Raw genomic sequence first — 56,470 nt, forward strand, 5'->3', positions numbered from 1 at the left:
GCAGGCGAGGGCGGGGTGCGGCAGGCGCACGCACCGCGCACCCCGACCAGGCCACCCCACCGAGGGCATTCGGTCCCCCGGTCCCAGGACGGTCGGACCTACTGACTGTGGCGCGCCGTCTCGTCTCGCTCACGTCGGCGAACCGTTCCCGACACCACAGGCAGTACCGCGTCCCCGCACCGGTCGAGCCGACGCCTGAGGCCGAAGCCGCCGGACTGCCGTCCGCGAGCGCAGAGGCCCCCTCCACGCGGCGAGCAGCGCGCTGACGTGGCCCACCGCGGCAGGCGAGGGCGGGGTGCGGCAGGCGCACGCACCGCGCACCCCGACCAGGCCACCCCACCGAGGGCATTCGGTCCCCCGGTCCCAGGACGGTCGGCCCTCCCGCGGGTGGGCCGGCGTGCGGAACGCTGGAGAGGCGTCAGGGGTCGGTCCGACGGGACGGTCCGAGGGACCGGCGACGACCGCCCGGCGGACACTGCCCGTGCGCCCCGGCCCCGATGCCGTCGCAGCTGCCACGGCCCGCACGACGTCACGCCGACGGGCGTCCCGGCACGACAGCATCCATCGCCCTGAAGGGAGTCGGACATGAGCCGCACCGTCGGTGAGGTGATGACCAGCGAGGTCGTCGAGGCGCGTCGGGAGACGTCGTTCAAGGACGTGGCCCGACTGCTGGACGGGCACGGCATCAGCGGCCTGCCCGTGGTGGACCACGACGACAAGGTCGTGGGGGTGATCTCCGAGACCGATCTGATACGCCGCCAGGCAGCCGGGCCCGCACCCGGCCGCGGTCGGCGGTTCCGCGGGCCCGTGCTGCGCCGTTCCACCCGTCGCGCGGACACCGCGACCGCCGCGGCCCACGCCCCGACCGCCGGAGAACTGATGTCGACGCCCGCCGTCACGGTGCACCCCGAGCAGCGCGTCGCGGACGCTGCCCGCGTCATGGAACGCCACCACGTGGACCGCCTTCCCGTGGTGGACGAGGAGGACCGGCTGATCGGCATCGCCACCCGGCGGGACCTGCTGCGGGTCTTCCTGCGGACGGACGAGGAGATCCGCCGGCACGTGAGCGACGAGGTCCTGACCCGTGCCATGTGCCTCCCGCCCCAGGCCGTGAACGTCATGGTCCGCGACGGCATGGTCACCCTGGAAGGGCAACTGGAGCACCGCACCGATCTCCCGCTCGCCGTCCGGCTGACGTGGCGCGTGGACGGAGTGGTCGGTGTCGTGAACAGTCTGACGTTCCGTGTCGACGACACCGATCCACCCGGGTGACACGCCGCGGACGGGATGACCCGCCCTCGGCTGCCCCGGAGATGACCGGGGCCGCCCGGCCCGCGCAGTGGGGCCGTTCAGACGCCCTCCGGGGACCGTGGGGACCTGGGGCGGACAGAGCTGCCGAGGAGACGCTGCTGGAGAGGCGGCCCGACAGCGGCGCCGCTCCGGTACCGGCCGCCGCGCGCGCGGCCCCACCTTCCGACGACGGAGGCACGCCACCATGACCCGCCACGCCGACCGAACCGCGACCGCCGCCCCAGCCGAGGCGCCCTCGGACATCGCCATCGCCGTGGACCGGCTGGTCGGCGACGGGCTCAAGGCGCTCGCCGACTACGAGGCCCTCGACCAGGACCAGGTCGACCACATCGTCAAGAAGGCGTCGGTCGCCGCCCTGGACCAGCACACCGCGCTGGCCCGGCTCGCGGTCGAGGAGACCGGGCGCGGCGTCTTCGAGGACAAGGCGGCGAAGAACATGTTCGCCTGCGAGCACGTCACGCACAGCATGGGCCCGATGAAGACCGTCGGGGTGATAGCCCGCGACGACATCGAGGACATGGTCGAGATCGCGGAACCGGTGGGCGTGGTGTGCGCGATCACCCCCGTCACCAACCCGACCTCCACCACGATCTTCAAGGCCCTGATGGCGCTGAAGACCCGCAACCCGGTCGTGTTCGCCTTCCACCCCTCGGCCCAGCGCTGCAGCGCGCGGGCGGCGCGTGTCGTGCGGGACGCGGCCGTCGCCGCCGGCGCGCCGGAGCACTGCATCCAGTGGATCGAGAGTCCGTCCGTCGAGGCCACCGGCACCCTGATGCGCCACCCGGGCGTCTCGCTGATCCTCGCCACCGGCGGCAACGCCATGGTCAAGGCCGCCTACTCGGCCGGAAAGCCCGCCCTGGGCGTGGGCGCGGGAAACGTCCCCGCGTACGTGCACGGCAGCGCCGACCTGCGTCGCGCCGTCAACGACCTCGTGCTGTCCAAGTCCTTCGACAACGGCATGATCTGCGCGTCCGAGCAGGCCGTCATCCTCGACACCGGGATCTACGACGCGGCCCTCGCCGAGTTCCGCGTCCTGCACGCCCATCTGGCCAACGCCGAGGAGAAAGCGAAGCTGGAGACGTACCTCTTCCCCGCCGACTCCTCGAACAGCGGCTGCGAACCCAAGGTCAACGCCAAGGCCGTCGGCCAGAGCCCGGCGTGGATCGCCGAGCAGGCCGGCTTCACCGTGCCCGCCGACACCTCGCTCATCCTGGTCGAGGCCGAACGCGTCGGTCCCGACGAGCCGTTGACCCGCGAGAAGCTGTGCCCGGTGCTCGCCGTGCTGCGCGCCGGCTCCGAGCAGCAGGGCTTCGACCTGGCCGCCGACATGGTCGCCTTCCACGGCCAGGGCCACAGCGCAGTCATCCACACCGGGGACACCGCGCTGGCGGAGGCGTACGGCAAGCGCATGAAGACCGTACGCGTCATCGTCAACGCCCCGTCCTCGCAGGGCGCCATCGGCGGCATCTACAACGGCCTGCTGCCGTCGCTGACGCTCGGCTGCGGATCGTGGGGCAGCACGTCGGTGTCCAACAACGTCTCCGCCGCCCAGCTGCTGAACGTCAAGCGGGTCGGCACGCGCCGCAACAACCTCCAGTGGTTCAAGGTCCCGCCGAAGATCTACTTCGAGCCGCAGGCCATCCGCTACCTGGCGTCCATGCCGGACGTCCACCGCGTCACGGTCGTCACCGACGCGACCATGACCCGACTCGGCTTCGTCGACCGCGTCAGCCGCGTCCTGCAGCGCCGCCCCGAGCCCGTGACGCTGCAGATCATCGACAACGTGGAACCGGAGCCGAGCATCGACTCCGTCCAGCGCGGCGCCCGCCTCATGCGCGACTTCCGCCCCGACACGATCATCGCGCTGGGTGGCGGCTCCCCGATGGACGCGGCCAAGGTGATGTGGCTGCTGTACGAGCAGCCCGACATCGACTTCGCCGACATGCGGCACAAGTTCTCCGACATCCGCAAGCGCGCCTTCCGCTTCCCCGTCCTCGGCAGGCTGGCCCGCCTGGTGTGCGTGCCCACGACCTCCGGCACCGGCGCCGAGGTCACCCCGTTCGCCGTCATCTCCGATCCCGCCACCGGCAAGAAGTACCCGCTGGCCGACTACGCGCTGACCCCCAGTGTGGCCATCGTCGACCCGCTGCTCACCACCGAGCTGCCCCCGGCACTGGCCGCCGACAGCGGCTTCGACGCCCTCACCCACGCCATCGAGGCGTATGTGTCCGTGTACGCCAACGACTTCACCGACGGCCTGGCGCTGCACGCGATCCGGCTGGTCTTCGACAACATCGAGCGGGCGGTCACCGACCGCGCCGGACGGCCGGACGCGCGGGAGAAGATGCACAACGCCGGCACCATCGCGGGCATGGCCTTCGGCAACGCCTTCCTCGGCATCGTCCACGCCATGTCCCACACCCTCGGCGCCACCTTCCACATCGCGCACGGGCGCACCAACGCGGTGCTGCTGCCGCACGTCATCCGCTACAACGGCACCGTCCCGACGAAGCTGACGGGCTGGCCCAAGTACGAGAGCTACCGCGCCCCCGAGCGCTTCCAGGACATCGCCCGCAGCCTCGGCCTGCCCGCCGCCACCGCGGCCGAGGGTGTGGAGTCCCTCGCCCGGGCCGTGGAACGCCTGCGCGACGCCGTCGGCATCGAGCCGTCGTTCCAGTCCCTCGGCGTCGCCGAACGGCCCTTCCTCGACGCCCTGCCGCAGCAGGCCCTGAACGCCTACGAGGACCAGTGCGCGCCCGCCAACCCGCGGATGCCGATGCTCGACGACATGCAGGAGCTCATGCGCACGGCGTACTACGGCCGCGTGAAGGGCCAGTCGGACAACGGCAGTTGACAGCACGCGCCGTCACGCGAACGGGCCCCGGGAGCTGCTCCCGGGGCCCGTCGTGCACCTGCGTGGCGCTCAGTCGTGCGGGACCACCACGACCGGCGCGGAGGCGTGCTGGAGCGCGGCGTGCGTCACCGGGCCGATGTGGCTGCCGACCGGCGTACGGCGGTGTTTCCGGCCCACGACGACCAGCGACGCGTCCCGCGAGGCGTGCACGAGGTGGCGGCCCGCGCCGCCGACGACGGCCTGCGCCCGCACCTCGACGCCCGGGAACTTGTCCTTCCACGGCCGCAGCACGTCGGTCAGCGTCAGCCGAACCTGCTCGGCCAGCTCGTCGTTGAGCCCGGCGTCCATGGCGGCGCCGTAGCCGTAGGCGGCCGGCAGCGACCAGCCGTGGACCACCCGCAGGTCGGCGGCGCGACGCTGGGCCGTCTCGAAGGCGAACCCGATGACAGCGTCCGCCGGGTTCTCCAGATCAAGGCCCAGCACCACGTCACGGTAGGAAGTCACGGCCTCTGGCCGATCCCCGTGCGCGGGAGTCTCGCCGGCTCGTACGAGGACGACGGGCCGCGGGCATCGCGCCACGACGGCGAGGGCCACGGAGCCGACCAGGAACCCGGCGAGTTCGCCGAGGCCCCGGGAGCCGAGGACCAGCAGGTCGGAGTTGTCGGCGGCGGCCAGGAGGGCGGGGACGGCCTGCTCCTGGGTCTGCTGTGTGGTGATCCGCAGACCGGGGTGCCGCTCGGCGAGCCGGGACTCCGTCTCGCGCAGCGTGTAGGCGGCCCACTCGCGCTGTGCGTCGATCGCGTCCGGTGCCGGGACCCCGGCGAGCGGCGCGTACAGGTAGCGCATCTGTTCCCCGCCGTGCAGGAGGCGCAGGGGCGCCTCGCGTTCCTGTGCTTCGCGGGCGGCCCAGTCGGCCGCGGCGAGGCTCTCGGGGGAGCCGTCGAGACCGACGGTGATGGTGGACATGTGCGGACCTCCTTCAGGGGTGCTCTGTCAGTCTCCGGTCCGCACCCGTGGGGCGGCAGGGGCCCGAGGTCCCTGCCGGGGGCCGAACGGCCCCAGGGTCACAGTGCGCGCAGGCCGTGCTCCCGGAACTGCTCGCGCACCCGCTCCGTCAGGTCCGGGTCGGGCGTGGGTGTGTCGCGGAGCGGGAAGGGGATTCCCAGCGCGTCGTACTTGTGAGCGCCCAGCTTGTGGAAGGGCAGGACGTCCACCCGGTCGACGTTTCCGAGGCCGGCGAGGAACGCGCCGAGGCCGTCGACGGCCGCCGGGTCGTCGGTCCAGCCGGGCACCAGGACGTAGCGGATCCACACCGGGACGCCGAGCCGGTCCAGGCGGGTGGCGAAGTTCAGGGTCGGGGCGAGTTCGCCGCCGGTCAGCCTCCGATAGGCGCGCACATCGAAGGACTTGACGTCCAGGAGCACCAGGTCGGTGTCGGCGAGCAGTTCGTCGCTCGCGCGGGCGCCGAGGAAGCCGGAGGTGTCCAGTGCGGTGTGCAGGCCGAGTTCCTTGCAGCGGTGGAAGACCGCGGCCGTGAACGCGGGTTGGAGCAGCGCCTCGCCGCCCGTCAGTGTCACGCCCCCGCCCGCCGTGGTGATGAACGCCCGGTACTTCTCGATCTCGGCCATCACCTCGTCGACGGTGGCCCGTGTGCCGTCGCGCATGTGCCAGGTGTCCGGGTTGGCGCAGTACAGGCAGCGCAGCGGACAGCCGCTGAGGAACAGCACGAACCGGGTCCCGGGGCCGTCCACTCCCGTGGACAGGTCCCAGGAGTGGATCCGGCCCGTCACCGGCTCGACCGTGGTGTTCACAGCGCTCCGTGGAAGGTGCGGCTGATCACGTCGAGTTGCTGCTCGCGGGTCAGGCGGACGAAGTTGACGGCGTACCCGGAGACCCGGACTGTCAACTCGGGGTACTTCTCGGGGTGTTCCATGGCGTCCTCCAGCGTCGCCCGGTCCAGGACGTTGACGTTCATGTGGAAGCCGCCGGAAGCGGTGTACGCGTCGAGGATGCCGACGAGGTGTCCCGCGCGCTCGGCCGGGTCGTGGCCGAGGCCCTCGGGGGTGATCGTCGTGGTCAGTGAGATGCCGTCGCGGGCCTGCTCGTACGGGAGCTTGGCCACCGAGAGGGCCGAGGCGGCCACACCGTGCCGGTCCCTGCCGTTCATCGGGTTGGCGCCGGGCGCGAACGGGGCGCCCGCGCGGCGGCCGTCGGGCGTGTTGCCGGTGTGCTTGCCGTAGACCACGTTCGAGGTGATGGTCAGCACCGACTGCGTGTGCTCGGCGTCGCGGTAGGTGGGGTGCCTGCGCACCTTCGCCATGAACGAGCGCACCAGGTCGGCGGCGAGGGCGTCGGCGCGGTCGTCGTTGTTGCCGTACGCCGGGTAGTCGCCCTCGATCTCGTAGTCGACGGCCAGTCCCGTCGCGTCCCGGACGACCCGCACGCGCGCGTGCTTGACGGCGGACAGGCTGTCGGCGGCGACCGACAGTCCCGCGATCCCGCAGGCCATGAAGCGGTGCACCGGGTGGTCGTGCAGGGCCATCTCGATGCGCTCGTAGGCGTACTTGTCGTGCATGTAGTGGATGACGTTGAGCGCGTTGACGTAGGTGGCCGCCAGCCAGTCGAGCATGTGGTCGTACGCCGCGACAAGCTGCTCGTAGTCCAGGTACTCGCCGGTCAGCGCGGGCTCCTCGGGGGCGATCTGCTCGCCGGTCATCTCGTCCCGGCCGCCGTTGATCGCGTACAGCAGCGCCTTGGCGAGATTGACCCGCGCCCCGAAGAACTGCATCTGCCTGCCCACGGCCATCGCCGAGACGCAGCAGGCGATCGCGGTGTCGTCGCCGGTGCGCGGGCGCATCAGGTCGTCGGACTCGTACTGGATGGCGCTGGTGTCGATGGAGACCTGCGCGCAGAACCGCTTGAACCCCCCGGGCAGCCGGGGCGACCACAGGACGGTGAGGTTGGGCTCGGGTGCCGGGCCGAGGTTGTACAGGGTCTGCAGGAAGCGGAAGGAGCTGCGGGTGACCAGCGGGCGGCCGTCGGTTCCGATGCCGCCGATGGACTCCGTCACCCAGGTGGGGTCGCCGGAGAACAGGGCGTCGTACTCGGGTGTGCGCAGGAACCGTACGATCCGCAGCTTGATCACGAAGTCGTCGATCAGCTCCTGGGCGCGGCTCTCGTCGAGGACGCCCTCGTCCAGGTCCCGCTGCAGGTAGACGTCCAGGAAGGTGGAGGTGCGGCCCAGCGACATGGCGGCGCCGTTCTGCTCCTTCACCGCGGCCAGGAAGCCGAGGTAGAGCCACTGCACCGCCTCGTGGGCGGTGGCGGCGGGACGGGTCACGTCGCAGCCGTAGGTGTCGGCCATCTGTGCCAGCTCTCCCACCGCCCGTATCTGCTCGGCGAGTTCCTCGCGGTCGCGGATGACGTCCGGGGTGGAGGGCTGGGCGTCCAGGAGGGCGCGTTCGGCCTGCTTGGCCTCGGTCAGCCGGGTCGTGCCGTACAGCGCGACACGCCGGTAGTCGCCGATGATCCGGCCGCGGCCGTAGGCGTCGGGCAGTCCGGTGATGATGCCGGCCTTGCGGGCGGCGCGCATCTCGGGGGTGTACGCGTCGAAGACGCCGTCGTTGTGGGTCTTGCGGTAGGTGCCGAAGACGCGGGTGACGAAGGGGTCGGCCCGGTAGCCGTACGCCTTGAGCCCGTTCTCGACCATGCGCAGCCCGCCGTTGGGCATGATCGCCCGCCGGAGCGGGGCGTCGGTCTGCAGGCCGACGATCAGCTCGCGGTCCCGGTCGATGAAGCCCGGCCGGTGGGAGGTGATGGTGGACGGGTTGCCCGGGTCGACGTCGAGGATGCCCCGGCGCCGCTCTTCCGGGAACAGGGCGGCGACCTTCCCCCAGACGGCGAGCGTGCGCTCGGTGGGCCCGGCCAGGAACGAGGAATCGCCGTCGTAGGGCGTGTAGTTGGCCTGGATGAAGTCGCGCACGTCGACGTGGTCCCGCCAGTGCGTGCCGGCGAAGCCGCGCCATGCCTCGGTCCTCGCACGGGGTCCAGCTGTCACCGTTGCCGTCATCGCCGGTCTCTCCCTCAGTCGCTCTGCATGCGAACCTCTGCGATCTCGATGCTCGTCCTCCGTCCTGCCCTCGGGGAGGGCCGGTCGGCGTACCGGTTGCGCGCCATCCGTCCCTGCCGGACCGGGCCGATGGGCCCCGTCACACCGGCGGGGAGGAGTTCGCGCGGCCTCTACGGCGTCTCCCCGCTCGGCGTCGGTCCTGAGCACGGCGAGACAGGGCCGGGAAGAGCGGAACAGGGCCGGGAGGAGACCGTGCCCGCGCCGTGCGGCCCTGGGGCCGATGGGGCTATGAGGCCGATGCGCCCGAGTCGATGGGGCCGTTGGTCCCCACTTCACCCCACACGGCGAAACACCGCCGAAACACGGGCGGGTGCCTGATACACAGAAGGCCGCCGCCCTGATGCGAAGCGGCGCTCGTCCCACCACTTCCGCCCTGCCTGGGAGGCCCCATGCTGTCCGCAGAGTCCACCGCCGTGGTCCGTGCCACCCTGCCCGCGGTCGCCGGCGCACTCGACGAGATCACGACGCGTTTCTACGGCGCGATGTTCCGCGACCGGCCGGAACTGCTCGACGGGATGTTCAACCGCGGCAACCAGGCCAGCGGGGCCCAGCGGCGCGCCCTGGCCGGCTCGATCGCCGGGTTCGCGACCGCGCTGCTCGACGACCCCGACACCCGCCCGGACACGCTCCTGGACCGGATCGCGCACAAGCACGCCGCGGTCGGGGTCACCGACGACCAGTACACGATCGTCCACAAGTACCTGTTCGGTGCGATCGCCGAGGTGCTCGGCGACGCCGTCACCTCGGAGGTGGCGGCCGCCTGGGACGAGGTGTACTGGCTGATGGCCGGCGCCCTGATCGGCCGCGAGGCCCGCCTCTACCAGGACGCGGCCGTGGAGCCCGGCAAGGTGTGGCGGCAGTGGACCGTCGTCGAGCGCCGCACCGAGACCCCGGACACCGTGTCCTTCCTGCTCCGCCCCGCCGACGGCGAACCCGCACCGCCGGCCCGCGCGGGCCAGTACGTCAGTGTGCGCGTGCTCATGGCCGACGGCGTCCACCAGGTGCGGCAGTACAGCCTGTCCTCCGACCCCGGCGACGACCTGCGGCGGATCACCGTGAAGCGGGTCGCGGGCACGGCCGGCGAACCGGACGGCGAGGTCTCCCACCTGCTGCACGAGCAGGTCGGCGCGGGCGACGAACTGACCCTGTCCGCGCCCTTCGGCGACATCTTCCTCGACGACGCGGACGACAGCGCCGATCCGGTCGTCCTGGTGTCCGCGGGAATCGGCTGCACTCCCATGACCGGCATACTGGCCCACCTCGCCGCCACCGGATCGCCCCGCCCGGTGCTGGCGCTGCACGCCGACCGCTCCCCCGCCGAGCACGCCCTGCGCGCCGAGACCCGCGAGCTGGTCGGCCAACTGCCCGGCGCCCGCGCCGTGTTCTGGTACGAGCAGCCCGGCACGGAGGAACCCGACGCCCGCACCGGCCTGATGGACCTCGACGGGATCGAACTGCCCCAGAACGCCACGGTGTTCCTCTGCGGCCCGCTGCCGTTCATGCGCGAGGTGCGCGGACAGCTGCTGCGCGCCGGTGTCCCCGCCCGGAGCATCCACTACGAGGTCTTCGGCCCCGACCTGTGGCTGCCCGGCGCCACGGCCTGAACCACACCGACCCGACACTGCTTCGAAGGAGGGATCCGCATGACCGGCGACACCGCACAGGGGTCACCCGCGGTTCTGCTGCGCTGCGAGGGCGCCGTGGACGAGAACACCCTGGAGTACGCCCGTACGAAGATCGACGCCGTGGTCACCCGGCCGGGACTGCCCGCCGTCACCGGCGAGGTGCGTATCGTCCGAGCCGCCACGCACCACGCCGACCGCCCCTGGACGGCCACGGCCGACCTGCACGTGGGCCGGCGGCAGGTGGTCGTCCTCGCCGAGGAGGCCACCGGCACCGAGGTCGTCGACCAGCTCCAGGACCGGATGCGCCGGCAGACCGACAGGGCCGCCCACGTCTCCGACGACCACCACCGGACGGCGGCCCCGCCGTGGCGCGGCGGGCCGCACTCGGCGTGAGTCCGCGATGAGCACGGCCCGGCCGGTGACGGTCCACCGACCGGGCCGTCCGGACCGGACCGGTGACCGACGGCCCGGAGACGGGACCCACCACCGCAGGGAACCGTGGGGTCCGCGGTCCCCGATCGACGGACGAGAACGAGGAGTTGTGTGATGGCGAAGGCGTATCTGGTGGGCAGCGGCATAGCGGCACTGGCCGCGGCCACGTTCCTGATCCGCGACGGAGGGTTCGACGGAACGGACATCCACCTCTTCGAGGAGCAGCGGACCATCGGCGGCAGCCTGGACGCCGGCGGCAGCGCGGACGCCGGCTACACCATGCGCGGCGGGCGGATGTTCGAGGCCGAGTTCCGCTGCACGTACGACCTGCTGTCCGGCATCCCCACCCTCGACGACCCCGCGGTGTCGGTGACGCAGGAGATCCTGGCCGGGCACGAGGACTTCGCCTGGGACGACATCGCCCGCCTCGTCGACGGGAACGGGCAGATCGTCGACACGAAGTCGATGGGGTTCTCCGAGCGGGACCGGCTGGAACTGGTCCGTTGTCTGGCGACCCCGGAGGGGCACCTGGACGGCAAGCGGATCACCGACTGCTTCGGCGAGCACTTCTTCATCACGAACTTCTGGTTCATGTGGTGCACCACGTTCGCCTTCCAGCCCTGGCACAGCGCGATCGAGTTCCGCCGCTACCTCAGGCGCTTCGTCCATCTCTTCCCTGAGTTCGCCTCCATGTCCGGCATCCACCGGACCCGCTACAACCAGTACGACTCCATCGTGCGGCCGCTGGTGGCCTGGCTGCGCGAGCGCGGCGTCACCCTCCACACCGGCTGCCGCGTCACCGACCTCGGCTTCGGTCCGGGGCTGCGGAGCAGCACGGTCGAGACCCTCTACGTGACCCGGGACGGACGCCAGGAGAAGATCGCTGTCGCGCCCCAGGACCTCGTTCTGGTCACCAACGGCTCCATGACCGACGCCTCCAGCCTCGGCACGCACACCTCTGCCCCGCCCCCGCCTCCCCAGCGCTCGGACGCCTGGCTGCTCTGGCACCGGCTCGCCCGCGGACGCGAGGACTTCGGCAACCCGGGTGCCTTCGACAAGCAGGTGCAGGAGTCCCTCTGGGAGTCGTTCACGGTCACCGCCAAGGACCCGGCCTTCCTGGACGCGCTGGCCCGGTTGAGCGGCCGGGAGACCGGCAGGGGCGGCCTGATGACGTTCACCGGCTCCAACTGGCTGCTCACCATCGTCGCCAACCGCCAGCCCGTCTACCGCGACCAGCCCGAGGGCGTCTCGGTCTGGTGGGGCTACGGGCTGTTCCCCGACCGCGCGGGCAACTCCACGCCCAAGCCGATGACGATGTGCTCCGGCCGGGAGATCCTGGAGGAGGTCCTGCACCACCTGCACCTCGACGAGCCGACGGCGGCCCGCGTGCTGGAGACCTCCACCGTGGTGCCGTGCGTGATGCCGTACATCACCAGCCAGTTCCTGGCCCGCCGCGGCGGCGACCGGCCCCAGGTCGTGCCCGAGGGCTCGGTCAACCTCGCTTTCATCGGACAGTTCGCCGAGGTCCCCGACGACGTCGTCTTCACCGTCGAGTACTCGGTACGGACCGCCTGGACGGCGGTGTCCCGACTCCTGAAGCTCGACAAGCACCCGCCCGCGGTCCACAAGGGCCACCACGACCCCCACGTCCTGGCCGCGGCCCTCGAGACCATGCACCGCCGGTAGCGGCGGAACGATCGGGCGGCACCCAGCCCGCGACGGCCTCCCGTACGGTCTCCTTCGCCGGGGCGGGGGCCCCGGGGGGTCAGAAGTCGGTCGGGGTGCCGAGGCCGGTGAGGGCGCCGACGGGGTCCAGGTCGGGGGTGCCGCGGGGCCACCAGTCGTCCCGGCCCGGTTCGGACTCGTAGGCGTACCACAGGCCGTCGCGGCCGAGGCGGAGCTGGAGGTGGCCGCGGGGGTGGGTGAGGTGGTTGCGCGAGGGCCGGAAGGCGGGGAGGTCCGCGGCGAGGAGGAGGGGACGGGCGCGGTCGAAACGGCCGGCCGGTGGGTCCCAGGGTTCTTCGAGGACGGCGAGTCCTTCGAGCCCGCCCTGTCTCCAGGCGGCGACCGCGCGGGCCAGGTCGGCCGGGGTGCGGTCGGTGGCGGCGGCCAGGGAGGCGTAGAGGGCGCGGGTGCCGGCGGTCAGACCTGAACCGGGGCGGGCGGCGGCGAGGCGTACCGCGTCCTGCCAGAGGGTGAGCTCGCCGACCGGGTCGCGGCCGGTGCCGAGCAGGGCGTGCGCGCGGGCCGCGGCGTCGGTGGCCAGCTGGTCCAGGGCGAAGGGGTCGGGGCCGCCCGGGGACGCGGGGTAGGCCGGGGGCTGCTCGGGGTGCGGCGGGACGGGCAACGGAGCCGGGAGCGGCGGGAGTCGGCGGGGCGCGAGCGCCTCACTGGCCCGTACGCCGGGCAGCGGGGCCGGCTCGTGTTCCTGGGCGGCACGGGCCGCGCGGGCGGCGCTGAGACGGGACAGGGCGTCGAGCAGTTCTCGTTCGCCCCGGCCGCGCAGCAGGAGCAGGACGAAGGGGTCGGCGTCGAGAAGGCGTGCCGTCTGGTAGCAGAGGGCGGCGGCGTGCTTGCAGGGGTGCCCTCGGTCGGGGCAGCTGCACTGCGGTTCGAGATCGCCGGGGCCGGGAAGCAACGGCACTCCGCAGTCGGCCAGCGCCTGGGGCATCTCCCTGTCGAGCAGCGCGGCGATGTGTCCGGTCCGGTCGGCGGCGAGGTCCAGGAACCGGTCCCAGTCGGCGTCCCCGAGCGTCCGCAGCCGCACCTGCACGCGGTACGGCCTGGGGCGGCTGCCCTTCACATAGGCGAGCACCAGTCCCGGCGTCACGGTGATCGCGTCCACATGCCCCTGCTCGGCATAGCTCCGGCCCCGCGCAAGCCGTTTGACGTCCAGCGCGCCCTCCTCCAACGCGGCGACCCAGGCGTTGCCCCACCAGGTGGCGGCGAACCGGGAGTCCTCGGAGGTGCGGGGAGGGAAGGCGGGGAAGGTGCGGCGCAGGTCGTTGTCCCGGTTGGGGGCGGCCATGGAGTGGGGGTGGCGGGGGGACGCGTAGGTGGTCGAGTGGCTGGCCCCGGGGGGCGTGGGGGTCTCGTCGGCGGGCGTCGGCGCGGCAGTGTCGAGTCCGTCGGTGGCGCCGTCGGGGACGGGGGCTGCCTTGCCCGGGTAACTCCCTTGCTGGGCCGGGTCGTTGCTCTCCCGCTCATCCCCCGGCGGGGCTGCGTCGTCGGGCATCCGGAAGACGTCGGCCAGCAACTCCCGTACGTCACGCGCCCGGGCGCCGGCGACCGAACCCGGGGTCCGGCCCCGGTCCCGGGACATGGCCGGGGTGCTCCTGCGCGACCGACGCGCGGTGGCCTCCGCTTCCGCCGCCTCGGCGTCGGCCCGCCTCTTCCGAGCCGCGCGCAGCGCTTCACGGGCGGCATCGGCGGGGCGTGCGCCGGGACGCCCGGCCCCGGTGTCACGGGCGCCCGCAGCAGCCTTGGCGTCCCGATCCGTCTGCCCACCCGTGGCCTCGACGGCGGCGGCGCCGTCGCCCTCGCCCCGAGGTGGGACACCGGCCGGGTTGACGACCGAGCCCCGCCGGGCCTCGACACCATCCGGGAGGGGCGCGCCGGCCTGCACAGAACCCACGGAGCCGAAGACAGCCCCACCGGCACCGGCCTCGGAACCGCCCGCCCCCGCAGCGCTGGCCGCCTCTCGCACAACCTCCCTGTCCGCCCCGGTAGCCGTAGCCCCGTCCGCACCCCCCTTCGCCTCGCGCTCCGCCCGCTCCCGTGCGGCCCGCAGGGCGCGGCGGGCCTCCTCGGCGGGGCCCGGGGTCATGACGGCCTCCTCAGGGAGACCAGGTCGGTCAGTTCGCGGTCGGTGAGTTCCGTGAGGGCGGACTCGCCGGAGCCGAGGATCGCGTCGGCGAGGGCGCGCTTGGATTCGAGCATCTCGGCGATGCGGTCCTCCACCGTGCCCTCGGTGATGAGGCGGTGGACCTGGACGGGCTGGGTCTGGCCGATGCGGTAGGCGCGGTCGGTGGCCTGTTCCTCGACGGCAGGGTTCCACCAGCGGTCGAAGTGGACGACATGGCCCGCGCGGGTGAGGTTGAGGCCGGTGCCCGCCGCCTTCAACGACAGGACGAGCACCGGGATCGCACCGCTCTGGAAACGGTCCACCATGCGCTCGCGCTCCAGCACCGGCGTCCCGCCGTGCAGCAGGTCGACCGGGACCGCGCGGGCGGCGAGGTGGGCGGTGATCAGGCGGGCCATTCCCACGTACTGCGTGAAGACCAGCGCCGAGCCGTCCTCGGCCAGCAGGGTGTCCAACAGCTCGTCCAGCAGGGCCAGTTTGCCGGACCGGGCGACCAGTCGCTCGCCGGCCGCCGGCGGGACCTCCTCCTTGAGGTACAGCGCGGGGTGGTCGCAGATCTGCTTCAGCGCGCCCAGCAGCTTCAGCACCATGCCCCTGCGCGCGATGCCCTGCGCCGTCTCGATCGCCAGCATCGACTCGCGCACCACCGCCTCGTACAGCGAGGCCTGTTCGCGGGTGAGCGGTACCGGGTGGTCCGTCTCCGTCTTGGGCGGCAGCTCGGGGACGATGCCCGGGTCGGACTTCTTGCGGCGCAGGAGGAAGGGCCGCACCAGCCGGGCCAGCCTGGTCACCGCCTCCTCGTCCTCGCCGTTCTCCACCGCGCGCGCGTGCCGGGCACGGAAGGACTTCAGAGGGCCGAGGAGTCCGGGGGTGGTCCAGTCGAGAAGGGCCCAGAGCTCAGAGAGGTTGTTCTCGACCGGTGTGCCGGTCAGCGCCACGCGCGCCGGCGAGGGGATCGTGCGCAGGGCCTTCGCGGTCGCCGAGTACGGGTTCTTGACGTGCTGGGCCTCGTCCGCGACGACCATGCCCCAGCGCTGCTCGGCCAGCCGGGCCGCCGCCGCGCGCATGGTGCCGTACGTGGTGAGGACGAAGCCGCCGTCGACGTCGTCGAGGCTGCGGTCCGTGCCGTGGAAGCGGCGGACGGGGACGCCGGGCGCGAACCGGGTGATCTCGCGCTGCCAGTTGCCCAGGAGCGAGGCGGGGCAGACGACGAGGGTCGGCTCGCGGCGCGCCCGGCGCAGGTGCAGGGCGATGACGGTGATGGTCTTGCCGAGCCCCATGTCGTCGGCGAGGCAGCCGCCGAGGCCGAGGGAGGTCATGAGGTCCAGCCAGGCCAGGCCGCGCAGTTGGTAGTCGCGGAGCGTGGCGTGCAGGCCCGCGGGAGGTTCGGCCGGGTGCACGCCGGTCGTCAGGCGGTCGCGCAGGGCGGCGAGCGCGCCGACCGGCACCGCGTCCACCGTCTCACCGTCGACCTCCGCGCTGCCGGTCAGGGCGACGGAGAGGGCGTCGACCGGGTCGAGCAGGCCCAGTTCGCGTTTGCGGGCCTTGCGGACGAGGGCGGGGTCGACGAGGACCCACTGGTCCCTGAGGCGTACGACAGGACGGTGGGCCTCGGCCAGCGCGTCCATCTCGGCCTCGCTGAGCGGGTCGCCGCCGAGCGCCAACTGCCAGCGGAACTGGAGGAGTTCCTCGCTCTCGAAGAAGCCGGTGCCGTCGGTCGCCGAGCCCGGAGCGGGTCGTACGACCGCCGCCGCGGTGAGGTCCTGGGCCAGGTCCCGCGGCCAGTGCACCGCCACTCCGGCCGCCGCGAGCCGGGGCGCCGCCACGCCGAGCAGGTCGCCCAACTCCTCGTCGGACAGGGCCAGTACGTCGGGTACGTCCTGCTCGGAGAGCCGGTCGAGGGGCGGCCAGACCCGTGCGGCGCGCCGCACCGCGAGGGCCGCGTCCACGCGGGCGCGTGGTCCGAAGACGGCGTCGGCGTCCCCCGCCCACAGGGCCGCCGCGTCGGTCACCAGGGTCGGGTCGGCGAGGCTGTGCACCTGGACGATCGCGGCGCCCGCGCTGCGCACTCCGTCGCCCTCGGCGTTGAACAGGTTGTACGCCGACAGGTCAAGGCGCAGGGAGATCCGCACGCCCGCGTCCATGCCGGCGGCGACTTCCGCGGCCCAGTCCTGGGCGTGCGGCAACCGCTGCGGGGCCTGGGCGGCGAAGGGCTTGCCGGAGGCGTAGGGGGCCGCGGGGGTGCGGGGCAGGGTGTCGGCGACGGCGTCCAGGAAGGAACGCATCAGGGCTTCCGGTTCCGGGAGCCGCAGCGGGCCGGGGCCTGGCAGCGGCACCGCGTGGCCCTCGTGGGGCAGGGCGGCGGCGACCGCGCGCAGGTGGGCGATGTCGTCCGGGTCGAGGGGGCCGGCCCGCCAGGCGTCGTGGCCGGTGGCGGTGAGGCCGGGGAGCAGGCGGCCGCGTGCGGTGAGCCGCAGGGCGTGCAGGGCGGCCGCGCCCCAGCAGGCGGTGGCGGGATGGGCGGCGGGATCGCGCCGGGCCCGGACCAGCAGCGGCAGGGCCTCGGCGACCGGGAGCGTCAGGGCGGGGGCGGTCCGGCGCCGGACTGCGGATCCATGCGGTCGTACGACGGTGAGTTCGGCTGGATCGGGCAGCGCCGCACCGGCCTCGCCGTCCACGGTGGGCAGGGGCAGGCCCTCGGGGTCCCAGAACGCGACGCGGCCCTCGCGGGGCAGGGGCGCGGGCAGGAAGACGGCGGCGAGCCGGACGGGGACGGCCACCGCCCCCTGCTGCTCGCGCCCGCGCTCGGCCGGCACGGCCCTGTCGCTCATACGTCCTGTCACCTCCCGCCCGCATGTCGGATCAGTCGTCTTCGACTCTACGGGCGGGGTCTGACAATCGGCTCCGGTGACCGGCCGGGGCCGCTCGCCGGACCGGCCGGGTCAGGGGACCGTGCGCGAGACGACGTACACCTTCGGGGCGTTCGGCACGGTCAGGTTGACCATGACGTCCTGGGTGGGCGCCGGGTCCTTCTGCGAGTGGGTCAGGCCCCACCAGGAGCGGGGGCCGTCGAACTTCCAGCCGCTGACCTTCTGGTCGCGCTCGCTGATGGTGATGTCGTTCTTCTTGAGGTCGGCGCGGCTGACGCCCATGCCGGTGAGGAAGGCGGCGAGGCCCGCGTCGGTTGTGCGGAACTGGACGTAGAGACGGCTGGTCTTCCAGTTGTTGGTCTCGTAGGAGGCGACCAGGTCGGCGGGGTGCGGGACCGGCACCTGGTAGAGGCGGCGCTGGACCTTGGACGGCCAGTCGGGCGTGAGGCCGGTCGCCGAGTACTTCGCCTCCTTGTCCTTGCCGCTGTCACGGCTCTGGTTGGCGGAGATCACCAGATAGCCGGCGGGGACGCCGATGAGCAGGCCGATGATGAGCAGCGTGATCGCCCTGCGGCGGATCATGTGGCGGCGGTCCTCGGTGGGCCGCTCCGGTTCGCCGGGGGGCGCCGGGGCCTGGCGCGGCAGGGATGCCGTCATGCGGTGTCCCGGGACGTACGGCGGGCCTCCACGTACCGTTCGTAGCGCTCGTGCCGCTCCACCCGGCGCCGGTTGGCGCGCCGGAAGCGGCGGGCGACCAGGCGGGCGAGGTCGGCGGCGCCGACCATGCCGGCCTCGGGGCCGAGCTGGGCGCGGGCGATGCGGGCCTCGGGGCGGTAGCCGCGGCCGGTGAGCTGGCGCTTGAAGGCGTCCCGCGCGGGTCCGATCAGCAGGTCGTCGGCCGCGCTGACGCCACCGCCGATGACGAAGCAGGACGGGTCGAGGGCGGCGGCGAGGTTGGCGATGCCGACACCGAGCCACTGGCCGATGTCCTGGAGCAGCTCGATGCACATCGCGTCGCCCTCGCGGGCCAGCTCGGTGATCATCGGGCCGGTGATGTCGCCGATGTTGCCCTTGACGTGCTCGATGATCCCGTACGCCACCGGGGAGTCGGCGGCGGCCAGCTCCCTGGCCTCCCTGACCAGCGCGTTGCCGGAGCTGTACTGCTCCCAGCAGCCGCGGTTGCCGCACGGGCAGCGGTGGCCGCCGGGGACGACCTGCATATGGCCGAACTCGCCGGCGACACCGTACTTGCCGCGCTTGACCTGGCCGTCCTCCAGGATCGCGCCGCCGATGCCGGTGCCGAGCGTGATCATGACCAGGTGGTCCTCGCCGCGGCCCGCGCCGAAGCGCCACTCGGCCCAGGCGGCGGTGTTCGCGTCGTTGTCCACGAGGACGGGGACCGCGAGGCGGCCGGCGATGCGGTCCCGGAGGGGCTCGTTGCGCCAGGACAGGTGCGGGGCGAACAGCACGCGGTTGCGGTCGGCGTCGACCCAGCCGGCCGCGCCGATGCCGACGGCGTGCACGTCGTGACGGTCGGACAGGTCCAGGACCAGTTCGACGATGGTGTCCTCGACGACCTTGGGGCTCTTGGACTTGTCCGGGGTCTCGGTGCGGACCTTCTCCAGGATGTTGCCGTCGGCGTCGACGACACCCGCCATGACCTTGGTGCCGCCGATGTCGATGCCCACTGTCGGCACGCGGGGTGCGGTCAGGTGTGAGCGGCGTTCCCGCGTGCCGACGGTCCGCAGGGCGGGGGCGCGGCGGGAGCCTATGGGGGCGCTGAAGTTGCCGTAGGTGCTCATCGGCCCTGATTCTGCCGCACGCTCACGCTGGGCGCCGAACAGGGGAGCAAAGGAGGGTGCGCGCGTCATCCCGGGTGCGGCTCGTACGTGGCTGATCGCGCAGTTCCCCGCGCCCCTTCAGGGGCGCACCAGGAGCTGGAATTCGAATGAATAGCGAGTCGGGCGGTATGTGTGCGTACCGTACTCGACCGCTCGCCCCGTGTCGTCGAAGGTCACTCGCTGCATGGTCAGCAAAGGGGCGCCCGCCTCCTCGACCAGGCGTTCGGCCTCCTCCGTCGTGGCCGCTCTCGCGCCGATCGTCTGGCGGGCGCTGTGGAGCGTGATGCCTGCCGCTCGCATCATGCGGTAGAGGCCCGTGGTCTCCAGCTGCGCGGTGTCCAGGTCGAGGAGGGCAGGCGGGATGAAGTTGCACAGGTGCGCCATCGGCTCTCCGTGGGCCATGCGCAGCCGCTCCACCTGGTGCACGTCGCTGCCCTCGGGGACGCCGAGCGCGGCGGCGATCTCGGCGGTGGCGGGGACGACGGTGTTGACGAGGACCTTCGTGGCGGGGCGCTGGCCGGCCGCCTCCAGGTCGTCGTAGAGGCTGCTGAGCTCCAGGGGGCGCTTGACCTGGCTGTGCACGACCTGGGTGCCGACTCCGCGGCGGCGCACGAGCAGGCCCTTGTCGACGAGCGACTGGATGGCCTGGCGGACAGTGGGCCGGGACAGGCCGAGCCGGGCGGCGAGCTCGATCTCGTTGCCCAGCAGGCTGCCCGGGGTGAGCGTCCCGTGCTCGATCGCGGCCTCCAGCTGCTGGGACAACTGGAAGTACAACGGCACCGGGCTGCTGCGGTCCACACTGAGCTCGAGCGTCACGGTCGGGTCCACTTCTGGTTTCGGCACGGGCCCGAGCGTAGCTCTGTGCGCTGTTGACGGGAAGTCGTGTAGTCAGATTGTCCGGACATACGGATTGACAGCGCAGGGTTCGCGGCCACACTTTGTTCACATGCGCATCGGGGTCATAGGGACGGGCCGCATCGGCACCATTCATGCGAACACGCTCAGCCGCCATCGGGAGGTCGGTTCCTTAATCCTCACGGACGCGGACGGCGCGCGGGCCCAGGAGCTCGCGCACCGCCTGGGGGAGACCGCTGCCCCCGGCGTCGACGAGATCTTCAAATGGGGCGTGGACGCCGTGGTGATCACTACGGCGACCTCGGCCCACGCCGAGCTGATCGGCCGGGCGGCGCGCTCGGGACTGCCGGTGTTCTGCGAGAAGCCCATCGCGCTGGACCTGCCCGGCACGCTGCACGCGATCGCCGAGGTGGAGACCGCCGGGACGATTCTGCAGATGGGCTTCCAGCGCCGCTTCGACGCGGGCTACACGGGCGCGCGGGAGGCGGTGCGCTCGGGGCGGCTCGGACGGCTGCACACCGTGCGGGCGCTGACCTCCGACCAGGCGCCGCCGCCTGCGGAGTGGCTGCCGCTGTCCGGAGGGCTGTACCGGGACACCCTCATCCACGACTTCGACATCCTGCGCTGGGTGACCGGCCACGAGATCGTCGACGTGTACGCGGCCGGATCCGACGCCGGTCCCCCGATGTTCCGGGCCGCGGGGGACGTCGACACCGCGGCGACGGTGCTGACCCTCGACGACGGGACCCTCGCGACGGCCACGGCCACGCGGCTGAACGGCGCCGGGTACGACGTGCGCATGGAGCTGGCCGGGGAGCTGGACCAGGTCGTGGTGGGCCTGGACGACCGTACGCCGATCGCGTCCACCGAGCCCACCGGGCCGCCGGCCGCCGACAAGCCGTGGACGGGCTTCCTGGAGCGGTTCGGACCGGCCTACGAGGCCGAACTGGCCGCGTTCATCGAGGTGGTCCGGGGTGAGCGGGCGAACCCCTGCGACGGGCGCGAGGCGTTGCAGGCGCTACGGGTCGCCGAGGCGTGCGAGGTGTCCCGACGGGAGCGCAGGGCCGTACACCTGGCGGAGATCCAGGGCGGCGCGAACGCGACCGCGTTCTGAACCCACCCCGCGCTACCACCGCACCACCAGACTCCGCACCCCCCCTGATCAGCATGCCCGGCAGCCACTCCCCCGCAGGCCCGTCCAGCGCCAGAGCCGGGGCGCGCTCCAAAAGGGACCCGATCGCCGTGCGCGCCTCCAGGCGGGCCAGCGGGGCGCCCAGGCAGTAGTGGATGCCGTGGCCGAACGCGAGGTGGCCGCGGGGGTCGCGGCGGATGTCGAAGCGGGCCGGGGCCGGGTAGCGGGAGTCGTCGCGGTCGGCCGCGCTCAGGCAGATCATCACCGGGTCGCCCTTGGCCATGGTCCGTCCGGCTATCTCCAGGGGCTCGGCGGCGTACCGGAACGTGGCGTTCTCCACCGGGCCCTCATAGCGCAGTGTCTCCTCGACCGCGCCGTCGATGAGGCTCATGTCGGCGCGCAGGGCGGCGAGTTGGTCCGGGTGGGTGAGCAGGGCGTGCACACCGTTGGTGATGAGGTTGACCGTGGTCTCGTGGCCCGCGATCAGCAGCAGGAAGGCCATGCCGCGCAGCTCGGACGCGGAGAGCCGGTCGCCGTCCTCGGCGGTGGTGCGGATGAGGTCGCCGAGCAGGTCGTCGCTCGGCCCGGCGCCCCGCTTGTCCTCGATGAGCTCCTTCAGGTACTCGCCGAGGCGCTGGACGGCGTCGTACGCGCTCTCCGGGCTGGTGGGCGCCACGACCTCCGTGGACAGTTTGCGGAACTCCGTGCGGTCCATCTCGGGCACGCCGAGGAGCTCGCAGATCACGGTGATCGGCAGCGGGTAGGCGAGCCACTGCACCAGGTCGGCCCGGCCGTGCGGCAACATCGCGTCGAGGAGGTCGTCGGTGATCTCCTGGATCCTGGGCCGCAGTCGCTCCACCCGGCGCATGGTGAAGGCGCGCGAGACCAGGCCGCGCAGTCTCGTGTGCTCGGGTGGGTCACTGTTCAGCAGATGGCGGCCGATCAGCGCCTCGTCGTCGAACACCGTGCCGATGCGACGGCCGTCCTTGGACAGTCTCGGATCGGCGAGGGCCGCGCGCGCCTCCTCGTGCCCGACGACCAGCCAGGTCGCGTAGTCGGCGTCGGAGCCGGGCGGCCGCACCCGGTGCACGGGGCCGAGGGCGCGCAACTCGGCGTACACGGGGTGCGGGTCGGCACGGAACGCGTCGCCGTACTCCCCGAGATCGATCACTGCTTCGGTCATGGACTCCCCCCTCACCCCCTCAACGCCCGGCAGGCGCGCCTAGTGCCCGTCCGGCTCGGGTTCCTCGACCTGCTCCAGCAGTCCCGCGTCGTACGCCAACAGCGCGATCTGCACCCGGTTGTTGAGGTCGAGCTTGGCCAGGACGCGGGACACATGGGTCTTGACGGTGGCGACGCTCATGTAGAGGGCGGCGGCGATCTCGGCGTTGGACAGGCCCCGGCCGACGGCGACGGCCACCTCGCGTTCGCGGTCGTTGAGGGCGGCGAGGCGCTCACGCGCGCGTGCCCGCCGGGTGTCGGCGGCGGTGCCGGCCGCGTGCTCCATCAGCTGGCGGGTGACGGTGGGCGACAGGACGGGGTCGCCGGCCGCGACCCGGCGGACGGCGGCGAGGATCTCGGCGGGCGGGGTGTCCTTGAGGACGAATCCGGCGGCGCCCGCGCGCAGGGCACGCAGGACCTGCTCGTCGGCGTGGAAGGTGGTCAGGACGACGACCTGCGGGGCGTCGGGACGGCCACGCAGTTGTTCGGTGGCGGTGAGGCCGTCCGCCGACGGCATCCTGAGGTCCATGAGGACGACGTCCGGGCGGGTGCGTTCGACGGCGGCCTCGACCTCGGTGCCGTCCGCCGCCTCTCCGACGATCTCGATGTCCTCGGCGCCGCCCAGCATCAGGGACAGACCGGCCCGCACGAGGGGGTCGTCGTCGACCAGGAGCAGTCTGATCACAGTCATGAGCCATACGTAATCACGTGGAGGCAGGGCGCAATCACCCTGCGGGCGGGCGAGTTGCCCGGCCATCGGTGGCGGGGAACGTCACCCCCACGGCAGCCACGCCTCCACCCGGAACGCCCCGTCCTCCTCCGGCCCGTGTTCCAGCCGGCCCCCGGCGAGCGTGGCGCGCTCGGTGAGGCCGATCAGCCCCTGGCCCGAGCCGGGGACGTGCGGCACCTCGCCCTCGGGCGGGGGGTTGCGTACGGCCACGACGAGGCCCTCGCCCGGGCCGCCGGTGACCGTGACGGTGACCTCCGCGCCGGGGGCGTGCTTGCGGGCGTTGGTGAGGCCCTCCTGGGCGATGCGGTAGGCGGTACGGCCCACCGAGGCGGGCACGGCGGCCGGGTCGGTGACACGGCTGTCGAGGGTGACCTTCATACCGGTCTCGCGGGACTCGGCGACCAGCGCGTCCAGCGCCCCGAGGGTCGGCTGGGGGCGGCCCGCGTCGTCGTGGTCCGCGGCCCGCAGCACCCCGATGATCTCCCGCAGGTCCTGGAGCGCCTCGTGCGCGCTCTCCCGGATGACCCCGGCCGCCCGCGCGACCTCCTCCCGGGGCGCGTCCGGCCGGAACTCCAGGGCGCCCGCGTGGACGCTCAGCAGGGTCAGCCGGTGCGCGAGAACGTCGTGCATCTCGCGGGCGATGGCCTCGCGGGCGAGCCGCTGCGCCTGCTCGGCCCGCAGCCGCGCCTCGGTCTCGGCGCGCCGGGCGCGGTCGCGGAGGCTGAAGATGAGCTGCCGTTTGGCCCGCACCAGCAGGCCCCATCCGACGATCGCGGCGGTCAGCACCACGGAGAGGACGACCGAGACGAGGTAGGGCAGGTCCGCGTCGGGCCGCAGCCGGTAGATGAGCGGGACCAGGGCGATGTTGGCGCCGCCCACCCAGGCGACGTACCGGAAGGGGCGGTGCACGGCGAGGGTGAAGACGGCGATCATGCAGGCGCCGCCCGCGGTGTCCGAGAGCAGCCCGAGCGGGATCGTGCCCAGGGCGAGGCCCAGCGGCCGGCGGCGGCGCAGCCATACGGCGGCGCAGGCGGCCGCGCCGAGCAGCTGGTCGGCGGTGGCGGCGGTGTGGGACACATGCGGGTTGTCGCCCACCGCGTCCGCGGCGATCAGGCCGATGAGGACGGCCAGGAGGAAGCAGGAGAAGTCGACGATCCAGTCGCGGGCGGTGCGCCGGGGCCGCCGTCCGGACCGCGCGTCGGTGGGGTCGAACTCGTGGATCACCGCGGAGGGCATCAGCCAGCGTCGGCCGGAGAAGGCCGGGGGTTCGGGAACCGTCTCGTCACCGCTCACGGTCGACAAATCTACGCAGCGAGGTCCGTTGGCACCTCCCCGCGAACGGGATCGGCGACCAAAGTCGCGGCAGCGCAGACTTTCGGCGCGGACGGCCGCGCGGATCCGATGCTTCGGCGGCACGGGGCTCGCCCCGCGGCCGATGTGCGTGGGGGGTCCGCGGGGCGAGGGTCTACCCATGAAGCACCTGCTGGAACTGCTCGGTTTCCTCGCCCTGGTGCAGGGCGGGACGGGGCTGCTGCACGAATTCACGGACTGGCACATCGGCCTGGTCCAGCGGATCGGTTTCCTCGACGGTTACGGGATCTGCGCGAGCATCGCCCTGATCGTGCCGGCGTTCGCGCTGTTCGCCGCCGCGGACGCTGTCAGCAGCCGTAGTTGATCAGGTTGAAGGTGACGTAGTGGTCCGCCGTGTAGTAGTCCTCCTGGCTCTTCTGCCCGGTGACGATCCGGCGTGCTCCACGCGTGGAGGAGCCCGGCGTGATCACCGTGTACTCGTGGTAGTAGCCGGTCGACTGGCCCGGCAGGACGCCTTCCCGGTTCTGGAAGACGCTGCCGTCCTGCGAGTAGGGGTAGGGACCGCCCTGTTCGATCAGGTCCAGGGTGTCGTAGGCCTGGGAGGGCAGCTTGGTGTAGCAGACGCTGCCGACCGCGGCGGCCGCCGGGGTTGCGGTGGTGACGGTGCCGCCGACGAGGAGGGCGGACAGGACGGCGGCCGCGGCGCCGATGCGAGTGATCCGTGGGGGGAATCTCATGCCCTCATGATGACGCGCGTAGACAGTGGCATGTCAATGACAACTCCGCAGATTTTCCCGTCAAGTCCGATGAGTTTTCGGGGAGTTAACCTGCCGCCCGGCGCCTTCACGAACACCGGGCGGCGGTCGGCCCGAGGTCCCTGTCCGTTCGCCGCCAGCGGTCGCGGGGTTCGGCCGGTGGGATGGGGGTCATGACAACGACTCACGGAACTCTGAACGGCAAGGTCGCGCTCGTCACTGGGGGCAGTCGGGGGATCGGTGCGGCCACGGCGGTGCGGCTGGCGCGGGAGGGCGCTGATGTGGCCGTGACGTACATGGACGGCAAGGAGGCGGCCTCGGACGTCGTACGGCGGATCGAGGCGCTGGGGCGGCGGGCCGTGGCCCTGCGGGCGGACTCCGCGGACCCGGACGAGGCCGCGGGGGCCGTCCCGCGTACGGCGGAGGCGCTCGGTGGGCTGGACGTACTGGTGAACAACGTGGGCGTGGGGGTGCTCGGGCCGCTCGGCGAGCTGTCCCTCGCCGACGTCGACCGGGTGCTGGCCGTCAATGTGCGCGGGGTGTTCCTCGCCTCTCAGGCGGCGGCCGCGCGGATGCGGGACGGAGGGCGGATCATCACGATCGGCAGCTGCATGACCCAGCGGGTGCCCGGCCCCGGCGGGACCCTGTACACGACGAGCAAGTCGGCGCTGGTCGGGCTGACGAAGGCACTCGCGCGGGAGCTGGGCGCGCGCGGGATCACGGCGAACATCGTGCATCCCGGGCCTGTCGACACGGACATGAACCCGGCGGACGGGCCGTTCGCGGCGGGGCAGGCCGCGATGACCGCGGCGGGCCGGTTCGGGACGGCGGAGGACGTGGCGTCGATGGTGGCGTATCTGGCGGACGCCGAGTACGTCACCGGGGCGGAGTTCTCCGTGGACGGGGGGCACGCGGCGTGAGGTAGGCGTATCCCCTGCCGCGTCCGAGGAGCGTGAGTCCGCACCTCGGACGCCGCAGGGCCGGCCTCAGCCGCCCAGTTCCTGGTGCCTCGCCGACAGCGCCGCCGCGCCGCTCTCCGTCAGGGAACCGAACAGCCGCAGGCGCGAGATCCCCCCGTCCGGGAAGATGTCCACGCGCGCGTGCGTGCCCACGGCCGGCTCCGGCAGGACGAAGCGGTGGTTGGTGTCCGGCTGGAGGCGGGTGCGCGGGAGGATCTCGCGCCAGTCGCCGTCCTCGCCGTCGCGGACCGACACCGCAGCCCAGCCCGCGCTGTTCCCCTTCAGATACGCCGTGTCGATCTCTATGGCCCTGATCCGGGACTGGGCCACGAGGCGGTAGCGGATCCAGTCGTGGCCCCGGTCACGGCGGCGGCGGGTCTCCCAGCCGTCGTCCATCTTGCGGGAGCGGCCCGGCTGGATGGTGTTCGAGGCCGGTGAGTAGAAGAGGTTCGAGGCGTCCTCCGCCTGGCCGCCGTTCTCCAGGGCGACCACGTCGAACGTGCCGAGGACCTCCAGCCACGCCGGGTCCGGGACGACCTCGCCGTACACGCGCAGACGGGCGATGCCGCCGTCGGGGTGCTGGTTGACCCGCAGGTGCGTGAAGCGCTGCTCCAGCGAGACGGAGAAGCCGTTCGCCGCGTGCCCGCCGACCGGTGTCCGCGGGACCAGGGTCGTCCACTTCACGTCGTCCCCCAGCAGCTCCTCGGGGGACGGGGAGCCCGCCACGGACGTGCCCTCGACCGACACCGCCTGCGGGTAGTTGCCGCGGAAGTGCGCCGTGTCGACCACGATCCCCCGGATTACGCCGGGCGCGCCGAGCCGCACCAGCGCCCAGTCGTGGTCCTCGGCGGTCGGCCAGGGGTGTTCGGCCGAGGCGCCGCGGCGGCGCCGGGTCTCCCAGCCGTCCATGATCTTGCCCTTGTGCCCGAAGTGCTCGGGGTCGAACTCGGCCCGCTCGGGCATGAGCAGGTTCTCGCGCTGGGCGAAGAACTCGTCGTTGGCGGCGATGACCGCGGCTCCGAGCGACCGTGCGGCGAGGTTGGCGTACTGGGTGAAGGGGAAGTCGGCGGTGCGGTAGTCCGCGTACGGGTCACCGCCTCCGTACGGATGCGCGTCGCCGGTGAAACTCGGAATCGCCGTCACGTATGCGTGCCTTTCAGGAGGGGGCCGGTGCGGGTGGATCAGGGTCTGCGGGTGAGCAGTTGGCCCTTCGGTGGCGTGAACTCGCCGTCCGCCGCGATGCGTTCGCCGCGCAGCCAGGTCGACTTGACCACGCCGTACAGGGTCTTGCCCGCGTACGCGGTGACGCGGTTGCGGTGCTGGAGGGCCGCCGGGTCGACGGTGAAGGTGTCGTCGGGTGCGAGGACCGCGAAGTCGGCGTCGCGGCCGGCCTCGATGGCGCCCTTCCGGTCCAGGCCGACGAGTCGCGAGGTCCGCTCGGACATCCAGCGGACCACGTCCTCCAGCGAGTGGCCGCGCCTGCGGGCCTCCGTCCAGACCGCCGCCAGGCTCAGCTGGAGTCCCGAGATGCCGCCCCACGCGGTGGCGAAGTCGTCCGTCTTGAGGTCGGCGGTGGACGGGGAGTGGTCGGTGACCACGCAGTCGATGGTGCCGTCGGCCAGCGCCTGCCACAGCAGGTCCTGGTTGGCGGACTCCCGGATGGGCGGGCAGCACTTGAACTCGCTCGCCCCGTCGGGGACTTCCTCGGCCGTGAGGGTGAGGTAGTGCGGGCAGGTCTCGACGGTGAGGCGGACGCCGTCCGCCTTGGCCTGGGCGATCAGCGGGAGCGCGTCGCTCGACGACAGGTGGAGCACGTGCACGCGTGCGTCCAACCGCTTCGCCTGGGCGATGAGTTGGGCGATCGCCGTGTCCTCGGCGTCACGCGGGCGGGACGCCAGGAAGTCGGCGTACTTCGGACCGCCCTGCTGCGGGGCGGCCTCCAGGTGGTGCGGGTCCTCGGCGTGCACGATCAGCAGGCCGCCGAAGGAGGCGATCTCGGCCAGGGACCGAGCGAGCCCGTCCTGGTCGAGATGCGGGAACTCGTCCACGCCCGACGGCGACAGGAACGCCTTGAAGCCGAAGACACCCGACTCGTGCAGCGGGCGCAGGTCCTTGACGTTGTCGGGCAGCGCGCCGCCCCAGAATCCGACGTCGATGTGGGCCTTGTCGGCGGCGACCTCCTGCTTGGTACGGAGGTTGTCGACCGTCGTCGTGGGCGGCAGGGAGTTGAGCGGCATGTCGACGAGGGTGGTGATACCTCCGGCCGCCGCGGCGCGGGTGGCGGTCCAGAAGCCCTCCCACTCGGTGCGGCCGGGGTCGTTGACGTGCACATGGGTGTCGACCAGGCCGGGCAGCAGGACGTCGTCGCCGAGGTCCTCGAGGCGGGCGTCTTCAGCGACGGGGGCGTCGTACGGCAGTACGGCGGTGATCTTCCCGTCGGCGACCGCGACCGACGCGGGCCGCGTCCCCTCGGGTGTGATGACGCGCGTCGAGCGCAGCACCAGTTCAGTGTCGGACACCCGGACCCCTCTCTGCCGCCGTGAAGTTCCGTGCCGCCGTTAACTTCCGCGTAACGGAATTCAACTTTCTGTTGAAGGAGTCTTCACTCCCGGCCGAGCGCCGTCAAGGGCACACTTCCTCACAGTGCGCCCCGCGTCGGCACTCTGGACCTTTCCACAAGACGGAATTACAATTCCGGTAGACAGAACGTAGCTATGCACCAGCGGGGAGTCAACCGACTGCCGGGTAGGCTTCTGCCCTCCTGCCCAGACCCGAAAGGCAGCTCCGAAAGGAACGCGCCGTGCCGACGTCCAGCGCCAGCACCACCGACTCCGCCAAGTCCGCCGGTGGCGGGGTCCAGTCACTCGAGCGCGCCTTCGATCTGCTGGAGCGGATGGCGGACGCGGGCGGCGAGGTCGGACTGAGCGAACTGGCCGCGAGCAGCGGGCTTCCGCTGCCCACCATCCACCGCCTGATGCGCACCCTCGTATCCTGCGGATACGTCCGTCAGCAGCCCAACCGGCGCTACGCCCTCGGGCCCCGCCTGATCCGCCTCGGCGAGTCGGCCTCCCGGCTCCTCGGCACCTGGGCCCGCCCCTACCTCGCCCGCCTGGTCGAGGAGACCGGCGAGACGGCCAACATGGCGCTGCTCGACGGGGACGAGATCGTCTACGTCGCCCAGGTGCCGTCGAAGCACTCGATGCGGATGTTCACCGAGGTGGGCCGGCGGGTGCTGCCGCACTCCACGGGTGTGGGCAAGGCCCTGCTCGCCCACACTCCCGACGACGAGGTGCGTGCCCTGCTCGCCCGGACCGGTATGCCGGCCGCGACGGAGAAGACGATCACCACGCCGGACGGCTTCCTGGCCGCCCTCGAGGACGTGCGCGGCCGGGGCTACGCGGTCGACGACAACGAGCAGGAGATCGGCGTCCGCTGCCTCGCGGTCTCGGTGCCCAACTCCCCCACCGCGGCGGCCATTTCGATCTCGGGGCCGGCGGGACGGGTCACCGAGGCGGCCACGGAGAAGATCGTGCCGGTGCTGCAGCAGGTGGCGTCGGAGCTGTCGCAGGCGTTGGCCAGCCAGAGTCCGGCGTGACGGTGAGTGGGCGGGTGCGGGTTCGGGTTCGGGTGCGGGTGCGGGTGCGGTGGGGGCGGGCGTTTTTGCGCAGTTCCCCGCGCCCCTGAGATGCCTGCGGCGGCCTGCTGCGGTCCGGTGGGGGCTTGTGTAGCGCGTGCGGTGGGTTGTGGGTCGGGGCCGGGGTGGGGGGTATCCGTCCTCGGTCCGGCGGCTCGGCCACTTGAGTAGTGCCCTGTAACGGACGCCGGCCGCTGCGGGCGGACACCCCCCACCCCGTCCCCTTCCCGCCGTACGCGGCCAACGGCCCATGGGGGCGCAGGCGACTGCAACCCCCTAGGGGCGCGGGGAACTGCGCGACCAGCCCCCACCGACCTGTAGCCGCCCTACAACCCGACCCGGCACCCCCCTGGGCGCCCCGCCCAAGCCCAGCGCAGCGGCCCCGCGGGGAACTGCGCGACCAGCCCCCACCGACCTGTAGCCGCCCCACAACCCGACCCGGCACCCCCCTAGGCGCCCCGCCCAAGCCCAGCGCAGCGGCCTCGCGGGGAACTGCGCGACCAACCCCCACCGACCTGTAGCCGCCCGACAACCCGACCCGGCACCCCCCTAGGCGCCCCGCCCAACCCGCGGAGCGATCAGCGTGGCTCGCTGAACAGTTCCACCGCGTCCCGTACCGCCGACAACCCCCGCGACAGCGCGCTCACCGACCCGATCGCCCCCGCGATCAGCAGCAACGACCGTCGCAGCCGCGGTACTTCGGGCTCCCCGTAGGCCGTCATGGCGGCCAGCGCGGCGAGTTCGTCCTCGGCGATGTCACGGTCGGGGAACTCGGCCGGGTGCGCGGCGAGTTCGCGGCGCAGCCGGGACACCGCGGTCCGCAGTTCCGCCACTCTCGGATCGTTGTCGCTGCCGGTCACTGGCCTCTGCCCCAAGCTCCGCAACACAGCTCTCCCCCTCGCACACCTTCGTGCGCCCAGCGTCGCCATGCCCCTGTGACGTTGGTCGGGCGCCGAGGGACGCGGGTCAGTAAACGCCACGCAGGGCGCCGGGCGCCACCGTGCGGACCGAAATTCAGCCCGTGGAAACCCGGCACACCCCGGCGCGTCAGGTATGCAGGACGCATGACGGAGAACGAACAGCAGGTGGCCGGGCTGCTCCTGGCCGCGGGCGGTGGGCGGCGGCTCGGCGGGCGGCCCAAGGCACTGCTCGCGCACCGGGGCCGCCCGCTCGTCGAGCACGCGGTCGGTGTACTGCGCGCGGCCGGCTGCACCCGCGTGCACGTGGTCCTGGGGGCGGCCGCGGCGGCCGTACGGGAGCGGGCGGAGCTCGGCGGCTGCGTGCTCGTGGAGAACCCGGAGTGGGCCGAGGGGATGGGGTCGTCGCTGCGGGCCGGGCTCGGCTCGCTGGCCGGGACGGAGGCGCGGGGCGCGCTGGTCTCGCTCGTCGACCAGCCCGGCATCGGGCCGGAGGCAGTCGCCCGAGTGCTTGGCGCGTACGAGGACGAGACCTCGCTCGTGTCGGCCGCCTACGGCGGCGTACGCGGCCACCCGGTGCTCCTCGGCGCCGCGCACTGGGCCGGGATCGCCGCGACTGCGACCGGCGACCAGGGGGCACGCGCCTATCTGAAGGAGCACCGGGGCGCGATCGTACTCGTCGAGTGCGGGGACGTGGCCGAGCCGTACGACATCGACACCGCGGCCGACCTGGCGCACCTTGAGTGAACGGCGTGGCACGCAGAGCCACCTTCGCTCGACCCGGAGAATCTCGACATCAACAAACCATTGAACTTCCACAATGAGGAAACTAGTATCCACTGTTCAGAAGCGCCCTGCCCCCGCGAGGGGCGCCGCTCGTGTACCCGGTTCGACTGGCACCCGGTGCCACCGCTGAAGGAAGTGACCGCTCATGTCCGCACCAGCGCCGTCCCCGCTGGCCATCGTCGACGCCGAGCCCCTGCCGCGGCAGGACGAGGTCCTCACCGAGGCGGCCCTCGCCTTCGTGGCCGAGCTGCACCGCCGGTTCACGCCCCGGCGTGACGAGCTCCTCGCCCGCCGCGCCGAGCGCCGCGCCGAGATCGCCCGCACCTCCACGCTCGACTTCCTCCCGGACACCGCCGCGATCCGCGCCGACGACTCCTGGAAGGTGGCCCCCTCCCCGGCGGCTCTGGAGGACCGCCGGGTCGAGATCACCGGCCCCACCGACCGCAAGATGACCATCAACGCCCTCAACTCCGGGGCCAAGGTGTGGCTCGCGGACTTCGAGGACGCCTCGGCGCCGACGTGGGAGAACGTCGTCCTCGGGCAGGTCAACCTTGCCGACGCGTACACGCGGAACATCGACTTCACGGACGAGAAGTCCGGCAAGTCCTACGCGCTCAAGCCCGACGAGGAACTCGCCACGGTCGTCATGCGCCCGCGCGGCTGGCACCTGAACGAGCGGCATCTCGTGGACGCGAACGGCACCCCGGTGCCCGGCGCGCTCGTCGACTTCGGCCTGTACTTCTTCCACAACGCCCAGCGGCTGCTCGACCTCGGCAAGGGCCCCTACTTCTACCTCCCGAAGACCGAGTCGCACCTCGAAGCGCGGCTGTGGAACGACGTGTTCGTCTTCGCGCAGGAGTACTGCGGAATCCCGCAGGGCACCATCCGCGCCACCGTCCTGATCGAGACGATCACGGCCGCGTACGAGATGGAGGAGATCCTCTACGAACTCCGCGACCACGCCTCGGGGTTGAACGCGGGCCGCTGGGACTACCTGTTCTCCATCGTCAAGAACTTCCGTGACGGCGGCGCCAAGTTCGTCCTGCCGGACCGCAACGCGGTCACGATGACGGCCCCGTTCATGCGGGCGTACACCGAACTCCTCGTCCGCACCTGCCACAAGCGCGGCGCGCACGCGATCGGCGGCATGGCGGCCTTCATCCCCTCCCGCAAGGACGCCGAGGTCAACAAGGTGGCCTTCGAGAAGGTCCGCGCCGACAAGGACCGGGAGGCCGGCGACGGCTTCGACGGCTCCTGGGTCGCCCACCCCGACCTGGTCCCGATCGCCATGGAGTCCTTCGACAAGGTCCTCGGCGACAAGCCGAACCAGAAGGACCGGCTGCGCGAGGACGTCCACGTCGAGGCGGCCGACCTCATCGCGATCGACTCCCTGGAGGCGAAGCCGACGTACGACGGCCTCGTCAACGCCGTCCAGGTCGGCATCCGTTACATCGAGGCCTGGCTGCGCGGGCTCGGCGCGGTGGCCATCTTCAACCTCATGGAGGACGCGGCCACCGCGGAGATCTCCCGCTCGCAGATCTGGCAGTGGATCAACGCGGGCGTCGAGTTCGAGCACGAGGGAAACACCGTGAAGGCCACCCCGGAGCTGGCCCGCGAGGTCGCCGCCGAGGAGCTCGCGCACATCCGTGCCGAGCTCGGCGAGGAGGCGTTCGCCGCCGGGCACTGGCAGCAGGCCCACGACCTGCTCCTTGAGGTCTCCCTCGACGAGGACTACGCGGACTTCCTGACGCTGCCCGCGTACGAACAGTTGCGCGGCTGATCCGCAAAAAGGCTCACTTGTCCGAGTGGCCCAGGGACTTCCCCGGGGCCACTCGGTCGCGTACGGCCTGCTTCACCGCCGTGGGCTCGGGGAAACCCTGCTCGCGGCGGTCCCAGACCACCTCGTCGTCGACGCGGACCACGAAGACGCCGCCCTTGCCGGGCTTCAGCGACAGCTCGGAGAGCTCGGTCTCGAAGGTGGTGAGCAGCTCCTGCGCCAGCCAGGCCGCGCGGGGCAGCCAACGGCACTGGGTGCAGTACTCGATCTGTACGACGGGGCTCATCCGAGGTGCACCGACCAATCCTGTTCCGCGGCCGGCTTGCCGTGCAGGTCGGGCACCCGCTTCAGCCACTGGGGCCGGCCTTCCTGTGTCCTCGCCGCGCGGAGAGCCTCCTCGGCGGCGAGTTCCTCCCGGGTGGGGAAGTCGGTGGGCAGCCACGACGCGGAGGCCCGCACGCGCGCGTGGAGGTACGTCACATAGGCCTCGCGTGCCTCGGCCGGGGTCGCGAAGTCCGTGAGCCAGGCGTCCGGGACGGCGGCGGTGACCTCGCGCAGGAGGTCGGGCGTGACCTTGGGCGCGAGTTCCTCGTCGGCGGCGCGCACGTCGGGGCCGTAGTGGCCGAGGGCGTGATGGCGGAAGTCGTAGGACTTCGCCGGGTCGGTGCCGTCCCAGCGGTGGTGGAAGACGAGGGCGGCGCCGTGGTCGATCAGCCACAGCCGCGGGGGCGCGATGCCGAGCGTCGGCCAGATCATCAGGTTCGAGCTGTGGACCGTACGGTCCACGTTGACGGTCAGGGCGTCGAGCCAGACGATCCGGCCGGCCTCCAGCGGGTCCACGGGAAAAAGACTGGCGATCTCGGGCGTGAGGTCGCGCGCGCCCGGCAGGTAGTCCATGCCGAGGTTCACCCCCGCGCTCGCCGTGTGCAGGTCCCGCACCTCCTGGTGGGGCTCGCTGTCGGCGATCGCCGGGTCGAAGTGCACGAGGACCAGCTCGGGGAAGCGCAGCCCGAGCGCCCGCGCCAGCTCACCGACGATCACCTCGGCGACCAGCGCCTTGCGGCCCTGGGCGGAGCCGGTGAACTTCACGACGTAGGTGCCCAGGTCGTCGGCCTCGACGACGCCGGGGACGGAACCGCCGGAGCGCAGGGGTTCGACGTAGCGGGTGGCCGCAACCCGTCTCAGCATGCCGCTCCCTTTCTGCCGAGCGCATGAAGTGACCATAGTAACCGAGCGTGACAGCGGACGGCCGAGGGGCCGATCCCGTCGGTGGAGGACAAGTCGGTGGAGGACAATGGGGTCCGGCGGCTCACCGGACGGCGCATGAGGAGTCCACTTGTTACGGTCCGCGGTGCGGTGCGAGGGGCTCACCAAGCGTTACGGCAGGGGGCGTTGGATCCTCCGGGACGTGGACCTGGAGGTCTCGGCCGGAGACGTCCTCGCCGTGGCGGGCGGCAACGGCTCCGGGAAGTCGACCCTGTTGAGGATTCTCGTGGGCCTGTCCCGGCCCACCTCGGGAACCGTCTCGGACCGTCCGCGGAGCATCGGTTACGTACCCGACCGCTTCACCGCCCACGACCGCATGTCGGCACTCTCCTACCTCACCCACATGGGACGCGTCCGCGGTCTGCCGGGGCCGGCGGCCCGCGTCCGGGCGGGTCTGCTGCTGGAGCAACTGGCCCTGGTGGGCGGCCCGGACGCCGCGCTGCGCACCCTGTCCAAGGGCAACGCGCAGAAGGTGGCGCTGGCCCAGGCCCTGCTCGTCGAACCCGATCTGCTGGTCCTCGACGAGCCGTGGTCGGGCCTGGACGCCTCGGCCCACGGTGTGCTGGCCGGGTTCATCGAGGGGGTGGCCGCCCGGGGCGGGGCGGTGGTCTTCACCGACCACCGTGAGGCGAGCACCGAGACGCACGCCACCGGCGTCCTCGCCCTCAGCGGCGGCCGGATCACCGGGCACGGCGGAGCGCGGGCGAAAGCGCGGCCGCCGGAGGTCGAACTGGTCCTGGCGGTGCCGCCCACCGGTGGCCCGCCCGCGGAGGTGAACTGGTACGACCTGCCGGGCGTGCGGGACGCGGCGCGTCGGGGCGAGGCCGTCGTCCTGCGGGTCGCGCGCGAGCACTCGGACGCCGTGCTGCTCACGGCGCTGCGGCACCGCTGGTCGGTGGAGGCCGTCGCGCCGCACGCGGTCCACTCGGGCGCGAGGCGGGCCGCCCTGTGATCGCCCTGATCCGCTACATGGTCACGGCGCTGCTGCTCTCCCAGCGCCATCTCGCCCCGCTGCTGCTGTTCGTCGGGCTGCTCGCAGTGCTGACCAGCAGCGACTCGGGTCCGCTCGCGGCCACCTACGGCTCGGCCGCGGGGGCCATGCTGGTGTGCGCGGTCTGGTCGACCATGGCGCTGATCGGCCTGGAGGACCGCACGCACCGCTCGGTCGTCGTCGTCACCGCGGGCAGCCATCTGCGGGTGCTGCTCGGGTGGGTCGCCACGGCACTGCTGTGGTGCCTGCCGCTGACGGCGGCGGGCCTGTTCCTGCCGCTGCTGTTCGGGTCCCACACGTTCACGGCGGCGGACGCCGTGCTGGGCGTCGAGGCCCAGCTCACCTGCGCCCTGACCGGCGTCGCGATCGGCGTGCTCTGCTCACCTCTGCTCTTCCGCCGCCAGGGCTACGCGCTCGTGGCCGCCCTGGTCCTGCTGCTCGCGGCGATGCTGGGCAGGGGCGTCTCGCCGGTCGGCGTCCTGCTCGGCGATCTGCAGAACGCCTCGGACTCCGCGGACCTCCTCGGGTCCGCGGGGCTCCTGCTCGCCGTCGCCGCGGGAGTGCTGGCGGGGGCGGTGGCGATCGCCCAGGCGGTCAGCCTCCGGAAGGACTGAGGCGCGGCGCCGGGTCACGCACAGACGCGCGGCCGGCTTCGGATCATCTGCCGGCCAGCGGATTCGGCAGCGGCAGGTACCGGGCGTCCGCCCCGTCCGCGCCCGTCCAGCGCAGCAGCAGGTTGGTCTTGCCGGGGAGGGTGGGCGCGCTGAGCAGGGCGGCGGCCTCGGGCAGGTCGTGGCGGGACAGTTCGCGGCGGGCGGCCGGCCAGGCGTCGAACCCCGGGTGGCGTTCGGCAAGGGCGGCGGCGACCTCGCACAGGTGGTTCACGACCAGGCAGTACACCAGCCGTTCCCACCCGGCCCCGCGCGGGACCTCCGGCAGCAGTTTCACGCCTTCCGCGTCCCGGAACAGCGCCTGCACCGGCGTACCGTCGGCGTCCACGGCGACCAGGGTGTTCTGAAGGTGCGCCTCGAGTACGACGCCGTGGTCGGCGAAGGCCGAGAGGGCGGGCGGCACGACCGCGCCCAGGTAGGCCTCCCACCAGGCCGCCGGATCCTCGGCGGTGTCGAGCGGGTTGCCCTCGAAGCCCTCGACGAGGGCCGCGGCGAGCAGCGGGGTCGTCCCGGGCCGCACATGGCCGCGCAGACCGTCGCGGACCAGGACGGCGAGTTCCTCGAAGGCGAAGTCGGCGGTGCGGTAGCCGCGGTCGCTGAGCCAGGCGGCGGGGCGCTCGGCGAAGGCCCGCACCACCGCGTCATCCGTACGGCGGAGTTTCAGCAGGTCGTGACGCCAGAGCCGCCGGATGTCGTTGGTGATGCGCACGTCCAGGCTGAACTTCAGGAAGACGTCGGGTGCGGGGGCGTACACCGTGCGGATCGCGGCCGTCGGCCAGGTCTCGAAGCCGGTCGTGCCGAGCCGGACCAGGCGGCCGTCCTCGAAGGCCTCCGCGCAGTTCACCAGGTCGAGCTGCCAGGGGTGGGCGGGCAGCAGCCGGTAGCCGGGCGGGGCCTGGCCGAGCGCGTCGAGGGCCGTCGTGTCGCCCTCCTCGACGACTGCGTCCTCGCGCACCCCGAGCAGGACCAGCGGGAAACGGGCATGGGCCTCGGGGGCGTACGGCAGCCAGGCGGCTACGGGGCCGCCGCCGCGGGACTTGGGGGCGGGGTGGTAGGGGTGGCCGGTGACGAGGCACTGCTCGGAGCGCTGATACGGGTCACCGGGTGCCGTCGCCCGCTCCCGGGCCGTGAGCAGGGCGGCCACCGCGTCCCGGCTGTCGATCATCTCGGCGGGCAGCTCGTGGTTGGACAGTCCGGTGTGCCGGGTCAGCTCCTCGGCGGTGAGCTTGACGAGTTCGGTGTGACCGACCCGCTGCCAGCCGTCCGCCGTCTCCACCTCGGGCTCGGCGGGCCGCCGGCCGCCCCGCACCCTGAGCAGTCGCCCGCCGGGGAGCCGGTAGACCGGGCGGTCGCCGGGTTCCGGGAGCGGCTCGGCGATCTCGCGCAGCAGGCAGTTGAGCAGGGGTGCGGCCGCGTACGCGTCGGCGCGGTGTGCGACGGCGGTGCCGGCCGGCGGGGGCGGGAGATCCACGCGGTTCACTCGTTCTCTACGGTTCATCCGGGGCGATGACGATCAGTATGTCTGCCGTCACCACCCCACCGTGACACCAGTCGCACCCGAGGAGACCGCCCGTGCACCGTCCCCGCGCCGCCGAGGCAGCGTTCGCCGAGGAGCTGGCTGTCGTACGCCCCGACCTCGTGTCGCGGTACACGGCCGAGCTGCCCGGCGCCCGCGCGGCCGTGCTGTCCCGGCTGTGGCGCGGGCTCACGCACGAGCCTCTGCCCTGGGTCGCGGCGCGGGAGGCGGGCCGGGAGGGGCTCACCCTGCGTCTCACGGACGGACGCGGGCTGCACGGCCCGCACCCGGACCCGTTCGCCACCGACGACCGGGTCACCGTCGTACGGCTGGACGGCGTCGCCCACGACGACCCGGCGCGCCTGATGACCGGCCTCGGTGTGCCGCACGGTGCGGAGTTCGCCGCCGAACTGGCCGACAGTGTCGTGTCGTTGGCGCTGTCCAGGGCAGTACAGCCGCCCCGCTCTAAGGAGTGGCCGGTGCGCGACTGGGAGTGGGAGCAGCGGGTCGTCGACGGGCACCCCTATCACCCCAACTGCCGTTCCCGGCCCGGCTTCTCGGTGGCCGAGCAGCTGGCCTACGGTCCCGAGCACCGGCCGCTGGTGCGGCTGGGGCTGGTGCCGGTGCCGGCCGGGGAGTGCCTGGTGACGGGTGCGTGGCCGTCGGAGATGCGGGACGGGGAGCGACTGCTGCTGCCGGTGCATCCGTGGCAGGCGGACCATGTGCTGAAGCGGCCGGTCACGGAGGGCCTCGACGCCCACCCGCTGATGTCCCTGCGCACCCTCGCCCTGGTCGAAGGGCCGCACGTCAAGACCGCGTTGAGCGCCCGGATCACGTCCTCGGTGCGGGACATCTCCGTCTACTCGATCGGCATGTCGGCGACCCTCTCGAAGTTCGCGGAGACACTCGCGGAGCGCATGGACGGACTCCTGCACTTCACCCGCACGCTGGGTGCGGTGACGGCCAACTCCCCCGATCTGGCCGCCGTGTTGCGCGAGTCCCCTCAGGTGTACGGCGACCGGGTCCTCCCGGTGGCGGCCCTCGCCGGCACCGAACTGCCCCGATCGCCCGCCTGGCTGGCCGAGTTCGCCCGGCTGGCGCTCACGGTGGGACTGCGGCTGCTGGAGCTCGGTGTCGCCCTGGAGGCACACGGCCAGAACCTCCTCGTCGTCCTCTCGGAGTCGGGCGCGCCGATGCGGCTGGTCTACCGGGATCTGGCCGACATCCGGGTCAGCCCGGCCAGGCTCGCTCGGCACGGCATCCCGGTTCCGGCGCTGTCCGGGCGGGTCGTCACGGACGACGTGACGACCCTGCGGCGCAAGCTGTTCGGCTCCCTGGTGGCCGGCGCCCTCGCGGGTACGGCGAGTTCGGCGACGGCGTTGCGGGGGGCGCTGGAGACGGCCGTACGAGACCTGCCGCCGACCCCCGATCTGGCCGCGCTGCTCGAACAGCCGCTGCCCGCGAAGGCGTTGACGCTGATGCGGCTGTCGCCGGGGACACCGGGCGACCAGTGGACCGAGCTGCCCAACCCGCTTGCCTGAGCGGCCGTTTTGGAGCCCGGCGCCCCTGATCAATAGGATCCGGCGATGATCACAAGAAAACGGCTGGCGGCAGGAGTGGGCGCCCTGCTCGCCGCCCTGACGGCCGGGATCGCCTTCCCGGTCGCGGCGGTCGCCGGTGAACCCACGGGCGGTACCGCGCCGCAGGTCGATCTCGTCCTCGACGTGAGCGGCTCGATGCGGACGGCGGACATCGACGGCGGCACCCGGATGGCGGCGGCGAAGCAGGCCTTCAACGAGGTGCTGGACGCGACGCCCGAGGAGGTCCAACTCGGCATCCGGACGCTCGGCGCCAACTACCCGGGCGACAACCAGAAGACGGGCTGCAAGGACACCGCGCAGCTCTATCCGGTCAGCACCCTGGACCGCACCGAGGCCAAGACCCAGGTGGCGACCCTGTCCCCCACCGGCTGGACGCCGATCGGCCCCGCGCTGCTGAAGGCCGCCGGTGACTTCACCGGCAGCGCCTCCTCCAAGCGGATCGTGCTGATCAGCGACGGCGAGGACACCTGCGCCCCGCTCGACCCCTGCGAGGTGGCCCGTGAGATCGCCGCCAAGGGCATCGGGCTGACCATCGACACCCTCGGCCTGGTCCCCAACACCAAGATGCGGCAGCAGCTGAGCTGCATCGCGGAGGCGACCGGCGGCACCTACACCTCGGTCGAGCACGCCACCGAACTCACCGACAAGGTCAACCAGTTGGTGGACCGCGCGGCGGACCCGGTGGTGACCCCGGTGGCCACCGAGGGCGCCGGGACCTGCGCCACGGCGCCCACCCTGAAGTCCGGCCTCTACACCGACCGCGAGGAGTTCACCCAGCAGCGCTGGTACCGGGTGGACGTCGATCCGGGCCAGGAGCTGCGGGCCTCGGTGAGCGTGGCGGCCGACCGGGCCGTGAACCCCTCGTACGGGGTGCTGCTGCGGGCGGTCACCGTGCACGGACGCGAGATCGTGCGCGGCGAGGGCGCGGGCAACGGCCGTACGGACGTGATCTCCACGGGGCTCAGGTACCCGAAGGCGGAGAGCGACGACGAGGACGCCCCGGCCGAGACCGTGTGCCTCCAGGTCACCAACTCCTTCTCGGCCGCCTCCGGGGTGAAGACCACACCGGGTCTCCCGCTGGAGCTGACCGTCGACGTCGTGGACGGGCCGTCGAAGGCGAGCGACGTGGCCTCCTTCGGTCTCGGGCGCGGCTGGTGGCTGCTGGGCGTGCTGATCCTCGCCGGGTTCGTCGCCGGTCTGCTGTGGGGCTGGCTGTCACGCTGGCGGGTAGCGGTCTGGAGGACCAACTGATGTGGATCACACGCGCGTTGAGCGCTTCCCTGCTGATGCTGGGACTGGCCGTCGCGCCGGCCGCGGCCGACTCCTCGCCGACTCCCACGGACTCGGCGTCGGCGGACGGTGACGCGCCCACCCAGGCGGGCACCTCCTTCCGTACGGCGACCGAGGTCGAGCAGGGGCAGACGGCCACGGCGAGCGGCTCCACGGGCGACTACCTGTACTGGTCGTTCCCGGCGGACGCCGGCCAGCGCCCCACCGTGACGGCGACGGTGAAGCTGCCCGAGACCCACGCCTCGCAGACCTGGCAGATCGACGTGTACGACGGTCTGCGCCGCCGCCAGTCGTGCCAGTACGGCGCGCAGACCCGTACCGCCGCCGCGGACGCCTCCTCGGTGGAGCTGGCCTGCACACTGCGCACGGTCCGCGCCTGGTCGGAGACCTGGGCCAACGACCCGTTGCCGGGGACGTACTACGTCCGTCTGACGGCCGTCGGTCTCACCACGGCCGACCTGGGTCTGCCGGTGAGCACCGAGGTCCGGGCCGACTCCAAGGACATCGGCGGTTCGGCCGCGGTGGACGGTTGGCTGGCCGAGCCGCTGGTGCCGGGCATCGCGGTGAAGTCCGAGGCGGAGAAGGACGGTTCGCAGGACTCCTCCGCCGTGCTGTCCGCCATCGAGCCCGAGGACGGCTGGTCCTCCGGCTGGTGGTCCGACCGGTGGGTGTGGACCGCGATCGGCGGCGCGCTCGCCGCGCTGGCGGGTGTCGGCGGGTATGCGCTGACGCGCGGGTCCGGGCGCCCGCACCGGGTGCCGCCGAGCGCCTGACGCTCTGTCGAAGGCCCGCCGTGCTCAGGTACGGCGGGCCTTTCTCGTGCCTCCCGCTCTCATGCCTCCCGCTCTCATGCCTCCCGCCCTCACGCCCCCGCCCTCACGCCTCCCGCAGCGCCTTGGCGATCGTGCCGTCCCCGGTCACCTCGACCCGGCCGGCGCGCACCGCCTCCGGCAGGCCCAACTCCCCCCGGCTCAGGGCCCCGCAGGTCCCGGCGTCCAGGACCAGCCGGGCGTCGGGCTCCCCGGGTGCCGGCCCGTCGCCGTACGCGGGCCCCTCCTGCGCGCCGACGTACACGTGGAAGTCCCCCTCCTCCAGCCGCACTTCGACAAGCCCCTCCCCCTCCAGCGAGCGCAGCAGGGGCAGCGCGAACCAGTGCGCGCGCACGGCGTCGGTGGGCCGTCGTTCGCCGAGTTCGGGTCCGCCCCAGGTGCCGAGGGCCTGGAGCACCGGCAGCAACTCGCGTCCGCGCGGGGTGAGTTCGTACACGTAGGCCGCGCCGGGCGGGGGCAGCCTGCGCCGGGTGGTCAGGCCGTCGCGCTCCATGTCCTTCAGCCGTGATGCGAGTACGTCCGTGCTCACGCCCGGCAGGTCCGCGTGCAGGTCCGTGTAGCGGCGCGGACCGGCCAGCAGCTCCCGGACGATCAGCAGGGTCCAGCGGTCGCCCACGGCGTCGAGGGCACGGGCCGCGGAACAGTACTGGTCGTAGCTTCGGCGAGGTGACATGCGACGCAGTCTAGACAAGTTGTTGGACTTTCCAAGCTGCCACTTGGTAAAACCAAGCAACACAGGAAACCGGAGAGGCAGCAGCGCATGGAGTTCCGGCAGTCGAGCAAGCTCAGCGAGGTCTGTTACGAGATCCGCGGCCCGGTGATCGAGCACGCCGACGCACTGGAGGAGGCGGGCCACAGCGTGCTGCGCCTCAACACCGGCAACCCCGCGCTGTTCGGCTTCGAGGCACCGGAGGAGATCCTCCAGGACATGATCCGGATGCTCCCGCAGGCGCACGGCTACACGGACTCCCGGGGCGTCCTCTCCGCCCGCCGCGCCGTCGCCCAGCGCTACCAGACGCTGGGCCTGGAGGTGGACGTCGACGACGTCTACCTCGGCAACGGCATCTCCGAACTGATCTCGATGGCCGTACAGGCGCTGGTCGAGGACGGCGACGAAATCCTCATCCCCGCCCCCGACTTCCCCCTCTGGACGGCCGTCACGACCCTCGCCGGCGGCAAGGCGGTCCACTACCTCTGCGACGAACAGGCCGACTGGTACCCGGACCTGGACGACATGGCGTCGAAGATCACCGACCGCACCAAGGCCGTCGTCATCATCAACCCGAACAACCCCACCGGGGCGGTCTACCCGAAGGAGATCATCGAGGGCATCCTCGACCTCGCCCGCCGGCACGGCCTGATGGTCTTCGCCGACGAGATCTACGACCAGATCCTGTATGACGACGCCGTGCACCATTCGGTCGCCGCGCTCGCCCCCGACCTGGTCGTCCTGACCTTCTGCGGCCTGTCGAAGACGTACCGGGTGGCGGGCTTCCGCTCGGGCTGGCTGGTCGTCACCGGCCCCAAGCAGCACGCGAAGAGCTACCTGGAGGGCCTGACCATGCTGGCCTCCATGCGGCTGTGCGCCAACGCGCCCGCGCAGTACGCCATCCAGGCCGCGCTCGGCGGCCGTCAGTCCATCCACGAGCTGACCGCGCCCGGCGGCCGGCTGTACGAACAGCGCACCGTGGCCTGGGAGAAGCTCAACGAGATCCCCGGTGTGTCGTGCGTGAAGCCGAAGGGCTCGCTGTACGCCTTCCCGCGTCTCGACCCCAAGGTCCACAAGATCCACGACGACGAGAAGTTCGTCCTGGACCTGCTGCTGCGGGAGAAGATCCAGGTCGTCCAGGGCACCGGCTTCAACTGGCCGACCCCGGACCACTTCCGCATCCTGACGCTGCCCCACGCGCAGGACCTGGAGGCGGCGATCGGGCGGATCGGGCGGTTCCTGAGCGGATATCGGCAGTAGCTGGTGGGGTTGTTGGGATTCACGGCCGGCGAGAGCGGGGATGCCCTAGGGTACGGCCACTGATCCCGGGGGCCGAGGGGATCGGGGGATGGGGGAACCCCAGGTGTTCAAGTCTCGTCGGCGTGTGTCGGGCACGTCCTCGGTCTTACGCGGGCGTGCCGCGCTGCTGGTCCTGCTCGTGGTGCTCGCGGGCAGCCCGTGGGTGCAGCGGCCGCTCTCTGACTACTACTACCGGAAGTTCTCCATAGAGCTGTCCGACGACAAGCTCCTGCGCTGGCTCGTGGAGGCCGCGTTCCTGCCTCGCTGGGAGGTGTCCGCCGACCGGTACGGCAGCGCGTCCTCGCTGGTCGTGAGCGATCTCGCCGTCCTGGTCCTGCTCGCGGGACTCGCCCTCTCCGCCCGGCGCCCGGCGTCCCGCGGGACAGCACGCACGCTCCGCTGCCTCGCCGCGGGCGTGCTGGTGGCGGCGCTGGCCAACCTGGCCTGGTGGGGGCTGCACGAGGCCTTCGTCGACGATGTGCCGCTCGCACCGGCCGACATGCTGGTGAAGGACCTGCTGCGCAGCGCCCTCCTCTTCGGTCTCGCAGCAGGCGCGCTGCTCGCGCTCCTCACCGCCGGTCTGCCGCGCACAGTCACCGAGAACCCTGTCGGCGCCATGACCGTGCGGCTCGGCCGCCTGAGCAAGGGAGGGCTCGGCATGACCACCGCCCCGGTCCACATGCCGGTCGGGAGCGCGCCGGGTGACGTCACCCGGTATCTGTGCGCCGCGGCCTATGTGGACGAAGGATTCGCCGACCGCGTGGTGGAGGACGTCCTGGCCGACGCGGCCGGGGCGGTCGCCCCCTCCCCCGGGGTCGACCTGGTGACGGTCGTACGGCACTGTCTGTCGGCACAGGAGATGCGGCACCGCCGGGATCAGCGGCTGACCGCCGCCTTCACGCTCGTGGCCGTGTTCGCGCCGCTGTGGCTGCTGTTCGTCACCCTGTTCCTGTCGATCACCCGGCAGGCGGGTGGCCGGCCCAGTCTGGCCACCCGCGGCCGGCACCAGCCGGGGAAGGCGGTACTGGTCGGGACGGCGGTCGCGGCGGGCATCGCGGTGCTCTTCGCCTTCGGCTTCGGCGTCGTCCTGTCGTCGCTGCCCGCCCCCGGGTTCGTGAGCTGGCTGCTGGGCTCCTACCTGGGCGGGGTGCCGGCCGCGCTGGTGTCGGTCACGGCGGTGGCGCTCGCCTACGTGACGGTCGTACACCATGAACTCGCCGTCGACCGGCTGCTGCGCACGACCCTGACCCGCGAGACGTTCTCCCGGCAGCCCCGCCCGACCGTGCCGCCGCGCAAGTGGATGGCCGAGCGGCTGGCGGCCATCCGGGAGGCCCAGGACGGGAACGTCACGGTGTACAGCGGGTACACGCCCTTCCTCGGCTATGCCCCGGCTGCCACGCAGTGGTCGATCGCCGTGCCGCTGCTGCCCGCCGACGACGCCGTCGCGGGGGTCGCGCGCCCCGGTGGGCCGGAGGCGTTCACCGTCACCGAACTCGTCGACCACGTACGCGCGCGGCTGTCGGCGACCGCCACGCGTGGCGTGTCCGACGCGGCGGAGGACGGCGAGGCGGCGCTCGGGTCCCTCCTCGTGGGGGACCGGGTCTTCGCGAGCGGCACGGCAGTCGGCGACGACGAGCGGTTCATCAGGGCCACGACCCTCGCCCCGGTCGCCCGGCTGTCGGCCGACCAGGTCGAGCGGATCATGCAGCGTCCCACCGGTGCGGTCCGGCACTGTCTGGCGGTGCATGTGCCGCTGTGGGGCGGGGACGTGGTGCCGAGCGTGTTCCTGCACTTCTCGACCGAGGGCAGAACGCTCCATCTGCACTGCAGCAACCATGTGCTCGGCCCGGTGCGAGCCGACTTCCACGTCGTGGACCGGCTGCGCGGCCCCCTCTCCGCCGACGCGCGGCGGGGGCTGCTGCTGGACGCGGTCCCCGGCACCGGCAGGGCCTTCTTCGCCGCCCCGTCCCGGGCGCTGCGGCAGGCGCGTTTCGAGGGGCGGCACAGCAGACGCATGGTGGACGAGCTCAAGGCCCTGGAGCAGGACCCGGTCTACGACTTCGGCGCCCGGCTGAGCGTGCGGGAGCTGGCGGTCAGCGCGAACTACCAGAACTACTTCCAGGTCGTGGACGGCGCACGGATCACGTCCCTGGTGGAGCGCCACACCCTCGCCGCGATCCGCGAGTTCCTCGACACCCGCGGCTACGACATCACCGACTTCCGCGCCCAGCAGCAGACCATCCTCAACCAGGGGCTCATCCAGCAGGGCGGCATGAGCATCATCGGCAACCAGGCGATCGGCGCCGGCGCGACCGCCACGCAGCACGTCCCTCAGCAGTCCGGCGCGGCCGCGCCCGTCGTCGGTTCCGGCAAGTAGGAGGTCCTCATGACGGACAGCGACGACCGCCGGCAGGACCCTCCGGTCAACAACGGCGTCATGATCAGCGGCGGCACCCACCACGTCGGCAACCAGGCCGTGGGACACGGCGCCCAGGCGTTCTCCGGCTCGGTCTCCTTCCAGCCGCAGGACGCCGAGCGTACGGCCGAACTCCTCGCGTACGTCGAGCGGTTGCTGGAGGAGCACCGGGCTGCTTTGGCCGACCCCGAAGCTACGACCAGGGAGCTGCGCCGCCTCCGCGAGGAACTCGACGAGCCCGAACCCCAGCCGACGGTCCTGCGACGGGCCCTGACCCGCCTCAACGAGTTCGTCCAGCCGGTGACGCCGTTGGTCGTGGCGGTGGGGCAGCTGGCGCAGTCGGTGCAGGGGTTGCCGGGGATCTGAGGCGGGGCGGGCCGGTTGGTGGGGGCGGCTGATCGGTGGGTCGGGCCGGCCTGGGCCGACGGGTGGCCAGACCGAGACGCCGGAGGGGCCTGCCGGGAGCCTCCGAGGCGGGCGCGCGGGTGAACCGTGGCGATCGGGACGGAATGACCTGGGTCGGCCTGGCCGGACCGGGACCGCATCCATCAGGAACGGCTCGGGCCCGGTCGATCGAGACGCATCGGGCTCGGACTTCCGGGCGGACCGGGCATGCCGGATCGTCCTGACCGCTCGGGACGCAAGAGGTCCGGCCGGTCACCACGGACTGGGCTCCGGACGGACCGGTCAGAACGCACCGGGCCTGACAGGTTGGGACCGGCTCCCCCTCCCCCCCCCCGATCGAGCGGGGGCGGAAGAGGACCGGCCGGACGAGACCGGCCGGGCACCCTGGCCATCCGTTCCTGACCCGGTCGGGACGAACCCGGCCTGACCAGTCCGGACCAGCCGGGCCCGACCGGTCGGGCGGCGAGCCGGGCAGGCGCGAGCCGGTCCGGACGACCGGGGGTGAGCCGGCCGGAAGGGGGCTGACGAGGCCGTGGCGGTACACGGCTCGACTTCCCGTTCCCTGGCCGTCCGGCCCAGTCCCTCCTGCGAGGGCCCGGACGGGTGTGGCACGGTTCTGGGAGGTGCCTGGGAAGGGTGTGCGGATGGGTGATCTGTTTCTGGTCCGGCACGGGGAGACCGAGTGGTCGCGGTCCGGGCGGCACACCGGCCGGACGGACGTGCCGTTGACCGAGCGCGGCCGGGAGGAGGCGCGCCGGCTGGTGCCGCTGATCCGCTCCCACCGCATCGGGGCCGCCTTCGTGAGCCCCCTCCAACGGGCCCGGGAGACCGCCGAGCTCATCGGGCTGCAGGACCTGCGGGTCGACGTCGATCTGTGCGAGTGGGACTACGGCGGCTACGAGGGCGTCACCACCGTCGAGATCCAGCGGGAGCGCCCGGACTGGTTCCTGTTCACGGACGGCGTGGCACCCGGTCCGCCCGACCACCCCGGGGAGAGCCCGGAGCAGGTCGGTGAACGGGCCGACCGTGTGCTGGCCAAGGTGGACGCGGCGCACGCGAACACCGAGGGGTGCGTGGTGCTGGTGGCGCACGGCCACTTCCTGCGCGTGCTCACCGCCCGCCGGCTCGGGCTGCCCGCCTCGGCCGGGGCGTTGTTCCAGCTGGCGACGGGGACGCTCGGCCGGCTGGGGACGGAGCACGGGCGGCCGGTGATCGCCGGGTGGAATGTCAGACCCCCGTCGTAGCCTTCGAAGGGGATGGGGTCAGTGATCCGTACGGCCGTCGTACACCCCCGCCCGGGGAAGGAGCACGCCGTGACGCGACCGCCCACCGCCGCGCAGCGGCGTGTCATCGACGCCGCCGATCCCGTCACCGGACGGCTCAAGGGCACCGAGGCCCAGCTGGACGCCCTGGTGAAGCGCGGTCTGGCCTTCCGGCACCCGCGGCCGCCGCACGACCATTTCCTGACCCCCGCCGGGCACCGCGTCCGGGAGACGCCCGAGGAGGAGCCGGAGCGGGCCGCCGAACCCGCCTCCGGGGTGTTCGCCGCGCACGTCGGCGGCACCGAGGAGCCCGCGGACTCCGGTCCGGCCCGGACGCGTGAGGTGCACAGCGCCTGGCAGGGGCTGCTGGAGCTGCGCCGGATGACCAACCCCGACGGGGCCACGGACCGTCCCTGCGGCTGGGAGCGCGCTCATCTCGTACAGGCGGCCGCGCTGGCCCTGGAGGCGGCCGGGCACGCGCCGGAAGCGGGGGGCTCGCCCGGCTACCGGGTGCGCGCGACCCCGCAACCCGAGGCCGTCGCCGTGCACGCGGCGGACGGCGAGGCACTGCGGGCCTGCGCGATCACCCTGGAGGAGGCCGGCTGGCAGGCCGGCGAGTACACGGAGCCGCGGACCAGGGCGCGCTACCTGCTGGCCTCGCCGCGCCGGGTGTAGGGGGCACATGTCAGGATCGGGGCCAGCAACTGCCGTGGCGTGAGAGGGGATTGACATGAGCGAGCCGTTTTCCGTGCCGGTGACCGTCCGCGGGTACGAGACGGACGTCCAGGGCCATCTCAACCAGAGCGTGTACATCAACTACGCGGAGCACGCCCGCTGGTCGCTGCTCGAGGCCGCCGGGATCACCCAGGCCGGGCTCGTCGGCAGCGGGGTGGGCCCGGTCGCGCTGGAGACCACCATCCGTTACCGGCGCGAGCTGCTGGCCGGTGACGAGGTGGAGGTGACCTGCGCCTTCGAGTGGGGCGAGGGCAAGACCTTCCGCATACAGCAGACGATCCGCAAGAAGGACGGCACGGTGGCGGCCGAGATCACGGCGGTCGGCGGGATCATGGACCTCAAGGAGCGGCGACTGGTCGCGCACCCCGTCGAGGTCTTCAAGGAACTGGCCACCGACCCCAGCCTGTTCGGGCTGTAGGTCAGGCCGGCTCCGGCTCCCGCTCGGCGTCGTAGTTCGCCCGCGCCTCGGCGATGTAGACCCTGTTGCGCTCGGCCCAGTCGGTCAGGCGTTGCAGGGTGTCGTGCAACTCGCGTGCGACCGGGGTGAGTTCGTACTCGACCCGGGGCGGCACCGTGGGGTGGACGGTGCGGGTGACGAGGCCGTCGCGCTCCAGGTTGCGCAGGGTCAGGGTCAGCATGCGGCGGCTGATGCCCTCGATGCTGCGCTCCAGCTCGGTGAAGCGGATGGGCCCGTGGGCGGCCGCGACGAGGATCTGCACGCTCCATTTGCCGGAGACCCTGTCAAGAACTTCCCGCACCGGGCACGCGTGCGCGTTCACGACCTGGACGGTAACACCGGTGTTCCTCTGGGACATCGGACTGCCTCCTTACGCCGCTCTCCATGGTCACTGACGATGTTCCCCGTTACAAGTCGTGCACCGAAGCCACTTGTCGGAACCATGGAGAAAGCCGAGGCCCGCCGCCATGACGGCCATCGTCGAGAACCCGACGCGAACACCGCACCGAACGTACTCCCGCTGGACGGCCCTCGTCGTCCTGTGCGCGGGGACGCTCATGACGATCCTGGACGGCAACATCGTCACGGTCGCCATGCCGGCCATCCAGAGCGACCTCGGCTTCTCGGGGCCGGGCCTCGCGTGGGTGGTCAACGCCTATCTGATCCCGTTCGGCGGGCTGCTGTTGCTGGTGGGCCGGCTCGGCGACCTGGTCGGCCGCAAGCAGATGTTCGCGGCGGGGCTCGCGGTGTTCACGGCGGCGTCCGTGCTGTGCGGGGTGGCGACCAGCCAGGGCATGCTGATCGCGGCGCGCGCCGTGCAGGGTGTGGGCGGTGCGATGACCTCGGCGGTGGTGCTCGGCATGCTGGTCGCGCTGTTCCCCGAGCCACGTGAACGAGCCCGCGCCATCGCGGTGTTCAGCGCGGTGGGTGCCGCGGGCGGGGCGCTGGGCACGTTTCTCGGCGGGGCGCTGACCCAGGCACTGAACTGGCACTGGATCTTCCTGATCAACCTGCCGATCGGGATCGTCGCCCTGCTGGCGGCGGTCCGGGTGCTCGATGCGGAGGAGGGCGAAGGTCTCGGCCGGGGCGCCGACTATCCGGGGGCCGCGCTGGTGACGGGGGCGCTGATGCTGACGGTGTACGTGATCGTCGGGTCCGGCGACCGCGAGGTGATCACCACGCTCGTCCTGGCCCTGGTCGCCCTCGCCCTGTTCGCGGCGTTCACCCTGCGCCAGGCGCATGCGGCCCGCCCGCTGCTGCGGCTCGGGCTGTTCGGTTCCCGGCTGCTCTCCGGCGCGAACGCCGTGCAGATCCTGATGATCGCCACGATGTTCGGCTTCCAGTTCCTGGGCGCGCTGTATGTCCAACGGGTCCTGGGATTCGGCGAGTTGCTCACCGGCACGGCGTTCCTGCCGGCGCCGATCGTGATCGGGGTGCTGATGCTGGGGCTGTCGGCACGGACCATCGGGCGGTTCGGGGCGTACCGGGTGCTGCTGGCCGGGCTCGTGCTCATCGTCGCGGGGATGGCCCTGCTGAGCCGTGCGCCCGCCGACGGCTCGTACCTGGTCGACGTCCTTCCGGTGCTGCTCCTGCTCGGCACCGGGTTCGCCGCCGCGATGCCCGCGCTCACCGGGCTCGCCATGGCGGGGGCGCGGGAGGAGGACGCGGGGCTTGCGTCCGGGTTGTTCAACACCACGCAGGTGGTGGGGGGTTCGCTGGGCCTGGCGGTGCTGTCGGTGCTGGCGGCGAGCCGGACGGAGGGTGTGCTGGCGGGCGGGGCCGAAGTGGTCGCGGCGACGGCGGAGGGGTATCAGCTGGCGTTCCGGGTGGGGACGGGGATCGCGGTGGGGGCTCTGGCACTGGCGGCGGTGGTGCTGCGACCGCGGGCGGGTGCGCGGAGTTGACGGCCTACGGATGTGCCACGCGGTGCCGGGCGGCGACCGCGGGTTCACCGTGCCTGGCCGCGCAGTTCCCCGCGCCCCCGGGGTGGGTGCGGTCACGGTGTCCAGCTGAACCCTGCCGTCAGCCTCCGCCGAACAACCCCGCGTGGTCCTCCGCCCACTCCCGGTACGTCCGCGCCGGACGCCCCAGCACCTCCGCCACATCCGGTGTGACCACCGCGTTCCCGCCCTCCCCCACGAACCGGATGCTCCGGAGCATGCCCTCCGCCGACTCCTCGCTCCAGCCGGAGGCGACCAGCAGTTCACGTGTCTCGGGCGGGGTCAGGTCACGCAGTTCCACCCGGCGGCCGAGCACCTCGCCGAGCGTGGTCGCCTGGTCCTGGGGACTGAGCGTCTCGGGCCCGGTCAGGGTGTACGTCCGCCCCACGTGCCCCTGACCGACCAGCGCCGCGACCGCGATCTCGGCGACATCGCGCGGGTCCACGACCCCTTGCCCGCCCGAGCCCAGCATGTTCGGCACCGGCTCACCCGACCGGAGCGGCCCCGCCCAGCTCAGCGTGTTCGACGCGAAGGAGGAGGGCCGCAGGATCACCCACTCCAGGCCGCTCTCCCGGACCGCTTCCTCCCCGTGTCCGTGCGCGACACCGCCCAGGCCCGTCCTCGGATCGCCCGCACTGATCGCGGAGAGCTTCACCACCCGCCGTACCCCGGCCGCCCGCGCAGCCTCCACCATCCCCCGGTCGCTGTCGGCGTCCTCCGGGCCGAAGACACCCACGAGGAAGGCCGTGTCGGCGCCCGCCATGGCCGACGCCACGGAGTCAGGATCGCGATGGTGCCCCCGGGCCGCCTCCACACCCCGCGGCAGCTGCGCCCCGGCCGGGTCCCGGGTGAGCGCGCGCACCTTCTCCCCGCGCGCCGCGAGCCGTCGTACGACATCACTTCCGATGGTGCCGGTGGCACCCGTGACAAGAATCATGACCACCACGCTGGGCCCCGCACCGCCCCGGCCGATAGGAAATTCCGGCACGTTTCGCGCGCCCGAAGCCGCCGTCCCCCGCTTACGGTGGACGGGTGACCAACTCCGTCTCCGAGCGGGCCCCGCACACCCCCGACGTGCTGCGTCCGTGGATCACCGGGATCGGGGTCCCGGCCGTGCAGGCGGATCCGCGGACGCCGTTCGTCCAGTTGCCGGATCCCGCGACCAGGGTGATCGTCCGCAGCGAGGCGCGGGGCCGGCCCACCCTGCTGGTCTCCGGGCCCCGCGTCCGGGCCACCTACCACCCGGCCAAACGCCATGTGTCCTGCACGGAGGTACGGCTGGCCCCTGGGGTCGTCCGGCCCCTGCTCGGCGTCCCGGCCGTCGATCTGGTCGGGCGGGTCGTACCGCTGGCCGCGCTGCCCGGCCGGACCGCGCGGCAGTTGGCGTACGAGCTCGGGCGGCTGAAGCCCGAAGAGGTGGCCGCCCGGCTCGCCGACGTCCTCCCGGACCTGCTGCCCACCGCCGCCGACGGGGCCCGCGCCGAACTGCTGCGGGCCGCGGTCGCCGCGCTGTCCGTGCGCTCGGGGCGCACACCCGGCCAGGTCGGCGAAGTGGCGCGGGAACTCGCCGTCAGCGAGCGCCAGTTGCGCAATCTGTTCAGCGACGGTGTCGGACTGTCGCCCAAGCACTACGCCCGCATCGACCGGGTCCGCGCGGTGCTCGCCCATGCCACCGAGCTGGCCTCGGCCGAACTGGCCGCCGTCACCGGCTACTACGACCAGTCCCACATGACGTCCGACTTCCGCACCCTGATGGGGGTTCCACCGCGCTCCTACTTCGCCGGACGGCTGCCCGCTCCCGGAGCCTGCCAGGCGATCGACCGCCGGTGACCCCATGTCACAGCGCCCCCCGCTCGGAGATGACGTGGCCTTCCTGTCCAGAACCGCCGCCCGCCGCACCCTGCTCGCCGTCCTCGGGGCCGGAGTGCTGAGCACCCGTTGGCCGTCCGCCGAGGCCGCGGACCCGGCCGGGCTCGACGACCCGGTCAAGAAGGACCTCGCGATGCGGCTGGTGTCCAGCGCGGAGAACTCATCGCTGGACTGGGAGGCGCAGTACGCCTACCTCGAGGACATCGGGGACGGCCGCGGCTACACGGGCGGCATCATCGGTTTCTGCTCCGGTACGAGCGACATGCTGGCGCTGGTCGAGCTGTACACGCGGCGGGTCCCGGACAATCCCCTGGCCCCGTATCTGCCCGCGCTGCGCGCGGTGGACGGCACCGCTGCGCACGACGGGCTGGACCCGGACTTCCCCGCGGACTGGCGGACGGCGGCGAAGACCTCCGCCTTCCGCCGGGCACAGCGCGACGAGCGGGACCGCGGCTACTTCGACCCGGCGGTCGCACGCGCCAAGAGAGACGGCCTCGGCACGCTCGGCCAGTTCGTGTACTACGACGCGATGGTCATGCACGGCCCCGGCACCGACGCCCTGAGCTTCGGGGGCATCCGCGGCCGGGCCCGCGACGGCACGGACACTCCCGCGGACGGGGGCGACGAGACCGCCTATCTGCACGCCTTCCTGGACGCCCGGGTGTGGGCGATGAAGCAGGAGGCGGCCCACCATGACGTGAGCCGGGTCGAGACGGCCCAGCGGGTCTTCCTTCAGCAGGGCAATCTCGGCCTGGACCCACCGCTCAAGTGGCGGGTGTACGGGGACAGTTACGAGATCGGCTGAGCGGGGACGGCCTCCATGGGGTGGGTGACCTCGTGTGCGTCCCCGCCCCGGCCCAGGTGGTTGAAGACCAGGTTCAGCGCCACCGCGGCGACGCAGCCCGTGGAGATCCCCGAGTCCAGGACGATCCTCGCGGTCTCGGGGAAGGCGTGGTAGAAGTCCGGCGCGGTGATCGGGATGATGCCGACGGCCAGCGACACGGCGACGATCAGGACGTTGTTGTCCTTGTCCAGGCCCGCCTTGACCAGGGTCTGGATGCCGCTGGCGGCCACCGAGCCGAACAGGACGACGCCGGCGCCGCCGAGCACCGGGCGCGGGACGACGGCGATGAGCGAGGCGGCCATGGGGCACAGGCCCATCAGCACCAGGAAGGCTCCGCCGGTGGCGACGACGTAGCGGCTGCGGATCCTCGTCATGGCCACGAGCCCGATGTTCTGGGCGAAGGCGCTGCACATGAAACCGTTGAAGAGCGGGCTGATCGCCGAGCCGAGGGTGTCGGCGCGCAGGCCCGCGGCGATGGTCTTCTCGTCGGCCGGGCGCTCGACGATCTCGCCCAACGCCAGCATGTCCGCGGTCGATTCGGTCATCGAGACCACCATCACCACGCACAGCGAGAGGATCGCCGCGAGCTGGAACCGCGGGGCGCCGAAGTGGAAGGGGGTCGGGAAGCCGACGACGGCCGCGTCGGTGACCGGGGCGAAGTCCGTCGCGCCGAAGGGGATCGCGAGGAGCGTGCCGGCCACCAGGCCGAGCAGCACGGCGATCTGCTTGACGAAGCCGCGCGTGAAGCGCCGTAGGAGAAGCACGATCGCGAGCGTCCCCGCGGCCAGGCCCAGGTTGGTGGTCGAACCGTAGTCCCGCGCCGCCGGGTCGGGGCCCTGGGCCCAGCCGAAGGCGACCGGCAGCAGCGAGACGCCTATCAGGGTGATGACGGTGCCGGTGACGACCGGCGGGAAGAAGCGGATCGCCTTGCTGAAGAAGGGGGCGGCGAGGAAGCCGAGGAGTCCGGCGACGATCACCGCGCCGAAGATGACCGGCAGGGCGTCGGACTTGTCGTCGGTGGAGGCGACGACCGCGGTCATGGGGGCCACTCCGGCGAAGGTGACGCCGTTGACGAAGGGCAGCCGGGCACCGATCCTCCAGACGCCGAGGGTCTGGAGGAAGGTGGCGAGGCCCGCGGTGAACAGACAGGCACCGGTGAGGAAGGTGAGGTCGGCGGCGGAGAGGCCGATGGCCGCGCCGACGATCAGGGGCGGGGCGACGACTCCGGCGTACATGGCGGCCACGTGCTGGAGGCCGGTGGTCGCCATCTTGAGAGCGGGGAGCTTTTCGTCGACGGGGTGGACTGACACTGCGGCTCGCCTCCGGGCGGTTACACGGCCGCCGAGCGGCGGTGCCGTGGGTTTCATGGAGGTGGTGCGAGTGGTCGTGCGGGACCGGGAACGGAGACCGTTCCGGGGCGCGTGCGTCCCACACGCGCCCCGGGCACGGCCGCCGTGGGCACCACGCGGCGTCCACGGCTGCCGACCGGGAGCCGTCCCTCCCGGCCGGAGATCGATGCCGTACGAGGCTCAGTGACCGGCGATCCGGGCCAGGCGCTGCGCCTGCTCCCGCGTCGAGCGTGCGATCCGGTCCTCGTCGACGTGCAACAGGCGCCCGTCCTCGACGATCTGACGGCCGTTCACGAACGAGGCGGTGACCGGTGCCGCCGCGCCGAAGACCAGCGCGGTCACCGGGTCGGCGATGGAGGCGTGGGCGAGGGTGTCGAGCTTCCACAGCACCAGGTCGGCGAGCTTGCCCGCCTCCAGGGAGCCGGTCTCGGCCGCGCGGCCCAGGACCTGGGCGCCGCCGTAGGTGCCGAGGCGCAGCGCCTGCCGGGCGTTCAGGGCCGCTTCCCGGTGCGCGCCGAGGCGGTTGATGAGCAGGGCGTTGCGCAGTTCGGTGTGGAGTTCGCCGGACTCGTTGGACGCCGTGCCGTCGACGCCGAGGCCGACCGGGACGCCGGCCGCGAGCATGTCCGGGACCCGCGCGATGCCCGCGGCCAGCCGGGCGTTGGACGAAGGGCAGTGGGCCACGCCGGTCTTCGTCCGGGCGAAGGCGGCGATGTCGGAGTCGTTCATGTGGACGCAGTGCGCCATCCACACGTCCTCGCCGAGCCAGCCGGTGGACTCGAAGTAGTCGGTGGGGCCCATGCCGAACAGTTCCTTGCAGAACTGCTCCTCCTCGACCGTCTCCGAGCCGTGGGTGTGCAGCCGCACTCCGAGGCGGCGGGCCAACTCGGCGCCCTCACGCAGGAGTTCGGTGGAGACGGAGAACGGCGAGCAGGGCGCGACGGCCACCTGGGTCATCGCGTCGAAGGAGGAGTCGTGGTGCTCCTTGACGGTCGCCTCGGTCGCGGCGAGGGCGCCCTCCAGGGTCTCCACGGCGAAGTCCGGGGGCAGGCCGCCGTCCTTCTCGCTGCGGTCCATGGAACCGCGGGCGAGGGTGAAGCGGACGCCCGTCTCGCGGGCGGCTCGGATGATCGCGCCGGACAGGTCGCCGGAACCGGCGGGGAAGACGTAGTGGTGGTCCATGGCGGTGGTGACGCCGCCGCGGGCCATCATCGCGAGCGAGCCCTGGGCGGCCGCGTAGACCATCTGCTCGTCGATGCGTGCCCAGGTCGGGTAGAGGGCGACGAGCCAGTTGAAGAGGTTGTGGTCGGTGGCGAGGCCCCGGGTGATCCACTGGTAGTAGTGGTGGTGGGTGTTGACCAGGCCGGGGGTCACCAGGTGGCCGGTGGCGTCGATACGGCGGTCGACGTTCTCCAGGCCCTCGGGTGCCCGGCCCGCGCCGAGCGACTCGATGCGGTTGCCGGCGATGACGACGTACCCGCTCGGGTACTCGGTGTCGCTCGCGTCCACGGTCGCGATCGAACAGTTCTCGATGACGATGCGCCGGTCTGCTGCCATGGTTCGTCCTTTGCGCTGGGTGGAGAGGGCACGGCAGGACCCCGGGAGTTTGAGTGCCGCGGCCGGAGAGCCGTCCAGGGCCCTTGCCCGGCCGCGGGTGCCGCGATGGAGTTGCTGCGCGATGGAGTTGCTAGAGGTTCGAGAGGTCCACCGGGATCCTCGGCTCGACGCCGTCCCGCAGGACGGTCGCCTCGATCAGGCCGTAGGGCCGGTCGGCGGCGAAGTACACCTCGTTGTCGTTCTTGAGGCCGAACGGCTCCAGGTCCACCAGGAAGTGGTGCTTGTTGGGCAGCGAGAAGCGGACCTCGTCGATCTCACCGCGGTTCTCGATGATCCGCGAACCCATCTGGTACAGGGTCTGCTGGAGCGAGAGGGAGTACGTCTCGGCGAAGGCCCGGAGCATGTGACCCCGTACCTGCTCGTAGGACTCCTCCCAGTCCGGCATCTCCTGCTGGTCGTCGG

At 72.5% G+C, this 56,470-nt stretch carries 48 protein-coding genes and 1 pseudogene (1 of these 49 cut by a window edge); 25 read left to right on the top strand and 24 right to left on the bottom strand.

Translation table 11 applies throughout. The annotated features are described in order from the left end of the window. The first annotated feature begins 585 nt into the window (after nt 1–585). Nucleotides 586–1,272, top strand: coding sequence for a CBS domain-containing protein (locus ACFYZ8_RS29880; RefSeq protein ID WP_388538209.1), 687 nt, complete (start codon nt 586–588; stop codon nt 1,270–1,272). A 223-nt stretch (nt 1,273–1,495) separates the two neighbouring features. Beyond that, nucleotides 1,496–4,165 (top strand): bifunctional acetaldehyde-CoA/alcohol dehydrogenase, encoded by a 2,670-nt coding sequence (adhE, locus tag ACFYZ8_RS29885; protein WP_388538208.1) that lies wholly within the window; start codon nt 1,496–1,498, stop codon nt 4,163–4,165. Between the two features lie 69 nt (nt 4,166–4,234). On the opposite strand, the gene ACFYZ8_RS29890 is transcribed toward adhE, so the two are convergent. From ACFYZ8_RS29890 to pflB, 3 genes are all read right to left on the bottom strand, one after another. Then, nucleotides 4,235–5,131 carry a universal stress protein gene (locus tag ACFYZ8_RS29890; RefSeq protein WP_388538206.1) on the bottom strand — a complete coding sequence of 299 codons (897 nt, stop codon included), beginning with the start codon at nt 5,129–5,131 and terminating at the stop codon, nt 4,235–4,237. A gap of 98 nt (nt 5,132–5,229) precedes the next feature. Next, nucleotides 5,230–5,976 (bottom strand): pyruvate formate-lyase-activating protein, encoded by a 747-nt coding sequence (pflA, locus tag ACFYZ8_RS29895; protein WP_388538204.1) that lies wholly within the window; start codon nt 5,974–5,976, stop codon nt 5,230–5,232. Beyond that, nucleotides 5,973–8,234: a formate C-acetyltransferase gene (pflB, locus tag ACFYZ8_RS29900; protein WP_388538202.1), complete on the bottom strand. Its 2,262-nt coding sequence runs from the start codon at nt 8,232–8,234 to the stop codon at nt 5,973–5,975. Before pflB ends, pflA begins: the two co-directional genes overlap by 4 nt. A gap of 449 nt (nt 8,235–8,683) precedes the next feature. Between pflB and ACFYZ8_RS29905 the strand changes: the two genes are divergently transcribed. From ACFYZ8_RS29905 to ACFYZ8_RS29915, 3 genes are all read left to right on the top strand, one after another. Further along, entirely contained in the window at nt 8,684–9,898 is a 1,215-nt protein-coding gene (locus ACFYZ8_RS29905; RefSeq protein WP_388538200.1) for a globin domain-containing protein, read from the top strand. A 39-nt stretch (nt 9,899–9,937) separates the two neighbouring features. Then, nucleotides 9,938–10,312: a hypothetical protein gene (locus ACFYZ8_RS29910; protein WP_388538198.1), complete on the top strand. Its 375-nt coding sequence runs from the start codon at nt 9,938–9,940 to the stop codon at nt 10,310–10,312. A 150-nt stretch (nt 10,313–10,462) separates the two neighbouring features. Next, the gene (locus tag ACFYZ8_RS29915) at nt 10,463–12,037 is read left to right on the top strand and encodes an oleate hydratase (RefSeq protein ID WP_388538196.1); all 1,575 of its coding nucleotides are present in this window, start codon (nt 10,463–10,465) and stop codon (nt 12,035–12,037) included. Nucleotides 12,038–12,116: 79 nt separating this feature from the next. On the opposite strand, the gene ACFYZ8_RS29920 is transcribed toward ACFYZ8_RS29915, so the two are convergent. The 5 genes from ACFYZ8_RS29920 to ACFYZ8_RS29940 form a co-directional block, all read right to left on the bottom strand. Next, nucleotides 12,117–14,177 (bottom strand): SWIM zinc finger family protein, encoded by a 2,061-nt coding sequence (locus ACFYZ8_RS29920; protein ID WP_388538194.1) that lies wholly within the window; start codon nt 14,175–14,177, stop codon nt 12,117–12,119. Then, on the bottom strand, nt 14,174–17,044 hold the full coding sequence (locus tag ACFYZ8_RS29925) for an SNF2-related protein (RefSeq protein ID WP_388538192.1): 2,871 nt from the start codon (nt 17,042–17,044) through the stop codon (nt 14,174–14,176). Before ACFYZ8_RS29925 ends, ACFYZ8_RS29920 begins: the two co-directional genes overlap by 4 nt. A 111-nt stretch (nt 17,045–17,155) precedes the next feature. After that, on the bottom strand, nt 17,156–17,740 hold the full coding sequence (locus ACFYZ8_RS29930) for a sugar kinase (protein WP_359035215.1): 585 nt from the start codon (nt 17,738–17,740) through the stop codon (nt 17,156–17,158). Beyond that, complete coding sequence (locus ACFYZ8_RS29935; RefSeq protein ID WP_123763956.1) at nt 17,737–18,885, bottom strand: ROK family glucokinase; 1,149 nt, start codon at nt 18,883–18,885, stop codon at nt 17,737–17,739. The genes ACFYZ8_RS29930 and ACFYZ8_RS29935 overlap by 4 nt, the downstream gene beginning before the upstream one ends. 117 nt (nt 18,886–19,002) lie before the next feature. Further along, nucleotides 19,003–19,740: a GntR family transcriptional regulator gene (locus ACFYZ8_RS29940; protein WP_359035280.1), complete on the bottom strand. Its 738-nt coding sequence runs from the start codon at nt 19,738–19,740 to the stop codon at nt 19,003–19,005. 130 nt (nt 19,741–19,870) lie between these two features. Between ACFYZ8_RS29940 and ACFYZ8_RS29945 the strand changes: the two genes are divergently transcribed. Further along, on the top strand, nt 19,871–20,893 hold the full coding sequence (locus ACFYZ8_RS29945; protein ID WP_359035217.1) for a Gfo/Idh/MocA family oxidoreductase: 1,023 nt from the start codon (nt 19,871–19,873) through the stop codon (nt 20,891–20,893). 12 nt (nt 20,894–20,905) lie between these two features. Here the strand turns inward: ACFYZ8_RS29945 and ACFYZ8_RS29950 are convergent. The 3 genes and pseudogenes from ACFYZ8_RS29950 to ACFYZ8_RS29960 all read right to left on the bottom strand — a co-directional run bounded on the left by ACFYZ8_RS29950 (nt 20,906) and on the right by ACFYZ8_RS29960 (nt 24,164). Continuing rightward, nucleotides 20,906–22,094, bottom strand: a pseudogene (locus ACFYZ8_RS29950) (cytochrome P450). 39 nt (nt 22,095–22,133) lie between these two features. Beyond that, a complete protein-coding gene (locus ACFYZ8_RS29955) occupies nt 22,134–22,823 on the bottom strand; it encodes a response regulator (RefSeq protein WP_388538189.1) in 690 nt (229 codons plus the stop codon). Between the two features lie 81 nt (nt 22,824–22,904). Further along, entirely contained in the window at nt 22,905–24,164 is a 1,260-nt protein-coding gene (locus ACFYZ8_RS29960) for a sensor histidine kinase (RefSeq protein WP_388538187.1), read from the bottom strand. 169 nt (nt 24,165–24,333) lie between these two features. Between ACFYZ8_RS29960 and ACFYZ8_RS29965 the strand changes: the two genes are divergently transcribed. Next, a complete protein-coding gene (locus ACFYZ8_RS29965) occupies nt 24,334–24,537 on the top strand; it encodes a hypothetical protein (protein ID WP_388538185.1) in 204 nt (67 codons plus the stop codon). Here ACFYZ8_RS29965 and ACFYZ8_RS29970 read toward each other — a convergent pair. Further along, nucleotides 24,521–24,910 carry a ribonuclease domain-containing protein gene (locus ACFYZ8_RS29970; RefSeq protein WP_359035225.1) on the bottom strand — a complete coding sequence of 130 codons (390 nt, stop codon included), beginning with the start codon at nt 24,908–24,910 and terminating at the stop codon, nt 24,521–24,523. The genes ACFYZ8_RS29965 and ACFYZ8_RS29970 overlap by 17 nt on opposite strands. A 191-nt stretch (nt 24,911–25,101) precedes the next feature. On the opposite strand from ACFYZ8_RS29970, the gene ACFYZ8_RS29975 reads away from it, so the two are divergent. Next, on the top strand, nt 25,102–25,848 hold the full coding sequence (locus ACFYZ8_RS29975) for an SDR family oxidoreductase (RefSeq protein ID WP_388538184.1): 747 nt from the start codon (nt 25,102–25,104) through the stop codon (nt 25,846–25,848). Nucleotides 25,849–25,914: 66 nt separating this feature from the next. Here the strand turns inward: ACFYZ8_RS29975 and alc are convergent, their stop codons facing one another. Continuing rightward, nucleotides 25,915–27,030 (bottom strand): allantoicase, encoded by a 1,116-nt coding sequence (gene alc / locus ACFYZ8_RS29980; protein WP_359035229.1) that lies wholly within the window; start codon nt 27,028–27,030, stop codon nt 25,915–25,917. A gap of 38 nt (nt 27,031–27,068) precedes the next feature. Then, nucleotides 27,069–28,406, bottom strand: coding sequence for an allantoinase AllB (gene allB / locus ACFYZ8_RS29985; protein ID WP_388538182.1), 1,338 nt, complete (start codon nt 28,404–28,406; stop codon nt 27,069–27,071). A 281-nt stretch (nt 28,407–28,687) separates the two neighbouring features. On the opposite strand from allB, the gene ACFYZ8_RS29990 reads away from it, so the two are divergent. Further along, the gene (locus ACFYZ8_RS29990; RefSeq protein ID WP_359035233.1) at nt 28,688–29,482 is read left to right on the top strand and encodes an IclR family transcriptional regulator; all 795 of its coding nucleotides are present in this window, start codon (nt 28,688–28,690) and stop codon (nt 29,480–29,482) included. Between the two features lie 617 nt (nt 29,483–30,099). Here ACFYZ8_RS29990 and ACFYZ8_RS29995 read toward each other — a convergent pair. After that, nucleotides 30,100–30,408 carry a DUF5955 family protein gene (locus tag ACFYZ8_RS29995; protein WP_359031477.1) on the bottom strand — a complete coding sequence of 103 codons (309 nt, stop codon included), beginning with the start codon at nt 30,406–30,408 and terminating at the stop codon, nt 30,100–30,102. A gap of 177 nt (nt 30,409–30,585) precedes the next feature. Here ACFYZ8_RS29995 and ACFYZ8_RS30000 point away from each other — a divergent pair, with 177 nt between their 5' ends. Both ACFYZ8_RS30000 and aceB read left to right on the top strand, forming a co-directional pair. Further along, entirely contained in the window at nt 30,586–31,185 is a 600-nt protein-coding gene (locus ACFYZ8_RS30000) for a nucleotidyltransferase family protein (protein WP_359031476.1), read from the top strand. A 184-nt stretch (nt 31,186–31,369) separates the two neighbouring features. Then, nucleotides 31,370–33,004, top strand: a complete 1,635-nt coding sequence (aceB, locus tag ACFYZ8_RS30005; RefSeq protein ID WP_388538179.1) for a malate synthase A — start codon at nt 31,370–31,372, stop codon at nt 33,002–33,004. A gap of 13 nt (nt 33,005–33,017) precedes the next feature. Here aceB and ACFYZ8_RS30010 read toward each other — a convergent pair whose 3' ends face one another. Then, a complete protein-coding gene (locus ACFYZ8_RS30010; RefSeq protein WP_359031473.1) occupies nt 33,018–33,287 on the bottom strand; it encodes a SelT/SelW/SelH family protein in 270 nt (89 codons plus the stop codon). Continuing rightward, a complete protein-coding gene (locus ACFYZ8_RS30015; protein ID WP_388538177.1) occupies nt 33,284–34,189 on the bottom strand; it encodes a HipA family kinase in 906 nt (301 codons plus the stop codon). The genes ACFYZ8_RS30010 and ACFYZ8_RS30015 overlap by 4 nt, the downstream gene beginning before the upstream one ends. 220 nt (nt 34,190–34,409) lie before the next feature. Here ACFYZ8_RS30015 and ACFYZ8_RS30020 point away from each other — a divergent pair, with 220 nt between their 5' ends. Further along, nucleotides 34,410–35,219, top strand: coding sequence for an ATP-binding cassette domain-containing protein (locus ACFYZ8_RS30020; RefSeq protein ID WP_388538175.1), 810 nt, complete (start codon nt 34,410–34,412; stop codon nt 35,217–35,219). Next, on the top strand, nt 35,216–35,872 hold the full coding sequence (locus ACFYZ8_RS30025; protein WP_388538173.1) for a hypothetical protein: 657 nt from the start codon (nt 35,216–35,218) through the stop codon (nt 35,870–35,872). The genes ACFYZ8_RS30020 and ACFYZ8_RS30025 overlap by 4 nt, the downstream gene beginning before the upstream one ends. Before the next feature lie 43 nt (nt 35,873–35,915). On the opposite strand, the gene ACFYZ8_RS30030 is transcribed toward ACFYZ8_RS30025, so the two are convergent. After that, complete coding sequence (locus ACFYZ8_RS30030; protein WP_388538171.1) at nt 35,916–37,409, bottom strand: IucA/IucC family protein; 1,494 nt, start codon at nt 37,407–37,409, stop codon at nt 35,916–35,918. Between the two features lie 92 nt (nt 37,410–37,501). Between ACFYZ8_RS30030 and ACFYZ8_RS30035 the strand changes: the two genes are divergently transcribed. The 3 genes from ACFYZ8_RS30035 to ACFYZ8_RS30045 are packed head-to-tail and all read left to right on the top strand — an operon-like array spanning nt 37,502 to nt 41,109. After that, nucleotides 37,502–38,986, top strand: a complete 1,485-nt coding sequence (locus ACFYZ8_RS30035) for an IucA/IucC family protein (RefSeq protein ID WP_388538169.1) — start codon at nt 37,502–37,504, stop codon at nt 38,984–38,986. Between the two features lie 45 nt (nt 38,987–39,031). After that, a complete protein-coding gene (locus ACFYZ8_RS30040; protein ID WP_359031467.1) occupies nt 39,032–40,297 on the top strand; it encodes a VWA domain-containing protein in 1,266 nt (421 codons plus the stop codon). After that, the gene (locus tag ACFYZ8_RS30045) at nt 40,297–41,109 is read left to right on the top strand and encodes a hypothetical protein (RefSeq protein ID WP_388538168.1); all 813 of its coding nucleotides are present in this window, start codon (nt 40,297–40,299) and stop codon (nt 41,107–41,109) included. The genes ACFYZ8_RS30040 and ACFYZ8_RS30045 overlap by 1 nt, the downstream gene beginning before the upstream one ends. Nucleotides 41,110–41,212: 103 nt before the next feature. Here ACFYZ8_RS30045 and ACFYZ8_RS30050 read toward each other — a convergent pair whose 3' ends face one another. Then, nucleotides 41,213–41,839 (bottom strand): winged helix-turn-helix transcriptional regulator, encoded by a 627-nt coding sequence (locus ACFYZ8_RS30050; protein ID WP_388538167.1) that lies wholly within the window; start codon nt 41,837–41,839, stop codon nt 41,213–41,215. Nucleotides 41,840–41,926: 87 nt separating this feature from the next. On the opposite strand from ACFYZ8_RS30050, the gene ACFYZ8_RS30055 reads away from it, so the two are divergent. The 6 genes from ACFYZ8_RS30055 to ACFYZ8_RS30080 all read left to right on the top strand — a co-directional run bounded on the left by ACFYZ8_RS30055 (nt 41,927) and on the right by ACFYZ8_RS30080 (nt 48,410). Beyond that, nucleotides 41,927–43,135 (top strand): pyridoxal phosphate-dependent aminotransferase, encoded by a 1,209-nt coding sequence (locus tag ACFYZ8_RS30055; protein WP_359031464.1) that lies wholly within the window; start codon nt 41,927–41,929, stop codon nt 43,133–43,135. A 103-nt stretch (nt 43,136–43,238) separates the two neighbouring features. Beyond that, on the top strand, nt 43,239–45,551 hold the full coding sequence (locus ACFYZ8_RS30060) for a hypothetical protein (protein ID WP_388538389.1): 2,313 nt from the start codon (nt 43,239–43,241) through the stop codon (nt 45,549–45,551). Nucleotides 45,552–45,560: 9 nt separating this feature from the next. Then, nucleotides 45,561–45,956, top strand: a complete 396-nt coding sequence (locus ACFYZ8_RS30065; protein ID WP_359031462.1) for a DUF5955 family protein — start codon at nt 45,561–45,563, stop codon at nt 45,954–45,956. A gap of 683 nt (nt 45,957–46,639) precedes the next feature. Further along, complete coding sequence (locus ACFYZ8_RS30070; protein WP_359031461.1) at nt 46,640–47,239, top strand: histidine phosphatase family protein; 600 nt, start codon at nt 46,640–46,642, stop codon at nt 47,237–47,239. A 69-nt stretch (nt 47,240–47,308) separates the two neighbouring features. Continuing rightward, nucleotides 47,309–47,932, top strand: a complete 624-nt coding sequence (locus tag ACFYZ8_RS30075) for a hypothetical protein (RefSeq protein WP_388538165.1) — start codon at nt 47,309–47,311, stop codon at nt 47,930–47,932. A gap of 55 nt (nt 47,933–47,987) precedes the next feature. Further along, on the top strand, nt 47,988–48,410 hold the full coding sequence (locus ACFYZ8_RS30080; RefSeq protein ID WP_388538164.1) for an acyl-CoA thioesterase: 423 nt from the start codon (nt 47,988–47,990) through the stop codon (nt 48,408–48,410). 1 nt (nt 48,411) lies between these two features. Here the strand turns inward: ACFYZ8_RS30080 and ACFYZ8_RS30085 are convergent, their stop codons facing one another. After that, entirely contained in the window at nt 48,412–48,807 is a 396-nt protein-coding gene (locus ACFYZ8_RS30085; RefSeq protein ID WP_359031458.1) for a helix-turn-helix domain-containing protein, read from the bottom strand. 109 nt (nt 48,808–48,916) lie between these two features. On the opposite strand from ACFYZ8_RS30085, the gene ACFYZ8_RS30090 reads away from it, so the two are divergent. Next, nucleotides 48,917–50,353, top strand: coding sequence for an MFS transporter (locus tag ACFYZ8_RS30090; protein ID WP_388538162.1), 1,437 nt, complete (start codon nt 48,917–48,919; stop codon nt 50,351–50,353). 118 nt (nt 50,354–50,471) lie between these two features. On the opposite strand, the gene ACFYZ8_RS30095 is transcribed toward ACFYZ8_RS30090, so the two are convergent. Beyond that, nucleotides 50,472–51,335 carry an NAD(P)H-binding protein gene (locus tag ACFYZ8_RS30095; RefSeq protein ID WP_388538161.1) on the bottom strand — a complete coding sequence of 288 codons (864 nt, stop codon included), beginning with the start codon at nt 51,333–51,335 and terminating at the stop codon, nt 50,472–50,474. Between the two features lie 86 nt (nt 51,336–51,421). Here ACFYZ8_RS30095 and ACFYZ8_RS30100 point away from each other — a divergent pair, with 86 nt between their 5' ends. Then, the gene (locus ACFYZ8_RS30100) at nt 51,422–52,219 is read left to right on the top strand and encodes a helix-turn-helix domain-containing protein (RefSeq protein WP_359031454.1); all 798 of its coding nucleotides are present in this window, start codon (nt 51,422–51,424) and stop codon (nt 52,217–52,219) included. A 4-nt stretch (nt 52,220–52,223) separates the two neighbouring features. Continuing rightward, entirely contained in the window at nt 52,224–53,063 is an 840-nt protein-coding gene (locus ACFYZ8_RS30105) for a chitosanase (RefSeq protein ID WP_388538159.1), read from the top strand. On the opposite strand, the gene ACFYZ8_RS30110 is transcribed toward ACFYZ8_RS30105, so the two are convergent. The 3 genes from ACFYZ8_RS30110 to pucL form a co-directional block, all read right to left on the bottom strand. Next, nucleotides 53,048–54,412 (bottom strand): nucleobase:cation symporter-2 family protein, encoded by a 1,365-nt coding sequence (locus tag ACFYZ8_RS30110; protein ID WP_388538158.1) that lies wholly within the window; start codon nt 54,410–54,412, stop codon nt 53,048–53,050. The genes ACFYZ8_RS30105 and ACFYZ8_RS30110 overlap by 16 nt on opposite strands. A gap of 219 nt (nt 54,413–54,631) precedes the next feature. Then, nucleotides 54,632–56,008, bottom strand: coding sequence for an 8-oxoguanine deaminase (locus tag ACFYZ8_RS30115; protein ID WP_388538156.1), 1,377 nt, complete (start codon nt 56,006–56,008; stop codon nt 54,632–54,634). Nucleotides 56,009–56,138: 130 nt separating this feature from the next. After that, nucleotides 56,139–56,470 carry the 3' end of a factor-independent urate hydroxylase gene (gene pucL, locus ACFYZ8_RS30120; protein WP_359031449.1) on the bottom strand. It continues 562 nt past the right edge of the window, so only the last 332 of its 894 coding nucleotides appear in the window; the start codon falls outside the window, past its right edge — the gene reads right to left on this strand; the stop codon is at nt 56,139–56,141.

The organism is Streptomyces sp. NPDC001668, from assembly GCF_042893155.1.
Lineage (GTDB): Bacteria > Actinomycetota > Actinomycetes > Streptomycetales > Streptomycetaceae > Streptomyces.

Excerpts from the sequence above, each read along its gene's own strand:
- ACFYZ8_RS29880 (WP_388538209.1), top strand. The coding sequence starts at position 586 with ATGAGCCGCACCGTCGGTGAGGTGATGACCAGCGAGGTCGTCGAGGCG.
- adhE (WP_388538208.1), top strand. The coding sequence starts at position 1,496 with ATGACCCGCCACGCCGACCGAACCGCGACCGCCGCCCCAGCCGAGGCG.
- ACFYZ8_RS29890 (WP_388538206.1), bottom strand. The coding sequence starts at position 5,131 with ATGTCCACCATCACCGTCGGTCTCGACGGCTCCCCCGAGAGCCTCGCC.
- pflB (WP_388538202.1), bottom strand. The coding sequence starts at position 8,234 with ATGACGGCAACGGTGACAGCTGGACCCCGTGCGAGGACCGAGGCATGG.
- ACFYZ8_RS29905 (WP_388538200.1), top strand. The coding sequence starts at position 8,684 with ATGCTGTCCGCAGAGTCCACCGCCGTGGTCCGTGCCACCCTGCCCGCG.
- ACFYZ8_RS29910 (WP_388538198.1), top strand. The coding sequence starts at position 9,938 with ATGACCGGCGACACCGCACAGGGGTCACCCGCGGTTCTGCTGCGCTGC.
- ACFYZ8_RS29920 (WP_388538194.1), bottom strand. The coding sequence starts at position 14,177 with ATGACCCCGGGCCCCGCCGAGGAGGCCCGCCGCGCCCTGCGGGCCGCA.
- ACFYZ8_RS29925 (WP_388538192.1), bottom strand. The coding sequence starts at position 17,044 with ATGAGCGACAGGGCCGTGCCGGCCGAGCGCGGGCGCGAGCAGCAGGGG.
- ACFYZ8_RS29930 (WP_359035215.1), bottom strand. The coding sequence starts at position 17,740 with ATGACGGCATCCCTGCCGCGCCAGGCCCCGGCGCCCCCCGGCGAACCG.
- ACFYZ8_RS29935 (WP_123763956.1), bottom strand. The coding sequence starts at position 18,885 with ATGAGCACCTACGGCAACTTCAGCGCCCCCATAGGCTCCCGCCGCGCC.
- ACFYZ8_RS29945 (WP_359035217.1), top strand. The coding sequence starts at position 19,871 with ATGCGCATCGGGGTCATAGGGACGGGCCGCATCGGCACCATTCATGCG.
- ACFYZ8_RS29955 (WP_388538189.1), bottom strand. The coding sequence starts at position 22,823 with ATGACTGTGATCAGACTGCTCCTGGTCGACGACGACCCCCTCGTGCGG.
- ACFYZ8_RS29965 (WP_388538185.1), top strand. The coding sequence starts at position 24,334 with ATGAAGCACCTGCTGGAACTGCTCGGTTTCCTCGCCCTGGTGCAGGGC.
- ACFYZ8_RS29970 (WP_359035225.1), bottom strand. The coding sequence starts at position 24,910 with ATGAGATTCCCCCCACGGATCACTCGCATCGGCGCCGCGGCCGCCGTC.
- ACFYZ8_RS29975 (WP_388538184.1), top strand. The coding sequence starts at position 25,102 with ATGACAACGACTCACGGAACTCTGAACGGCAAGGTCGCGCTCGTCACT.
- ACFYZ8_RS30000 (WP_359031476.1), top strand. The coding sequence starts at position 30,586 with ATGACGGAGAACGAACAGCAGGTGGCCGGGCTGCTCCTGGCCGCGGGC.
- aceB (WP_388538179.1), top strand. The coding sequence starts at position 31,370 with ATGTCCGCACCAGCGCCGTCCCCGCTGGCCATCGTCGACGCCGAGCCC.
- ACFYZ8_RS30010 (WP_359031473.1), bottom strand. The coding sequence starts at position 33,287 with ATGAGCCCCGTCGTACAGATCGAGTACTGCACCCAGTGCCGTTGGCTG.
- ACFYZ8_RS30015 (WP_388538177.1), bottom strand. The coding sequence starts at position 34,189 with ATGCTGAGACGGGTTGCGGCCACCCGCTACGTCGAACCCCTGCGCTCC.
- ACFYZ8_RS30040 (WP_359031467.1), top strand. The coding sequence starts at position 39,032 with ATGATCACAAGAAAACGGCTGGCGGCAGGAGTGGGCGCCCTGCTCGCC.
- ACFYZ8_RS30045 (WP_388538168.1), top strand. The coding sequence starts at position 40,297 with ATGTGGATCACACGCGCGTTGAGCGCTTCCCTGCTGATGCTGGGACTG.
- ACFYZ8_RS30050 (WP_388538167.1), bottom strand. The coding sequence starts at position 41,839 with ATGTCACCTCGCCGAAGCTACGACCAGTACTGTTCCGCGGCCCGTGCC.
- ACFYZ8_RS30055 (WP_359031464.1), top strand. The coding sequence starts at position 41,927 with ATGGAGTTCCGGCAGTCGAGCAAGCTCAGCGAGGTCTGTTACGAGATC.
- ACFYZ8_RS30065 (WP_359031462.1), top strand. The coding sequence starts at position 45,561 with ATGACGGACAGCGACGACCGCCGGCAGGACCCTCCGGTCAACAACGGC.
- ACFYZ8_RS30070 (WP_359031461.1), top strand. The coding sequence starts at position 46,640 with ATGGGTGATCTGTTTCTGGTCCGGCACGGGGAGACCGAGTGGTCGCGG.
- ACFYZ8_RS30080 (WP_388538164.1), top strand. The coding sequence starts at position 47,988 with ATGAGCGAGCCGTTTTCCGTGCCGGTGACCGTCCGCGGGTACGAGACG.
- ACFYZ8_RS30085 (WP_359031458.1), bottom strand. The coding sequence starts at position 48,807 with ATGTCCCAGAGGAACACCGGTGTTACCGTCCAGGTCGTGAACGCGCAC.
- ACFYZ8_RS30090 (WP_388538162.1), top strand. The coding sequence starts at position 48,917 with ATGACGGCCATCGTCGAGAACCCGACGCGAACACCGCACCGAACGTAC.
- ACFYZ8_RS30105 (WP_388538159.1), top strand. The coding sequence starts at position 52,224 with ATGTCACAGCGCCCCCCGCTCGGAGATGACGTGGCCTTCCTGTCCAGA.
- ACFYZ8_RS30115 (WP_388538156.1), bottom strand. The coding sequence starts at position 56,008 with ATGGCAGCAGACCGGCGCATCGTCATCGAGAACTGTTCGATCGCGACC.